Origin of the sequence: Stenotrophomonas sp. TWI587 (assembly GCF_039674145.1) — a bacterium.
Lineage (GTDB): Bacteria > Pseudomonadota > Gammaproteobacteria > Xanthomonadales > Xanthomonadaceae > Stenotrophomonas > Stenotrophomonas maltophilia_AY.
In genome coordinates this window covers 1-56964 of sequence record NZ_JBDJMW010000001.1, presented here as the reverse complement: position 1 = coordinate 56964, position 56964 = coordinate 1, and the positions used below count along the sequence as shown (strand labels likewise).

Below are 56964 nucleotides of genomic sequence, written 5' to 3'. Positions count from 1 at the left end.
TGTCGGTGGGCAGACCGACCCAAGGGGGCGGGACCATGCGTCATGCTCGGATGACCTGCAGCCACGTTACCCCTCCGCGCAGACGTCGCGCAACACGGCGCCACATCGGCCGCGCCTGCCCCTCACACGCAGGCGGCAGCCGCTGCGACAGACTGCACCCTGTCCCGCGCGCCGGTTGCTGGCATTCTCTGTCCATGATTGTTGTCCTGTCCTCTTCCCGCCGGTGCCCGGCATGACCGCTGCCGGCGAGGCGCATGCGCCCAGCTGGTACGCCGACAGCGTGCCTGCCGTTACGTTGCGCGCGCCGCTGAGCGGTGACCTGAAGGCCGATGTCTGTGTGCTCGGCGCCGGCTACACCGGCCTGTCCGCCGCGCTGACCCTGGCCGAGCGTGGCTATCGCGTCGTGCTGCTGGAGGCCCACCGGGTCGGCTGGGGCGCCTCCGGGCGCAACGGTGGCCAAGCCATCGTCGGCTATGGCTGTGAAGTGGACACGCTTGAACACCTGGTCGGCGCCGAGGACGCGCGGACGCTGTTCGAGTTTTCGCGCGACGGCATGCGCCTGCTGCGCGACCGCATCACCCGGCATGAGATCGACTGCGACTGGCGCGACGGCCACGCCAGCGTGCCGATCAAACCCCGTCAGGAGCGCGTGCTGCGCGCCGGGCTGATCGATCTGGCCCAGCGCTACGACTATCCCCTGCAATGGTGGGACCGCTCGCAGTTGCGCGGACAGCTGGACAGCCCGCGCTACCGCGGGGCCATGTTCGACCCTCACAGCGGGCACCTGCATCCCCTGGCTTACGCACAGGGCCTGGCCCGCGCGGCCGAGGGTGCCGGGGCGGTGATCCACGAGCAGTCCCCGGTCCTGCAGTTGATCCGTGGGGCGCGGCCGCAATTGCGCACCGCGCACGGCACGGTAACCGCCGACCATGTGGTGATCGCCGGCAACGCCTGGCTGGAAGGCATCGCGCCGGAGCTGGAATCGCGGATCATGCCGGTCGGCACCTATATCGGCGCCAGTGCGGTGCTCGGGCAGGCGCGGGCACAGTCCCTGATCCGCAATGACATGGCTGTGGCCGATGTCAGCTGGGCGCTGGACTATTTCCGGCTGAGCCGCGACCACCGCCTGCTCTTCGGCGGCCAGGCCAGCTACTCCGCCCTGCCCCCGCCGGGTCTGCGCGGGGTCATGACCCGGCGCATGCGCGCGGTGTTCCCGCAGCTGGCCGATGTGGAGCTGGAGTACGTCTGGGGCGGCTATGTGGACATTACCCGCAATCGGGCCCCGCACTGGGGCCGACTGACGCCGAATGTCTATTTCGCGCAGGGCTTCTCGGGGCACGGTGTCGCTGCTGCGGGCCTGGCGGGCCAGGTGCTGGCCGAAGCCATCGCCGGGCAGGCCGAACGCCTGGATGTGTTTGAACGCATTCCGCACCGGCCGTTCCCTGGGGGACGGATGCTGCGGACGCCGCTGCTGGTGGCGGCGATGTCCTGGTACAAGCTGCGGGACGCGTTGTGGTAACTCGCACTGCAACAACCATCCCGACGACCGAAAGCAGGTAGTGGGCCAAGGTCAGCCACAAAAGCGAGATGAACATCACCATTTCACAGTGATGGCTGGCGCGCAGCTCATTTGACGGTTGGCGCGGGAGCAAACCACCTCGTTACCCGTGCGATTGCATACGCCGGAGTCTGCGGATACTGTCCCTGCTGACGGGGTCCCTGGCTTGGGGATGCCGCCTAACAACCAAAAGCAGGGGGACGTGCATTTGGATTGGTGGAGAAATGGACTTCAGGTGAATCTGCGGATCCGGCCGATCGGACTTGTCATCGCGGCGGTGTATGCCATCGTCTGCTGGGCCGCGCGCCAGGTGTCGCTGGATCAGTTCTACCTGCCTGCTGGTGTCCGTGTTGCCGCATTGCTGCTGTGTCCGCCACGCCTGTGGCCGTACTTGATTCTTGGCGAGTACGCGTACTTTGCACAGATGCGCTACCCGATGGTGGAAAAGTACGGGCTGGCATGGGTCATTCTGGGTTCGGCCTGCCTGATGCCTGCCGTTGCCATGGTCGTGCGCCTGCATCGAAAAGTGATGTCCGCCACGACAGACTTGTGGCTTCTTTCCGTCGCAGCGACCTCTGCCATCGTCGCCACCGTGTTGAAGCTGGGCCTGTCTCACCTGCTTTGGCCAACGCCCCCCACGACACCGGTAGTGTCGAGCGCGGCACGATTCCTGCTTGGCGATTACATCGGCATATTGAGCATTGCGCCCCTCGCGCTGCTCTGGCTCAAGCGGAACGCCCACTACGATTGGCGTGCCTGGTGCCTGCCCCCGACGGTTGCATCGCTGGTATCTCTGCTGCTCCTGGGCATGGCCACCCTGCTAATGCCCGACGAATCCGCAACGGTTACAAACAGCCTGCAGCTGATGATGGTCCTCCCGGTCACGGTACTGACCTGCTTGCACGGCTGGCGGGGTGCGGCTGTCGGGGTGCCAATGCTCACCTTGCTCATCAGCGTAGCGATACCTGCCACGGGACTCCCCGGTTCGTTCGATGCGCGCGCATTTACTACACAGCAGCTCATTGCGCTGGCGGGGACCGCCTTGCTTGCACTGGGGTCGCGGATAACCCATTTTTACCATCAGTATGCCAGCCGGGACCGTGACCGGAAGCAGGCTGTCACCTTGTCCCGAGCTGCGCATATCGCCAGCGAGATGGATCTGCGGGAACGCGCATTGGACCTTCGCCGGATCGCCGATGGCATCGAGTATTCCATCATCGATGCCGTTGAGCTGATGAAGGCAAGCGGCCATCACGAAGCAGCGAACAGACTGTTGCATTCGTCGATGACCCATTCCCGCCAGTTCCGCGAGCAGGCCAGCATGGTATATCCCACCGCCTTGGAACAGGTCGGCCTCTACCTCGCCCTGCAATTGGGCGGTGTGCGTGACGCGTGGGATGCCACCAATCGGATGGGCCACCCACGTTTGGACGGCGACCCCTGCCAGCTGAGCGTGGGTCTCCAGCTGGCCGCCTATCGGACGCTCACCGAGGCGGCATCGCTGCTACTGAAGAACGAGCACGGACAAGTTCGTACGCGTGCACGATGCGGGCTGTTCCGCCAGCAGCGTGGCATCGTGGTGATCGTGGCATTGCTCGACCGCGACCGCCAGCTCTCCGAACAGACAATGACACTGGCAGTGGAGCGACTGACCGCGCGAACCCTGACCTATGGCGGCACAGTGCAGTGCCGGCGCAATCGCATCAGGATGCTGCTTGTAGAAATGCCCGGAAGCACCGCTGATTGCGCCCGACCGGCCCCTCTGGAACTGAGTACGACGCCCCGTTGAGCACGGATCTGCAGGTGGCCGAGGCCACCTGCAGAAAGTCCAGCACATGTCAGTGAGAGCACGGAAAACACGCAGACCTCAATGCATCTGCGCGTGGCGTAGTGAGAGACGTCACTCCGTTCTCCTCAACCTCCATTCCCAGGCAGTTCCACAGACCAGATCGCGTCGGCGCCGTCGCCGTACACCACGAGCGAGAACTCTGGTCGCCGGTAGACCTCGTGCCGCACTGCGTTGGCAGGAAGCGACAACCGTTGTGATGGCAACGAGGTTCGTACGGTTGTCTTGCCCGCTGGCAAGGTGAAGAACTGATCTTCGATTCGGCCAAGAATCACGCGCACCTGCCCGGTCAGATCATTTACCTGGTAGTAGCGGATTCCATCACGCTCGAATCCAAAAACCAGCCAGTTCGGGTCCTGACTGAGATTGGCTGCAACGGGGTTTGAATCCCCCATGCCACTTTTCGCCATGGTCACCCCGTTACCGTCACTCGGGCAGCAACCCGCAGCTGCCACCAGCGGCATCGATGACAAAGCCACAACCAACACCACACCTCGAATGCGTGAAATTCGCACAGGCACCTCCAGAATGGAAAGAATGGACTGCTTCCAAGCGATTCAACCTCCGGTGCACTTACTCGTACTGAAGGGTTCTGTCGCATCAGCACAGAAAATGCATCGACACGCAGCAACGCTCACATGCCCCCCCGGAAATGAATCGCTCCACCAGCATATTGGCCGATATTGATCAGCGCCATGTGCCGAGCGAAATCGGTGCAGGTCAAAGGTCCTTATGCAGCGTTGTCACAAGGGCGGGATTACGGCCATCCGTTCGACTGGCGATAGCCCCCTAAAGTTGCGTGTGAAACCGCCGCTATCTGTCCCGACCCCCTCGGAACCGAGCGTACGCCTCATGCCGGCACTGTTGCAGGGCGCTGTTCTCAGCGACCCCGGTGATGCCCTGCCCCAGCGGATCCTGCTGGTGGAAAATTCGCGCACGTTCACCAGCATGCTGCGCGAGGCGATCGAGCAGCGGCTGGAACTGCCGGTCTCGGTGGCGACCAGCCTGGCCGAGGCCGGGCGGTTGCTGGATGAGGAACAGGGCTGGTTCCTGGTGCTGACCGGGCTGGTGCTGGCCGATGGCGACCGCGACACCGTCGTGGACTACTTCCTCTCGCGCGGGCTGCCTACCGTGGTGGTCAGTGGCGTATACGACGAGGATCTGCGCAAGCGTGTGCTGCAGCAGCAGATTATCGATTACGTGCTCAAGAACACCCCCGGCAGCATCGATTATCTGGTGTGGCTGGTGCAGCGGCTGGAGCGCAACCGGCGCATCGCCGCGCTGGTGGTGGATGACTCGATGTCCGCGCGGATGTACGCCGCCTCCTTGCTGCGCATGTACGGCCATGATGTCTACGAGGCCGCCGATGGCGCTGCCGGGCTCAAGGCGATCGAAGCGCATCCGGCCATCCGGCTGGCGGTGGTCGACCAGGAGATGCCGGGCATGGAGGGCGTGGAGTTCACCCGCCGCCTGCGCACGATGCGTTCGCGCGACAAGCTGGCGGTGATCGGCATCTCCGGCAACACGGACCCTTCGCTGATTCCCCGCTTCCTCAAGAACGGCGCCAACGACTTCCTGCGCAAGCCTTTCTCACGCGAGGAATTCTTCTGTCGCGTGTCGCAGAACGTGGACCAGCTGGAGCTGATCGGCACGCTGCAGGACCTGGCCACCCGCGATTTCCTGACCGGCCTGCCCAACCGCCGCTGCTTCCTGGAGCAGAGCCAGCGCCAGCTGCCGCAGCTGCAGCTGGAGGGCGAGCAGGTGGCCGTGGCGATGATCGACATCGACCACTTCAAGCACATCAACGATACCCACGGCCACGAAGCCGGCGACGATGCGCTGCGTGCGGTGGCCGCTGCCGTGGCTGCGCATGCGCGCCATGAGGATCTGATCGCGCGCTTCGGCGGCGAGGAGTTCTGCCTGCTGGTGCCGGGCCTGGACGAGGGCCGCGCAGTGGCGTACTTCGAACAACTGCGCCAGGCCATCGCGGCGCTGGAGGTCGACGCGGGCCATGCCACACTGCGCATGACGGTCAGCATCGGGCTGTGTTGCCTGCGCCCGCAGCACGACTCGCTGCACCGCCTGATCTCCGAAGCCGACCGGCAGCTGTATCTGGCCAAAGCTGGCGGCCGCAACCGGGTGCACTGCGCGACGGTCGCCACGAACACACTGATCCGCGAGCCCGAACCGGTACTTTGATCGAGATCAACGCGGCCGCCGGTTCGAGTGCCTACAGTCGCCCCCAGTTGAACAGCGCGGGGAACGCACCATGGCACTTCTGGTCTGGCAGGACGATCTGAACATCGGCATCGATGTCATCGATCACCAGCACATGCGCATCGTGGAGATGCTCAACCACCTGCACGTCGCCCAGAAGAGCCTGGAGCGGCTGGCCGTGGCCGAGGTGATCGATGAGCTGGTGGACTACACCATGTCCCACTTCGCCTTCGAGGAGGAGTTGATGGAGGAAGCCGGCTATCCCTTCTGCTCGGCACACAAGCGCGTGCATGAGATTTTCGGCAAGCGCGTGAGCGAGTACCGGCTGCGCTTCCAGGCGGGCGAGGACATTACCGAAGAGCTGCGCACGATGCTGTCGCGCTGGCTGTTCAATCACATCCGGGGCGATGACAAGGCCTACGCGCCGCAGGTCAAACAACACCTCAATCAGTTCGCGCGCGAGCACCAGCAGGGCGGCTGGCTGGGCCGCACGCTCAAGCGGTTCTTCCGCTGATCAGCGCCCGCGCCGGCCCATCGCCAACAAGGCCACGATCGTGATCAGCGCGGTCACGCACAGGTAATAGCCCACCGCGACGAGGCCATAACGTTCGGCCAGCCAGGTCGCCACATAGGGCGCCGGGGCCGCACCGAGGATGCCGGCCAGATTGAACGAGAGCGAGGCGCCCGTGTACCGCACCTGGACCGGATAGATCTCGGCCAGGAAGGTGCCGCATGGCCCGTAGGTCAGGCCCATCAGGAACAGCCCCAGTGCCAGGAAGCCGAGCACCAACCACGGGCTGCCAGCCTGGAACAGCGGCGCGAACACAACGCCGAAGGCGAGGATCAGGCCGCTGGCCACGATCATCGTGCGGCGCGTGCCCCAGCGATCTCCGTACAACGCGGAGATCGGGATGCCGGCGGCGAAGAACAGGATGCCGACCATCTGCAGCAGCAGGAACTGCTCGCGCGAGTAGCCCAGCACGGTGGTGCCATGGCCCAGGGTGAACACCGTCATCAGGTAGAACAGCACGAAGGTGGCGAACGCCCCCAACGTGCCCAGCACCAGGGTCAGCGGATGCTCGCGCAGCACCGTCCACATCGGCAGTCTGACCCGCTCGTTGCGGTCCAGTGCGGCCTGGAACTGCGGGGTCTCGTGGATGTTCAAGCGCACCCACAGCCCGATACCGACCAGCAGCGAACTGGCCAGGAACGGGACGCGCCAGCCCCACTGCAGGAAATCGGCGTCGCTCATCGCACGGCCCAGCAGCAGGAAGATACCGGCCGAAAGCAGGAAGCCCAGCGGTGCGCCCAACTGCGGAAACATGCCGTACCAGGCGCGTTTGCCTGGCGGTGCGTTCTCGGTGGCCAGCAGCACGGCCCCGCCCCACTCTCCGCCCAATCCCAGGCCCTGGCCGAACCGGCACAGCGCCAGCAGCGCAGGTGCCACCAGCCCGATGCTGGCATGCGTGGGCAGCAGGCCGATCGCCACGGTGGAGATGCCCATCGTGAGCAGCGCCGCGACCAGGGTGGCCTTGCGCCCGATGCGGTCGCCGTAGTGACCGAACACCGCCGAGCCGACCGGCCGCGCGATGAAGGCTACGGCGAAGGTCGCCAGTGACTGCAGCATGGCCGCCCCGTCACTGCTCTCCGGGAAGAACAGGTGCGGAAACACCAGCACCGCCGCGGTGGCGTAGATGTAGAAATCGAAGAATTCGATGGTGGTGCCGATCAGGCTCGCCAACAGGATGCGGCGGGGAGAGTTCACGACGGGGGCGACAGCAGGTGTGGACATCGGGTACGCAGAAAAGGGCAGCTGCCGGATTCTGCCACGCCCACCCCATGCCTGCCGCGATGGTTGCAGACGAGACTGTCAGCCTGTGACCCGGTCGGCGGCCTGCGCATCGGGCAGGAACTTCCCCGGCGGCAAAGGGTCTGAACGCGGTCACCCTACCAGGACGGTCCCGGATGTCAGCCTCAAGGAAGAGTGCCACCGCCTCGCGCTGGGCGCAGCCCGCCGCCATCGCCGTGGTGATCGTTGTGCACGGGCTGATGCTGGGCGTGCTGCTGCATTCACCGGCCCCCAGCGGCGCTGCGGAAGAGGCCCGCCTGGCAGTGTACTGGCTGCCGCGGCCGCCGCCTGCGCCGGTTTCGCCACCCTTGGCGACTCCCGCGCCCCCCATGCCGCAGCCCGCCGCCTCGCCGCGTTTGCCTGCGCCACGCGTGGCCACGCCCACCATCGCATCGCATGCTGCGGCGGTGGATCCGCAGGCACCACGCGCCGCACTGGACTTGAGCGTGCCGGGCTCGCTGACGGGGAGCGGTATCGATGCCGCCGCGCTGGTCCCGCGCGTGCTGGGCGACCGCGACGTGCACCCGGCGTTCCAGCCCAGACCCAAGCGCTTCCGCATGAAGGCCGGGATGACCCCTGAGCAGATCGTGCATGGCATCTTCCAGCTGATCGGCGCCTGGCCACCGGGCTATACGGTGGACCAGTGCCGCCTGACCCGGCAGCAGATCGACTATCTGCGCAACGCCGTGGATGAGATGGACCGCGACCTGCTGCGCGAGTCACTCATCCGTCAAGACCAGGACTGCTGACCGGCGTCACCCGCCAAGATGGATCCAGGTCGCCTTGAGCTCGGTGTACTTGTCAAAGGCATGCAGGGATTTGTCACGGCCGATACCGGACTGCTTGTAGCCGCCGAACGGCGCGGTCATGTCACCGCCATCCCACTGATTGACCCAGACGCTGCCGGCCCGCAGCCCGCGTGCCACCCGGTGCGCACGGCCGAGGTCACGGGTCCATACCCCGGCGGCCAGGCCGTAGATGGAATCGTTGGCCATGTGCAGTGCGTCATCTTCGCGATCGAAGGTGAGCACCGACAGCACCGGCCCGAAGATCTCCTCACGGGCGATGGTGTGCTGCGGATCGACCTCATCGAACACCGTCGGCTCCACATAGCTGCCGCCGGGCACCACCTCCAGCCGCTTGCCGCCCAACAGCAGGCGCGCACCATCGGCCTCGCCGCGTGCCACGTAGTCCAGCACCCGGCCCGCGTGCACCTCATCGACCAGCGCGCCCATCGCGGCGTCCGGCTCGAACGGGTGCTGCGGCTGCATATGTAGGCCATGCGCCAGTACCCGGGCCACGAAGGCATCCTTGATCGAGCGCTGCACCAGCAGGCGCGAGCCGGCCGTGCACACTTCGCCCTGGTTGTAGAAGATGGCGGTCGCAGCTGCCTGCGCGGCCTTGTCCAGATCAGGCGCATCGGCGAAGACCAGGTTCGGGCTCTTGCCACCGCACTCCAGCCAGGTGCGCTTGAGGTTCGATCTGCCCGCACACTGCAGCAGCCGGCGCCCCACGGCGGTGGAACCGGTGAACGCCAGCGCATCCACATCCATGTGCAGCGCCAACGGTTCGCCGGTGCGCTCACCGTGGCCCGGCAGCACGTTGAACACACCATCAGGCACGCCCGCCTCGGCCACCAGCCCCGCCAGACGGATGGCGCTCAGTGGCGAGCGCTCGGAGGGTTTGAGCACCACCGAATTGCCCGCCGCCAAGGCCGGCGCGATCTTCCACGAGGCCATCAGCAGCGGGAAGTTCCACGGCACGATCACCGCCACCACGCCCACCGGCTCGCGGGTGATCAGGCCCAGCGTGTCGAGCGCGGTCGGGGCGACTTCGCCATACACCTTGTCCACCGCCTCGGCGGTCCAGCGCAGGCAACGCAGAACGCCGGCCAGATCACCTTGGCGTGCGTCGCGCACCGGCTTGCCCATGTCCAGGGTTTCCAGCAACGCAAGCTCATCGGCATGCTGCTCGACCAGATCGGCCAGCCGCAGCAGCACCTGCTTGCGGTGCGAGGGTGCGGCCCGCGACCAGTCGCCCGCGTCGAAGCTGCGCCGCGCCGCCGCGACCGCACGGTCGACATCCACCGTATCGGCATCGGCCACCTGGACCAGAACGCGCCCGTCGATCGGGCTGACGCAGTCGTAGCGCGCGCCGCTGGCGGTATCGACGTAACGCCCATCGATGAAGGCCTGTCCCTGGAAGGTCAGTGCATCGGCCTGGCGCTGCCAGTCGTCGCGGGTGCGTGCGGTGGTCATCGGCGTCATCCTCGCTCACTGATTCGGGTAAGGCCGTTATACCCGCCACCGTCACGGGATGACGTGAGGCGAGTGCGATAAAGTCGTGACCATCGCGCACCTGCGGAGTGCCTCATGCCTCGTCCCGAATCGTCGTTGTCGACCCTGTCCAGCAGTGTGCCGGCGGACCTGGAGGCGTACTGGATGCCGTTCACCGCCAATCGCCAGTTCAAGGCCTCCCCACGCCTGCTGGTGCGCGCCGAGGGCATGTATTACCACGATGTCGACGACCGTCCGATCCTGGACGGCGCAGCCGGCCTGTGGTGCTGCAACGCCGGCCATGCGCGTCCGCGGATCGTGCAGGCGATCCAGCAGCAGGCGGCCACGCTGGACTTCGCGCCGCCCTTCCAGATGGGCTCGCCATTGCCGTTCGTGCTGGCCCAGCGCCTCGCCGCGCTGGCACCGGCCAGCTTGAACCACGTGTTCTTCACCAACTCCGGCTCTGAAGCGGTCGACACCGCGATGAAGATCGCCCTTGCCTACCACCGCCTGCGCGGCGAGGGCCAGCGTACCCGCTTCATCGGCCGCGAAAAGGCCTATCACGGCGTCGGCTTCGGCGGCCTGTCGATAGGGGGCCTGCCCAACAACCGCAAGACATTTGGACCCCTGTTGGCCGGCAGCGATTTCCTGCGCCACACGCTGGATCTGGAGCGCAATGCCTTCAGCCCTGGCCTACCCCGCCACGGTGCCCAACTGGCCGAGGATCTGGAACGCCTGATCGCGCTGCACGATGCGTCCACCATCGCGGCGGTGTTCGTCGAGCCGATCGCCGGCTCGGCGGGGGTGATCCTGCCCGCGCCGGGCTATCTGCAGCGCCTGCGCGAGATCTGCGACCAGCACGGCATCCTGCTGGTCTTCGATGAGGTGATCACCGGTTTCGGCCGGGTCGGCAACGCCTTTGCCGCGCAGCGCTTCGGCGTCACCCCGGACCTGATGACCCTGGCCAAGGGGCTGACCAATGGCGCGGTGCCGATGGGCGCAGTGCTTGCCAGCGATGCGATCCACGGCGCCTTCATGCAAGGGCCGGCGGCTGCGATCGAGTTCTTTCATGGCTACACCTATTCCGGCCACCCGCTTGCCTGCGCAGCGGCCCTCGCTGCCCTGGATACCTACGCCGAGGAGCATCTGTTCGAGCGCGCCATCGAGTTGGGTGACTACTGGCAGGAACGGCTGCACAGCCTGCGCGGCTTGCCGCACGTGGTGGACATCCGCAACTTCGGGCTGATCGGTGCGGTCGAGCTGATGCCGCGCAAGGATGCCCCCGGCGCGCGTGGCTACGAGGTGTTCGAGCGCTGCTTCCGCGACGGCCAACTGCTGGTGCGCTGCACCGGCGACGTGATCGCCCTGTCGCCCCCGCTGATCCTGGAGCGCAGCCACATCGACCGCATCGTGGACGTGCTGGGCGACATGATCCGCGCCACCGGCTGAGCCTGAATCCGCCGGCGACGACGGCGACCGCCGCGATCCTTACAATGGTCGGTCACGTTTCGCTCGCGTACCGGATTGCATGGACATTGTCGTCAAAGAAGAACTCAAGGCCTACATCGACCCGCTGACGCAGGACGAGCATGACGCGCTGGAGCGCAGCATCCTCGCCGAGGGCTGCCGCGATGCGCTGGTGCTGTGGGGCGAGGTGCTGGTCGATGGCCACAACCGCTACGGCATCTGCCAGAAGCACGGCCTGCCGTTCCAGACGATCCAGAACACCCGCTTCCAGTCGATGGATGACGTCCACCTGTGGATGATCGAACAGCACCTGGGGCGCCGCAGCGTGTCCGATTTCCAGCGCGGCGTGCTGGCGCTGCGCAAGCGCGACATCCTGGCCGAGCGCCACCGCGCCGACCAGGCCCAGCTGCAGAAGGAAAGCGATGGCGAGATCAGCGGCCCGGCCGATGCCGGCGACGAGGACAGCCCGCCGTGGGCGGCCGCGCCGAAGGTCAGCCGCGCCGACATGGCCCGCGAAGCGCGCCTGAGCAGCAGCCAGGTGACGATGATCGAGCGCATCCACAAGCAGGCCGCGCCGGAGCTGGTGGAGGCGGTCAAGACCGGCGTGATCTCGATCAGCGCCGCGGCCGCCGTGGCCGATCTGCCCGAAGACGAGCAGCGCGCCGCGGCCGCCGCCGGCAAGGACGAGCTCAAGCAGGCCGCCAAACGCGTGCGCGAGTCCAAGCGCAAGCCGCGCAAGCCTGCGCAGGAGGTGCTGCACAGTGCCGATGGCGACGCCGAGGTCGACCCCAGCCGTGCGGCCGAGATTGCTGACGCGCTCAACGCGCTGGGCGAAGGCCCGGCCGAGCTGCGCCAGCGCATCATCGCGCTGACCCTGGAGAACGACACCCTGCGTCAGCAGCTGGCCGCGCTGCGCAAGCGGGTGCAGGACAGCGAGCTGGCCGACGCCTGATCCGGTGTAGTGCCGGCCGCCGGCCGGCACCACCTGTTGCTCATGCCAGGGTCGTTAAACTGCCCGCATGACGCCCCTTTCCGCTCCCGACCCGCGCCGCGCCCAACTGCGCCGGCTCAAACTGATCGCCCTGGCCATGCTGGTGGCGATGCTGGCCGGCTTCGCGGTCAGCCACTGGCATGGCGAACGCGGCATCTGGGCCTGGGTCTCGGCGTTCTGCGAAGCCGCCGCGGTCGGCGCGCTGGCCGACTGGTTCGCGGTGGTGGCGCTGTTCCGGCGGCCGCTGGGCCTGCCGATTCCGCATACCGCCATCATCCCGCGCAGCAAGGACCGCATTGCCGACAGCCTGGCGCTGTTCGTGCGCGACCAGTTCCTGGAACCGCAGGCCCTGCTGGCCCGGCTGCAGGTGTTCGATCCGGCCAGCCGCCTGGGCAGCTGGCTGGCCGAGCCCGCGCGGGCCCGCATGCTGGCCGACATGGCGCGCGGCTGGGCGCTGCAGGCACTGGACTTCCTCGATGAGGCCGCCGTCCGGCGCAGCATCCAGAGCTTTGTGATCCAGCAGCTGCGGCAGTGGAATGCGGCGGCCACCGCGGGCGAACTGCTCGGCCTGCTCACGGCCGACAACCGCCACCAGCGCGTGCTGGACGAAGGCCTGACCCGTATCAGCGAATGGCTGGGCAACGAAAAAGTCAAAGATCGCGCGTCCACGTTGATCGTGGGCTACATCCAGCGCGAGTGGCCCAAGCTGGCCAGCACGGTCAATTGGGTCAAACCGATCGATGAGATCGGCGACACCCTCGCCGAGCGTCTGGCGCATGCGGTGCTGGAAGAGCTGCAGCAGATCCTGGCCCAGCCCGAGCATCCGCTGCGGCGCGATTACGAAACCTGGTTGAGCGATTACATCCAGCGGCTGCGCGAAGATCCGGCCCTGGCCGAAAAGGTGGAACAGCTCAAACAGCAGGTGATCGACCACCCGGCCGTGCAGGAATACGTGCAGGGCCTGTGGGCGCGCATCCACGCCAGCCTGCGTGCCGACCTGGCCAGCGAGGACTCCGCGCTGGCCGGCCACCTGCGCCGCAGCCTGGCCTCCGTGGGCGAGGCGCTGCAGGCCGACCCCTCACTGCGCGAAGCGCTGAACCAGCACCTGATGGACGGTGCCGAGCGCCTGACCACGCGGCTGCGCAGCGGCGTGACCGAACACATCGCACAGACCGTCAAAAGCTGGGATGAACGGCATCTGGTCGAGCAGCTGGAACTGAGTGTCGGCCGCGACCTGCAGTTCATCCGCTTCAACGGCACCCTGGTGGGTGGTCTGATCGGCGTGATCCTGCATGCGCTGACGGTGTGGTTCCACTGGTAACGCGATAACCGCGGCGGCGGCCGACGACGCTGGCGGAAACACCGCCAGCGTCGTTGGGTGCGTCACCCCGCGACCGCGCGCACCGCCGCCACCAGTGCCTCCATCTGCGCCGGCGTGCTGAAGATGCCCGGCGTCACCCGCAGGAACGCGCCGGAAGCCAACCCTTCGCGCGGCACCACGAACACGCCGGACTGCTTGACCATCCGCTGCGAGGTAGCCGTGTTGTCGCGCATCGTGGTCTGCCCGCGCAGCCGGAACGAGGTGATCGCACTGGACAGGCGCGGGTCGTCCGAGCCGAGCAGCTGGAGGCGTTCGTCGCCGCGCAACGCGTCCATCCACTGATTGCGCAGGCGCAGCAGGCGCGCACGCTTGTTGGCCACGCCGATGCGCTCGTGCAGATCCAGCGCGACCGGCAACGCCATGTAGGCCGCGAAGTTGACCGTGCCGGTGTGCACCCGGGTACGGATGTCGTCGTGGTCCTGCTCGCCCATGTACGGATCCAGATCGCGCACCCGCCCGCGGCGGACATACACCGCGCCGACGCCGACCGGCGCGCCGATCCACTTGTGCAGGTTGATCCCGATGAAATCCACGCCCAGCGCGCGCAGCGGCGTATCCACCTGGCCGATGCCATGCGCCGCATCGAGCACCACCTCCACGCCCGCCGCTCTGGCCATCGCGGCGATCTCGGCCACCGGCAGCAGCATGCCGTTGCGGTGGTTGACGTGGGTCAGCAGCAGCAGGCGCACGCGTGGGTTGGCCGCCAGCGCGCGGCGGTAGGTCTCCACAATGCTGTCGTGGTCGAACGGCTCGGGCAGCGTGATCGCCACCGGCTGCACACCGCGCCGCGCCTGCAGCCACTGCATCGCGCTGATCATGCTGTCGTAGTCGGTGTCGGCGTACATCACCGCATCGCCCGGCGACAGCCCTCGGTAGCTGCCGATCAGCACCTGCATCGCCTCGGTGGCACCGCGGGTGAGCACGATCTCGTCGGTCTCCACACCCAGCACCTGCGCAAGACGCACGCGGGCCTGCTCAAACAGCGGCGGGAATCCGAGCCGCCCGAACCAGGCATTGCCGGCATTCACAGTAGCGGTGGCCTGCTGGTAGGCCTGCAGCACCGGGCGCGCCATCGCGCCCCAGTAGCCGTTGTCCAGCATCACGACCTCGTCGGTGAGGTCGTACAGCGCGCGGATCTGTGCCCACCAGCCTTCGTCGCCGGCCAGCTCGGCCGGCGTGCGCGTGCCCACTGCCGGCAGGGCCATCGGCTCAGCGCCCATGGCGGTCGTACCGGACAGTGCCGCGGCGACTGGCAGGGCCAGTGCGCCACGCAGCAGGTGTCGTCGTTGCCGGTCCATCAGTAACGGATCCGGTATTCGGCGTAGAGGTTGCGGCCGTCGGTGTCATACGGCGCGTTCCGCGAGTAGATCAGGCCACGGCTGGCCTGGAAGCTGGCCTCGTCGGGATAGCGGTTGAACAGGTTGTCCGCGCCGATCCGCAGCGTCTGCTGCTCGGTGACGTTCCAGCTCACCGCCAGATCGACGAAGCTCATCGCCCCGAAGCGCTGGAAGATATCGCCCGTGGCATTGCCCGAAGAGTCTGTCCATGCCCCGTAGTATCGCAGCTTGCCGAGTACGCTGAAGCGACCCCACGCATACGTGCTGCTCAGCGTGGCCTTCTGCCGCGGCAGGCGCTCTTCGAAGATGCGGCGCTGGCTGTCATTGGTGGCCACGCCGGTCGCGCCACTGTCGACCTCGGTCTGGTTGTAGTTGTAGCCCAAGGTGGTGCTCAGCCGTCCCGCGCCGAGTGCGGTGGTATGACTGGCCACCACATCCACACCGCGCGTGGTGGTATCGAAATCGTTGGTGTAGAAACTCACCGAGGTATACGCCAGCGGGTTGGGTACGCCGGCCGGCACCGCGAACGAGGCCGACTGGCTGAAGCGGTCGGTGACCTTGATGTCGTACAGGTCCACCGAGCCGGAGAAGCCCAGGTCGTTCTTCCAGGTCAGGCCGAACGAGGCGGTGCGCGATTGCTCCGGCTTGAGCGGTTGGGCACCGAGCTGCATCGCCAGCGGATCGCTGGGCGAGAGGCGGCCGGTGGTGAACACCTGCAGGGTCACGGTATCCAGGCCCTGCTGGGTACTCTGCGTATAGAGCTGGCCGGGGGTTGGCGCGCGGAAGCCGGTGGAGACCGAACCGCGCACGGCCAGGTCCGGCGTGAACTCGAAGCGGCTGGAGAGCTTGCCGTCCACGCTCTCGCCGAAGGCCGAGAAGTGCTCGTAACGGGTCGCCGCGCCCACGGTCCACCGTGCGGTCAACGACGCTTCGACATCGATGTACGCTGCGCGGCTGCGCTGGCTCCAGCGCCCGGCGTTGGCCGCGCTGAAGCCCGGGGCACCGTTGGCGCCGCCGGCCAGGCCGGTCACCGCTCCGGGGCCGATCGCATAGGAGGCCGGATCGCCGGCATCCACGCCGTAGGTTTCCTCACGCGTTTCCGCACCGAAGGCGATGTTGATCGGTGCGGCCAGCGCGCTGACCGGCAGCGAGTAGACGATATCCGCGTTGAGGTTCTTCTCCTCCTGCGAAAGGCGGCCGAGGTAGAACGAGGTAGGGCTGTCCGGACCGAGCGAGGCGTTGATCGAATTGCCCAGCGTGTAGTCGATGCGGTTGCGCCCGTAGGAGCCACTCACATCCCAGCGCCAGCGCTCGCCCCAGTAACCGCGCAGACCGAGCACCCCCTGCAGATCGTCCTGCTCGTTGCCGTATTTCGGGCTGAAACCGGTCGGGTACAGGCTGCGTGCGTCCCAGCCGGGGAACACGCGGCTGCGGTTGTAGACCGAGGCGGTGCCATCGGGATTGCGCCAATTGAAATCGCTGACGCCTTCGCTGTGGCCGTAAAGACCCAAGCCGTAGAGGTCAACGCTGTCATTCAAGGCCAGATTGAGATTGAAGCCGAAGTGACGGTTCTCCAGGTCGGGCTGGCCCCAGCGCTGCACGGGATCGGCCACGACCAGATCCGGATGGGCGTTCTGGAAGGCGATCGCATCGGCGCGCTGGCGACTGCGCGAGGTCGCATCGGATGTGTCCCAGTCCGCGAACAGCGACAGGCTGCCCTTGTCACCCAGCGCGAAGCCGTGCCGGCCGCCGATCTTGCGACCGGTCCCGTCGCCTTCGCTGTATTCGGACAGGCCCACCGACAGCTCCCCGCCCACGCGGTCATCCAGGATGATGTTGATCACCCCGGCGATGGCGTCCGAGCCGTACTGCGCCGACGCGCCATCACGCAGCACTTCGATGCGCTGGATCGCGTGCACCGGAATCTGCGCCAGGTCCGGGCCCTGCGCACCGCGCGCGCCCAGCAGCGCCGAACGGTGGAAACGCCGGCCATTGACCAGCACCAGGGTCTGGTCCGGCGAGAGACCGCGCAGCGTGGCCGGCCGCACGAACACGAGGCCGTCATTCATCGGCATGCGCTGGACCACGAACGACGGCACCAGCTGGGCCAGCACGTCGTTGAGGTCGGAGGATTCGATCGCCTGGATATCTTCCTGCGAGAACACGTCCACCGGGGCCAGCGTGTCGAACTGCGTGCGGTTGCTGCCGCGCGTGCCGGTGACGATCATCGTGTCCAGGGTGGCGGGGGCCGCGGCATTCCCTGCCGGGGCGGCCTCGGCACGCGCATCGGCGACCGTGGCGAAGGTAAGAAGGGACGACACCGCTACAGCAAGCACACAACGATTCACTGACGACTCCGCAAACGAACAGATGGGGGATGCCGCGACGGGGTGTCACGGCATCCTCACAGTCTGTTGACGCGATATTGCCCGGCAGTGACACGCAGGCGACCGTCTTGCAGACCTTCATGCATACGCCAGCGCACGGCGTTTTCCCACGTTTGACACCACCACGACGCTTGTCTAACGAAATGATAATGACTATCATTCACTGATCGGCTGTACGCCTAGCCAACCGGCGCCCGGATGCACCACGCCTTCCCCGCGCAACGCCCCGTGTACACCCCCTGATCCGCTGCCCCGCCTGCCCTGCTGCCTCTGGCAGCGTCGCTGCGCGTGCGTGCTGCCGTCTTCTCACACTGGAAGTGTTGCCATGTCCCGTTCGTCCGCGTCACCGTTGTCCCGGCCATCGTTGTTGGCCATCGCGCTGGTTGCTGCCCTCGCCGGGCCGGCACTGCCCGCCTTCGCCGAGGCCGCGCCGAACGATGCGACTACGCTGGACACGATCAAGGTGACCGCCGACGGCGAAATCCCCAACTCCTACACGGTCAAGCAGGCCAGTACTGCTACCAAATTGAACCTGTCGCTGCGCCACACCCCGCAGTCGGTCACCGTGCTGACCCGCCAGCGCCTGGATGACATGGGCCTGTACGCGCTGTCCGACGTGATGGGCCAGGTCACCGGCGTGCATGTATCGGTCACCGATTCGGAGCGCATCAACTACATCTCGCGTGGCTACAGCATCACCAATTTCCAGATCGACGGGATGCTCAACACGTTTGGTGGCTCGCTCAAGACCAACACCGACAGCGCGATCTACGAGCGCATCGAAGTGGTCCGCGGCGCCACCGGCCTGACCACCGGTGCCGGTGATCCATCGGGCACCATCAACATGGTCCGCAAGCGCCCGACCCAGGAGATGGCGATGAGCGCCGGCCTGACGTTGGGCCGCTGGGGCAACCAGCGCCTGGAAGCGGACATCGGCGGCCCGGTCGCACTCGACGGCCGTGTGCGTGCGCGTTTCGTCGCCGCCAAGCAGCAGAGCGATTCCTTCCGCGATGTGTACCGTCTGGACAAGGACGTGTTCTACGGCATCGTGCAGGCCGACCTGACCGACAGCACCCTGTTCGAAGTCGGCTATGACTACCAGTCGCCGGAAACCAAGGGTGTGACCTGGGGCGTGGTGCCGTACTGGGGCCCGGACGGCAAACCGGCCAACCTGCCGCGCTCGACCAACCTGTCAGCGAGCTGGAGCAGCTGGCCGATCGTGGAAAAGACCACCTTCATGCGCCTGGAGCAGCAGCTCGGCAACGGCTGGTCGTTGAAGGCCAGCGCGACCCAGGCCAAGCGCAACACCGATGGCGACGTCTGGTACGGCGCCCAGGGCTATCCGGCGCCGGATGGTACCGGTGTGCTCGCCTACCTCTCGCATTTTGCGGAGCGCAGCGAAATGAACGTGTTCGACCTCAACGCCGGCGGCCCGTTCCAGCTGTTCGGCCGTGAGCATGAGCTGGTGGTCGGCATCGGCCAATCCGTTCGCAAGGGCGAAGTGCCGGCCGCGGAATTCACGCAGCCGCCGGGCTATGACGTCGTACCGGACTGGCGCAGCTGGACCGGTGATGTCGCGCCGTTGCAGGTCACCCGTCACAACTGGCTGTCCTCGGAGAACGAGCTCCGGCAGAAGGCCGCCTATGTGGCCGCCCGCCTGCAGCTGGCCGACCCGTTGCTGGCCGTGCTCGGCGCGCGCTATGGCAGCTGGGAAACCCGCAGCTGGACCTACCGCAATGATGCCGCCGGCAACCGCACCGGCACCACCCGCGGCGGCTACAGGCCGGACGATTCGCTGACGCCCTATTTCGGCCTGGTCTACGACTTCAGCAGGCAGTTCAGCGCCTACGCCAGCTACACCGATATCTTCCAGCCGCAGAACTTCCGCGACAAGAACAACGATTACCTGGAGCCAGTGGTCGGTGACATGTGGGAGGCCGGCGTCAAGGGTGAGTTCTTCGGCGGACGCCTGAATACCTCCGCCGCCGTGTTCAAGGGCGAAAAGGACAATGTCGCCGAGCTCGACGACTCGGTCCCGGCCGCCTCGCTGCCCGATGGCACCAGTGCCTACCGTTCCACCGGCAAGGGCAACAAGGTCAAGGGTTGGGAACTGGAAGCCCAAGGCAGCCTGACCGAGAACTGGAACCTGTCGGCCGGGTTCGCGCACACCAACATCCGCAACCAGGCCGGCGTTGCGCAGAACACGGCCAACCCGGTGGACACCTTCCGCCTCAACACCAGCTGGCGCCCAAGCGGTGAGTGGAACCGTCTCTCGCTGGGCGGCGGGGTGACCTGGCAGAGCCGGATCTACCGCACCAGCACCAAGCCGCGCGCCGATTACGCGACCAGTGGCCGTACCGAATCGGCGGTGATGAGCCAGGACGCGTTCTACCTGGTCAATGTGTTCGCCGGTTACCGCTTCAATGACAGTTTCTCCGCGCAGCTCAACGTCAACAATCTGCTCGACAAGAAGTACTTCAGCAACGTCGGTTTCTACAACGGCGTGTACTGGGGCGAACCGCGCAACGTGATGTTGAACCTGCGCTGGAAGCTCTGACACCGGCTCCAAGGGACCACTGCGACGCGCAGTGAACACGGCCACGGATGGCCACTTTTCTTCATCACCGGCTGCGGCCGGTGATGCCCGTTCCCCGATCGATCAGCAGGTTTCCGTGGACAGCACGCCGCACGCCAGCGCCAAGTTCAACCGTCTTGGCTCCTTCTTCACCCGCCCATGGCTGGGTGTGTTGTCACGCTCGCTTGCCGCGATCTTCGGCGGCTACGCGCTGGCCGCGACCTGCGCGATGTTCTTCGCGGTCGCGCTGCCGATCGCGCGCGGGCAAGCCGTGCTGACCGGCATGCTGGTGGCGATCGTGCTGTGCGCCTGCGCGGCGCTGTGGGCGTTCGCTACCCGTACCGCGCTGCGCGCGTGGGTCGGCATTCTGATCCCGACCGCACTGTTCTGGCTCGGCACCCGCCTGCTGCAGGGGGCCGCATGAAGAACGGATTCCGCCAGTCGATGGCCTGGCTGCATACCTGGACCGGCCTGCTGGTGGGCTGGCTGTTGCTGCTGATCTTCATGGCCGGCACGGCCAGCTATTACCGCGAGGAAATCAGCCGCTGGATGCGTCCGGAGCTGCCGCGCAGCAGCGTCACCGCCGACGTGGCCGCCGAACGTGCGTTGACCTTCCTGCAGCACAAGGCCCCGCAGGCCGAGAGCTGGAACGTCACCCTGCCCGATCCGCGAAACCCGGCGATGCGCATGTTCTGGCGCAACCCCGAATCGATGGTCAAGCCGCCGGTGGAAGGCGAGCGTCGCCGCCGCGGCGGTGGCCGCTTCGGCGATGCCACCGTCGATCCGAACACCGGCGAGGAGATCGCTGCACGCGAAACCCGCGGCGGTGACTTCTTCTATCGCCTGCATTTCGACCTGCACTACATCCCGGTGTACTGGGCGCGTTACCTGGTCGGTTTCTGCGCGATGTTCATGCTGGTGGCGATCATCACCGGCGTGATCACGCACAAGAAGATCTTCAAGGACTTCTTCACCTTCCGCCCGGAAAAGGGCCTGCGGTCGTGGCTGGATTTCCACAACGTCAGCGCGGTGATGGCGCTGCCGTACCACGCGATGATCACCTACACCGGCATCGTCACGTTGATGTTCATGTACCTGCCGTGGGGCGTGAGCGTGGCCTATCCCAAGGATGAGGAGGCGTTCTTCAGCGAGGCCTTTGCGCGTCTGGCCGAGATCGACACGCCGGCGGAAGGACGCGCCACGCCGCTGCCGATCCAGCAGCTGCTCGACAGCGCCCGCGCCGAATGGAAAGGTGCGGACGTGGCCGGCTTCACCCTGTATCACCCGGGTGCGGCGAACGCGATCGTGGACATCACCCAGCGCGATGGAAAGCGCCTGTCGGTGGATACCCCGTCGCTGCGCTTCAATGCGGTGACGGGCGAGTTGATCGACGCCAGCCCGGCCTCGGGCGGCGCGACCCAGACCCGCGGCGTGATGTACGGCCTGCACCTGGCGCGCTTCGCCGATTGGGGCCTGCGTGCGCTGTTCTTCCTGTCCGGGCTGATCGGCTGCCTGATGGTCGCCAGCGGCGTGGTCCTGTGGGCGGTGAAGGAACGGCCCAAGCACGCCAAGTCCGGCAGGACCGGCTTCGGTCTGCGCCTGGTCGATGCGCTCAACATCGGCGCGGTAGCCGGCCTGCCAATCGCCTTCGCCACCTACTTCCTGGCCAACCGCTTGCTGCCCGTCCAGATGGCCGAGCGCTCCACCGCCGAGGTCAATGCGTTCTTCTATGCCTGGGCCGCCGCGTTGCTGGCCGGTTTCCTCTGGCCCAAGCGGATGATGTGGACGTGGCAGCTGTATCTGGGCGGCGCGCTGTTCGCGTTGATTCCCGTGGTCAACGCAGTCACCACGCATGCGCACCTGGGCGTCACCCTGCGCACCGGTGACTGGGTGCTGGCCGGGTTCGATCTGACCATGCTCGCCTTCGGCGCGATGCTGGCCTACTGCGGCCATCGCATGCAGCGCTGGCAGCCACCGCTGAGTGCGGCCGAGAAGAAGCGCCGCCAGCAGGCGGCCGCCGCGGGAGCCACGGCATGATGCTGCTGGCGATCACGCTGACCTTTTCGGCGTTCACGGCGCTGTCGTTGGCAATGGACAAGCACCAGCTGGAACTGCACGGCAAAGCCGGCGCCAGCCCCGCGCGGATGCGGGTATGGCGCTGGGTGGGCTGGACGCTGCTGACCGTCGCATTCGCGTTGTGCGTGCTGGACCACGGCTGGGCGATCGGCCCGGTGCTGTGGCTGGGTGCGCTGACGATCAGCGGGGTGCTGATCGCGTTCGGGCTGTACCCGTACCGTCCGCGCTGGATCGCGCCGCTGGCGTGGGCATTGCCGGTGGTGGGGCTGGCGGTGGCACTGGTCGCGCGCTGAGGGAGCAGCTGCGCAGCCGCATCGCGATCGCCGATCAGGGCACCAGTGAAAACATATGCGCGGCAACAGGACGGCCGTCGATGACCAGTCGGTTGCGTGCCACGCCTTCGCGCAGGGCGCCGGCCTTTACCGCCACCCGTTCGCTGGCGAGATTGCCCACGGCCACGACGATTTCCACCCGATGCAGGCCCAGCGGCCCGAATGCCTGGGCGGCCAGCGCCTGTACGACGCGGGGCGCGACGCCCTGGCCGCGACACGACTGCCGCACCCAATACCCCAGGTTGCAGAACCGGGGATCGTGCTGGATCTTGTTCAATCCCGCGCCGCCGACGAAGGCGGCGGTGTCACGGTTGAATACCCCGTACTCGCAGGCCGTGCCTGCCGCCCAGCCGTCCCGGCAGGCCTGGAACCACTGCAGCGCCTGCGCCACGGTGTAGTCGATCGAACTCCACGGCATCCAGCGCCGCATGCCCTCGGCCGACTCACGCACCGCCGCTGCGAACGCGGCGGCGTCGGTATCCTCGAACGGCCGCAGCAGCAGCCCGTCGGCGTGGAGCTGGCTGTTGTCCATGTCAGCCCCTTGCCGTCCCGTCAGGCGCCGTAGCGGCGCAGTTCCCACGCGCGGTGGATGCGCGGGTTGCGCTCGAAGTCCGCCCCGATGGTCTCGGGCGAAATCTCCTTGCACTCCGCGAACTCCTTGATCGCCCCGTCGTCCAGCTTGAAGCGGCGGAAGTTGTTGGAGAAGTACAGCACGCCTTCCGGGCTCAAGCGCGCCACGGCCGCACGCAGCAGGCGCACGTGTTCGCGCTGGATGTCGAAGTCATCGGCGCGGGCGGAGTTGGAGAAGGTCGGCGGATCGCAGAAGATCACATCGAAGCGGTGACGTTCGGCTTCCAGCCACGCCAGCGCATCGGCCTGGATCAACTGGTGCTGGCTGCCGCCCTTGCCGTTCAAGGCCAGGTTGTCGGCGCACCACTGCAGGTATGTGCCGGACAGATCCACGCTGGTGGTGGTCGCCGCACCGGCCACGGCGGCCTGCACCGAGGCGACACCGGTGTAGCAGAACAGATTGAGGAAGCGCTTGCCCTGGGCTTCCTGCGCCATGTGCCAGCGCAGCGGGCGATGGTCCAGGAACAGGCCGGTGTCCAGATAGTCGAACAGGTTCACGCGCAGCAGGGCATCGTTCTCGCGCACCAGCACGAACTCGCCGCGCTGTTCGAAACGACCGTATTTGCTGCCGCCCTTGCCCCGCTCGCGCGACTTCAGCGCGACCTGCTCGGCCGGCACCTGGAAGACCTCGCGCGCGGCCGAGAGCAGCTCGTTGCGGCGGCGACGCACATCGACATCGGGAATGGTCGCCGGGGCCGCGTATTCCTGCACATGCAGGAACGTGCGGCGGGCACCGCCGTCTTCTTCATAGACGTCGATGGCGGCCGCGTACTCGGGCAGATCGGCATCGTAAACCCGGTAGCAGGTGATGCTCTCGCGCGTCCGCCACGTCTTGAACTTCTTGATGTTCTTGCGCAGGCGGTTGGCCACCATCTGCGCACCTTCGCTGAGCTCGCGCGGCTGGCCGGTGTTCTCGCGCTGCGGCACTGCGATCGGGTCGCAGACGATCAGCGCGCACTCGATGGCACCGTTGAACAGCTGGTACTTCTTGTTGGCGCGCAGGCCGGTGGCAAAAGCCAGGTCGGCGCTGCCGCACAGCAGGCTGGCACGCCACTGCGGCACCGCGCGCTTGAGCGCGTCGCCGAGGCGGCGGTACAGCAGGGCATCGGCGGCCAGGCGCTCGTCGTACGGCGGGTTGCAGACCACGCAGCCGGCTTCCTGCAGGGGCACCTGCACATCGGCCACGTCGCGCACGCCGAACCAGATCGCGTGCGAGACGCCGGCGGTCTCGGCATTTTCCTTGGCCGCGCGGATCGCATGCGGGTCGATGTCGCTGCCGTGGATGACCTGCTTGAGCGCACCGCGGCCGGCTTCTTCGCGCATGCGCGCTTCGGCCATCAGGGTGTTCCAGCTCTCGCGGTCAAAGCCCAGCCAGCGGCTCGGCGGGATGCTGCCATGGCGCTGCAGGCCCGGCGCAACGTCGGCGGCCATCAGCGCGCCTTCGATCAGCAGCGTGCCGCTGCCGCACATCGGGTCGAGCAGGCCACCGCCTTCACTGTGGATCTTCGGCCAGTTGGCGCGCAGCAGCACCGCAGCGGCCAGGTTTTCCTTCAGCGGCGCCTCGTTCTGCGCCATGCGCCAGCCGCGGCGGTGCATCGGGCCGCCGCCCAGATCGATCGAGATCGTGGCCCGGCCCTTGCGCAGCGACAGGTTGATGCGCACGTCCGGGAACTCCACGTTCACCGACGGCCGTTCCAGGCCCTGCGCGCGCAGACTGTCCACCACGCCGTCCTTGACCCGCTGCGCGGCGAAGCGCGCGTGCGTGATCTCGGTGCCGGACACATGCGCATCCACCGACAGGGTCAGCTCGGGGCTGATGTGCTGCTCCCATGCCATCGCCGACACGCCCTGGTAGAGCGAGCCTTCGTCCGGGCACTCGAACTCGGCCAGCGGCCACAGCACCCGGCTGGCCAGGCGCGACCACAGCACCACGCGCTGCGCCTGCGCCAGCTCGCCCTCGGCGTTGACGCCGGAAATGGTGGCGGTGGCCTTGTCCAGGCCGAGCGCCAACAGTTCGTCGGCGAGCAGATACTCCAGGCCCTTGGCGCAGGAAACAAAGAATTTCACGGAATCGGTATCGCAGGTCAGCGGAGAGGGGGTGCCCACGGGCACGGCAAGCAGCCGGGCACGGGGTCCCGGGGGGCCATTGTACGTGAGGTGGGCTGGAACGCCCGGTTACAGCGAGGCCAGCAGTTCCTCAAAGGCCCGGCTCGAGGCCTCGACGTGGTCGGTCAGGCGGTGCCCGTCGTCCACCATCAGCAGGCGCGCCGAGCGGGCCTGCGCCCAGGCGATCACCTCGGCCGGCGGGATCAGCTCGTCGTGCCAGGCATGGACAACGCTGGTCGGCACGCGGGCGGCATCCAGCGCCGGCATCGGCCCCATGCGGGTGGGCGGCACCATCAGGAACAGGCCCTGGACTGGCACCTGGAGCGAGGCGATGGCCGAGATGTACGAGCCCAGGCTGGAGCCGGCCAGGACCACCGGGCCCTGCGCGGCGCGGGCGGTGGCCAGGGTGACCAGGCGCTGCAGGCGGGCGCGTACATCGCCCAGACTGCTGACCTCGCGCTGGGCATCCAGATCGGTGTAGTCCGGGCGCTCGTGGGTCCAGCCCAGGCGTTCGGCCACCTCGGCCAGGGCGGTCACCTTGATGGCGTCCGGGCCGCTTTCAAAGCCATGGGAGAGGATGCAGTGGCCGCGGCTCATGCGCATACCGCGCGGGAATCGATAGGAGCGTTCATGCCCGAATGCTAGCATCGCCACATGCCCGACCGCGCCCCGCCCGCCATCGATGCACAGCCCCTGCCCTACCAGGACAGGCTGCTGCCCCGCACGCACGACGACATCGATCTGGTGGTCATCCACTGCACCGAACTGCCGGACCTGGCGATGGCGCGCGAGTACGGCGAACGCGTGCTGTACGACAGCGGCACCGGCAACAGCGGGCACTACTACATCGACCGCGACGGGCGCATCGTCCAGTACGTGTCATTGGACCGCGTCGCCCATCAGGTCAGTGGCTTCAATCCGCGCTCGATCGGCATCGAACTGGTCAACACCGGGCGCTACCCGCACTGGTGGGATTCTCGGCACCAGGCGATGGACGAACCCTACCCCGATGCGCAGATCGCGGCATTGATCGATCTGCTGCAGCACCTGTGCGGCACGCTGCCGGCACTGGCGCATATCGCCGGCCATGAGTGGCTGGATACGCGCGAAGAAGTGGCCAGCGACGATCCGGAGCGGCGGGTGCCGCGCAAGCGCGATCCGGGTCCGTTGTTCCCGTGGCCGCGGGTGCTGGCGGCGGTGCCGTTGCAGGAACTGCGTGGGTGATGATCAGCCGGTGGCGACGGGGCGCGACGGGTCGCTGACCCAGCCGCTCCACGAATCGGCATAGACGCGTGCCCCTTCCAGCCCGGCGGCTTCCATCGCCAGCAGCAGGTGGCAGGCGGTCACGCCGGAGCCGCACATCAGCACGACCTCGTCCGGCGCATGCGTGCCGAGCAGCGGCTGCAGTGCGGCGCGCAGATCGTCCGCAGGGCGCAACCGGCCCTCATGCACGTTCAACGCGAAGGGACGGTTCACCGCGCCAGGTACATGGCCGGCGACCGGATCCAAGGGTTCCACTTCGCCACGGAAGCGTTCACCGGCCCGCGCATCGATCAACCAGCCCGGGGCGTGCTTGAGACGCGCCTGGACTTCTTCAACGGAGGCGATCTGGCTGCGGTCGAAGTGACCCGGATACGGCGGCAACGCGGTCACCTGCGGCAGCTCCGCCGTTACCGGCAGGCAAGCCGCCTGCCAGGCGGCGTAGCCACCATCAAGCACCCGCACCTGTGCATGCCCGATCAGCCGCAGCAGCCACCACAGGCGCGCGGCGGCCATGCTGCCGTCGCCAGCGTCGTAGACCACGACCTCGGTCTCCGGCCCGATGCCCCACTCGCCCAAGCGGGCGGCGAAGGCATCATTGTCCGGCAGCGGGTGCCGGCCATGGCCGGTGCGACCGAGATCGGACAGATCCCGGTTGAGATCGGCGTACAGCGCGCCGGGCATATGGCCCTGCGCGTACAGCTGCGTACCGGCGTGCAGATCGGCCAGCGAGAACCGTGCGTCCATCACCCGCAACGCGGGCGGGGCACTGGGCGTCGCACGTGCATCCATGAGGCGCGTCGCGCCCTGATCCAGGGCGTGTGCGAGGGTGGCGACATCGATCAGCGGCGTGGTCATTCGGTCTGCTCCAGGCGGCGACGCAGGTTGTAGAGAATGGCGGCGGTCGCGCCCCAGATCCGCTGCCCGGGCCAGCCGTATTCGAGTACGTGACGGATGCGCCCGCGGTGGTCGATCTCGACGTGGTGCAGGTTGGCCGGATCCATCAGGTAGGACAGCGGCACCTCAAACACTTCGGCAACCTCACCCGGCTCGGGCACGGCCACGAAGGCGGGATCGATCACGGCCACCACCGGCATGACCCGATAGCCGGTAATCGTCACGAACGGATCCAGATACCCGAGCACCTGCACCTGGTCCTGTTTGAGTGCGATTTCCTCATCACTTTCGCGGATCGCAGCAGCGACCGCATCGCGGTCCTCCGGCTCCATGCGACCGCCGGGAAAGCCAACCTGGCCGCCATGATGGCGCAGCGTATCGGTACGCCGGGTCAGCAGTACCTGGGCGCCGCCCTCGCGCGGAATGATGCCGGCCAGCACGGCCGCTTCAACCGGGGGGCCGGGCGGTAACAGATCGATCAGTTCGCTGCGGTTCCAGCCATCGCCGGGGGGCGGCTGATCCAGCGGATGCAGCGCGCGCAGCAGGCGCTCATGCTCGGCCAGCGAACCGCGCAGGGATTGCCGCAGTTGTTCGCGCAGCGGCAGTGTGTGCTGCATCACGTGATGCTGTTCGGGTCGACTCATGGTTCGCCAGCGGGTGATTTCATCCACGGTGCGCAGGCAGCCCGTGCAGACACCGGCGCGGTCCAGTGCGCAGATTCCGATGCAGGGAGTGGGCACGGCATGCGGGGAATGTTCCATCGATTGGACCGGTCAACAGTAGCGCGATTGCACGGAAACGAAAAACGCGCCGGTGTTTCCACCGGCGCGTTCTTGATGTTGCAGCAATTACTTGACGCTGACGAGCTTGATTTCGAACTGCACCGCGACGTTCGGCGGGAACGGCGTGCGCGGATCGGCACCATAGGCCTGATCCGGCGGCAGCGTCACTTCCCACTTGGAGCCGGCCGGCATCTGCAGCAGGGCTTCACGCATGGCCTTCATTTCGACTTCGCTGACCTTGATGCCCGGAATCTGCTGCGCCGGACGTGCTTCGGCCGGACGGGTGCCGAACGGGTATGGACCGGCCACTTCCAGCTGCACGGTGCTGGCCTGGGTCGGCTTGGCGCCCTTGCCGGCTTCGATCACGCGGTACTGCACGCCGCTCGGAAGCGACTGCACGCCGGCCTTGGCCTTGTTGGCGGCCAGGAACTGGGTGCTCTTGGTCTTGTTTTCGGCGGCAGCCTTGTCGTACTCGGCCTTGGCGGCCTGCGCACGACCCTGCTCACGCTTCTGGAAGGCTTCGACGGCGGGCTTCAACTGCTCGGCCGTGATCGACGGCTGCTTCTTGGCGTAGGCATCCTGCAGGCCCTTCACCACCGAGTTGATGTCCAGCTGCTCGCCGCGTGCGGTGAGTTCAGCCAGGTTGTTGCCGTAGTCGTAACCGAAGTAATAGCTCAGCTTGCCCTTTTCGGACGAGGTGTCCTGGGCGAAGGCATTGCCCGTCAGGGCCAGGGCCGCGACGGCGACCGCGATAGAACGCAACTTCATCAAACTTTTCTCCAGGGGTGGTAACTCAGGACGCGTTGGGCCGCCCTGAGGCGACGGGTTAGGATAGCCGCCGCAACGTTGAACCGCCACTAACGACGCAGGCTCTGACCTGACTTCGTTTCAAGAGTTCAACAATCACTTTTTTTTAACGTTTTCAGGAGTCCTGCCGTGGCCGACGCCCTTATCTCGATTATGGACGATGCCGCCGTGCGCACTGTGACGGTCAACCGCCCGGACAAACTCAATGCGCTCAACCGGGCCACGTTGGAAGCCCTTGATAGCGCGTTCGCCGAAGCGGCGACCGACCCGGCCGTGCGCGTGGTTGTGCTGACCGGTGCCGGTCCCAAGGCCTTCGTGGCCGGGGCGGACATCGCCGAAATGAACGGTCTGAGCGCGGTTCAGGGTCGTGATTTCTCGTTGCTGGGCCAGCGCTTGATGCGCCGCATCGAGCGCATGCCCAAGCCGGTGATCGGCAAGATCAACGGATTTGCGCTGGGCGGCGGGCTGGAGCTGGCCATGGCCTGCCACCTGCGGGTGGCCTCCGAGACCGCCAAGGTGGGGCAACCGGAGATCCATCTGGGCCTGATGCCCGGCTTCGGTGGCAGCCAGCGGCTGCTGCGCCTGTGCGGCCGCGCCGCTGCGCTGGAGCTGTGCCTGCTGGGCACCCCGATCACCGCCGCGCGTGCCGCGCAGCTGGGCATCGTCAATGAGGTGGTCCCGGCTGCGGAGCTGGATGCCCGCGTCCAGGCACTGGCGTCGCAATTGGCCTCGGCCGCGCCTCTCGCGCTGCGCGGCATCCTTGATGCGATCCATATCGGCGGCGAGTGTTCGCTCGGCGAGGGGCTGGAGTACGAGAGCGTGCAGTTCGGCCTGATGTTCGCCACCGAGGACATGCGCGAAGGCACCAGCGCGTTCCTGGCGCGCCGGCCGCCGGTGTTCCAGAACCACTGAGCCATGTCGCCTTCCGATACCGTTTCGCCGGCGCAGCTGCTGGCACTCATCCTCGACGATCAATGGGATGCCGCGCTGGCCGCCGGGTTGATGGACTACGTCCCGCAGCCGGGCGACGAAGCGCTGCGCCCCGATCATCCCGATCTTCCCCAGCGGCTGCAGCACGCACAGCAGCAATTGCAACGCGCCTGGGCCGCACGCGAGCGCTACCGCCAGCGCCAGCAGCGGCTCGCGCGCCGCGCCGCCGAGCGCGATGCACGCCGCGCACCGCCCCCCACACCCGAGATCCAGAAACCCGCCCTGCCCTCGGCCGCTGCCGCCATCCTCGCGCGCGCCAAGGCCAAGGCCGCGGGCCGCACGTCCTGATGGCTACGATGAAGAAACCGGCCGCACGCACCGCGCGCATGCCCAAGGCCGACGTGATCGAAATGTTCACGCGCCTGCGCGAACTCAACCCGCACCCCAGGACCGAACTGGAGTACAGCTCGCCGTTCGAGCTGCTGGTGGCGGTCACGCTGTCCGCGCAGGCCACGGATGTCGGCGTCAACAAGGCCACGCGCAAACTGTTCCCGGTCGCCAATACCCCGCAGGCGATCCTTGCGCTGGGTGAGGACGGCTTGAAGAAGTACATCGCCACCATCGGTCTTTACAACGCGAAAGCGAAGAACGTGATTGCGGCCTGCGCGATGTTGGTGGAACAGCACGGCGGCGAAGTGCCGCGCGATCGCGCCGCGCTGGAGGCGCTGCCCGGTGTCGGTCGCAAGACTGCCAATGTCGTGCTCAACACCGCGTTCGGTGAACCGGTGATGGCGGTGGATACCCACATCTTCCGCGTCTCCAACCGCACGGGCCTGGCGCCCGGCAAGGACGTGCGTGCGGTGGAGGATCTGCTGATCAAGGTGATCCCGGCCGAGTTCCTGCTCGACGCGCATCACTGGCTGATCCTGCATGGCCGTTACGTGTGCAAGGCACGCAAGCCGGACTGCCCGCAATGCGTCATCCGCGACCTGTGCCGTTTCAAGGAAAAGACCGCCGCCTGAACGGGGGGCGCGACTGCCATATGGACGCAACCGGGCGGTCATCTGCGCCGGGCATCAATAGCAGCCCCTGACGCCGCTTGGGATACGGGCGATGACGGTTTGTCCGAAACTGTCACATTTACGCAATCTTCACTAATTAGCCTGCGCAGCATCTTCCCACCTGCCTGCAAGGCTCCTTCCATGAAACTGCATCGCCAACTCCTTACTGCGGCCGTGGCGGCTGCGCTGTTCGTTCCGGCCGCTCACGCTGAAGTGGCCATCGATGTGATCGGCGGTTCGGAAATCACGTTCGAAGGCCTGGTCCAGGCTGACGGCAACTGGTTCGACAACGATGTGGCCGACCTCAACGGCGGCGATGCGGCAAATGGCAAGAACAGCGAATTCGAGCTGCGCCGTGCCGAGCTGGTGCTCAAGGGCAAGGGCCCGGGCAACGTGGAATGGGTGGTGGGCTATGACGCCAAGGCCGACAAGTTCCTGGACACCAACCTGAAGTACAAGCTGTCCGGCAATGCCAACCACTTCGTGCAGTTCGGCCAGTTCAAGCAGCCCAACAGCCTGGAAGAACTGTCCAGCACCAAGAACAACGACTTCATCTCCAAGGCCGCGGTCACCAACACCTACGCCGTGGCCCGCCGCCTCGGTGGTGCGTACAGCATCGGTGACAACAACTGGTCCGTGACCGCCAGCGCCTTCGGCCGCGAGCTGACCCGCAACCTCGCCCACGGCAGCGGCTACGGCGCACGTGGCACCTGGGCCCCGATCAATGAAAAGGGCCAGGTCCTGCACTTCGGCCTGAGCTACGTCGACTACGACACCGACGCCGATACCCTGCGCGTTCGCGCCCGCCCCAACGCCGATCTGGCGACGGTGCGCCTGGTCGACAGCGGCAACATGGTCGATACCGACCGCGTCAGCACGATCGGTGCCGAAGCGATGTACATCGGCGGCCCGTTCAAGGCCCAGGCCGAGTACTACACCAGCAAGGCCAAGCGCTACACCCGCGACAACTACACCAGCGACGGTTACTACGTCAGCGGCCTGTGGAACATCAGCGGCGAAACCTGGGGCTACAAGGGCGGCACCCCGACCACCGGCCTGCCGGACGAGCCGGGCCGCGGCATGTGGCAGCTGGGTGCGCGTTACGACCACATGGACCTCAACGACGGCAACCTGCGCGCCAACCCGGTGGCCGGTCGCCCGCCGATCGTCGATGGCGTGCTGGGCGGCAAGATGGACATCTGGACCGTGGGCGTGAACTACTACTGGCGCTCCAACACCAAGTTCGCGCTGAACTACGTGATGGTGGACAGCAAGAAGTACAGCTCCACCGCCCGTACCTTCGTCAACGACGACCCGAACATCCTCGAAGCGCGCCTGCAGTTCTTCTGGTAAGCCCTGCACCACGCGTGTGACACAAAGGCGCAGCTTCGGCTGCGCCTTTTTTCGTGCCCCGCACCGGTAGAGCCACCCCATGCAGGAACGCGCGGGTATGCTGGGCGCCCTTTGCCCATGGATGGAGCCGATGCGTATCGCCCTCTTGCTGTTGCTGGCCGCCGCGTGCAGTGCCGGCGCCCTGCCCGCCCAGGCGCAGGACTGCCATGATGCCCAGGCGGCCGCGCAGGAGGCCTACATGGTGCGGGCGGACAATGCGCTGCCCGATCGACCCGGTTACACCCGTGACACTGCCGCCAGCGTCTGCCGGCGTTGGCCGGCACGCCCCGAGTTGACCCTGGTGGCCACGCCGGTCTGGCGAGACGGTGGCGACAACGACTCGCGCGATGGCGACGTGGAGGTGCTGGTGATCGATAGCGACACCCTCGCCACGCGCGCGTGGACGGTGCTGTCCGGCGCACTCGACAGCGACGCGGTCTTCTTCGACGGGATGCGCCTGGATACCGCGCGCTACCAGCTTGCACCGGACACCCTCGCGTTCGGGCTGCGCGTGCAGCGGCGCAATGGCTCCGGGCCCAATCCTTTCAGCGAAGAACAGTTGCATCTGCTCGCGGTACAAGCAGACACGCTGCGCACGCTTGGCCCACCGATGGTGCTGCGTCGTTTCCAGGCCGAGTGGGACACCCGCTGCGCGGGTGAATCCATCGACGTATCGCGCACCGTCGCCGTTGGATCCAAGGGCAGACATGGCTTGGCCGACCTCATCCTGCGCGAACGCCGGGTCACCACGCACAGCTGGATGGACGGCGAGCAGTGCCGCGACCAGGACACGCCGGTGGACGGCGAGCGCCACGTGCTGCGTTATGACGGCCGCCGCTACGCGGTCCCGGAGGCGCTGCAGCCGTTGTGACGTGCATCCCAGGATGCATGTCACAAGGCAGTCATATGACAGTCGCTGGGCTGTCATCGAATGGTTATGGAATGAGCACCGGGCGGGACACCCCGCACCTTCATCCATCCCAGGAGCCACCCCGTGATCCACGCCTTCAAGTCGCGCGCCGCCGTTGCCGTCCTCGCCGCGTCGTCCGTGTTCGCCGCCAATGCCGCCGATGTGACCGGCGCGGGCGCCTCGTTCATCTACCCGGTCATGTCCAAGTGGTCGGCCGACTACAGCACCGCGACCGGCAAGAAGGTCAACTACCAGTCGATCGGTTCCGGTGGTGGCATCGCCCAGATCAAGGCCGCGACCGTTGATTTCGGCTCCTCCGATGCCCCGCTGAAGCCGGAAGAACTGGCTACGGCCGGTCTGGCCCAGTTCCCGTCGGTCATCGGCGGCGTGGTCCCGGTGATCAACGTGGCCGGCATCGCCCCGGGCGCGCTGAAGCTGGATGGCCCGACCCTGGGCAACATCTTCCTCGGCAAGATCAAGACCTGGAACGACCCGGCGATCGCCGCGCTGAACCCGGGCGTAAAGCTGCCCGACGGCAAGATCACCGTCGTGCACCGTTCGGACGGTTCGGGCACCACCTTCAACTTCGTCAACTACCTCTCCAAGGTCAACCCGGAGTGGAAGACCAAGGTCGGTGAAGGCACCTCGGTCCAGTGGCCGGTCGGCATCGGCGGCAAGGGCAACGAAGGCGTTGCCGCCTACGTGAAGCAGATCAAGGGCGGCATCGGCTACGTCGAACTGTCCTACGCGCTGCAGAACAAGATGTCCTACGCTGCGATGAAGAATGCCTCGGGCAAGATCGTGCTGCCGAGCGACACCTCCTTCGCCGCCGCTGCCGCCAGCGCCGACTGGGCCAGCTCGAAGGACTTCTACCTGGTCATGACCAACGCCCCGGGCGCCGATGCATGGCCGATCACCGCCACCAACTTCATCCTGGTCCGCAAGCAGCCCAAGAACGTCGCCAACGCCAAGGCCACCCAGGAATTCTTCCGCTGGATCTACAAGAGCGGCGATGCCCAGGCCAAGCAGCTTGATTACGTCCCGCTGCCGGACACCCTGGTCAAGCAGATCGAGACCTACTGGTCGCAGAACCTGAAGTACTGATCCACCGCACAACGAGGCAATGGCGCCGGAGGGACCTCTCTCCCCCTTCCGGCGCCATCGGGCGCGGACCGCAAGGTTCCGCGCCTTTTTGTTGCCCGCCCCCGCACGCCCGCCCCTTGTGTCGCAAGGCTTTGCGTGCGCCCGGTCACGGCGTCATCAAGCTGTAACATAAACATCATTTCATAGTCGCGTCGCCGGGAAGACCGGCCCTTATCCCGCTATGGAGTGACGCATGAAACTGCACACGGCCAGCATTGCCGCCCTTTCCCTGGCCATCGCGCTGGGCCTTTCCGCCTGCAAGCCGGGCGCCGAAGGCCAGGCCGCCGCGCCGGCCACCGACGCGCCTGCCGCTGCCCAGGCGGCTGGCGACCGCCTCACCGCCGAGATTTCCGGCGCCGGTGCATCCTTCATCTTCCCGCTGGTGTCCAAGTGGTCGGCCGACTACAACGCCGCCACCGGCGCCAAGATCAACTACCAGTCGATCGGCTCGGGTGGCGGCATCGCCCAGATCAAGGCCGGCACCGTTGACTTCGGTTCCTCCGACAAGCCGCTGAGCAGCGAAGAACTGGCCCAGGCCGGTCTCGGCCAGTTCCCGTCGGCCATCGGCGGCGTGGTCCCGGTGGTCAACATCGACGGCCTGGAAGCCGGCAAGCTGCGCCTGAGCGGCGCCCTGCTGGCCGACATCTTCCTGGGCAAGGTCAAGACCTGGAACGACCCGGCCATCGTCGCTGCCAACCCGGGCGTCAAACTGCCCGACGGCAAGATCACCCTGGTGCACCGTTCGGATGGCTCAGGCACCACCTTCAACTTCTCCAACTACCTGTCCAAGGTCAGCCCGGACTGGAAGAGCAAGGTCGGCGAAGGCACCTCGGTGCAGTGGCCGGACGGCGTGGGTGGCAAGGGCAATGAAGGCGTGGCCTCGTACGTGAAGCAGATCAAGGGCTCCATCGGCTACGTCGAGCTGGCCTACGCGCTGCAGAACGGCATGCCGTACGCCTCGATGCAGAACGCCGCCGGCAACTGGGTGCAGCCGAGCGCGGAAACCTTCGCCGCGGCAGCCGCCAGCGCCGACTGGGCCAGCGCCAAGGACTTCAACCTGGTCATCACCAATGCCCCGGGCGACCAGGCATGGCCGATCACCGCCACCAACTTCATGCTGATGCGCAAGCAGCCCAAGGATGCCCAGCGCAGCAAGGACACCCTGGCGTTCTTCAAGTGGGCCTTCGAGAAGGGCCAGGCCCAGGCCAACGAACTGCACTACGTGCCGCTGCCGGCCGAGCTGGTCACCCAGATCGAGGCGTACTGGACCAGCGAGTTCAAGTGAACCAGGCAGGCCCGCGCCTGGCGCGGGCCTGACCGATCGCAGCGCCGGGCCCTGCCCGGCGGCACCACGCTCCGAACGTGATGCCGGGCATCGCCCGGCACTACCTCTTCTCTTCTCGGGCCCCCGCCTCAGCCATGAATGCCATCGCCCAGCCTGTTCCCGCACCGTCTCTTCGCGACCTGCGTGATGCCCGCAACGACAAACTGTTCCGTTGGGTACTGATCGCCACCGTCATCCTGGTGCTGGTCGCCCTGGCCTGCGCCGCGCTCTCGATGCTGTGGGGCGGCCGCCATGCCCTGCAGGAGCAGGGCCTGGGCTTCTTCTACTCCTCCGAATGGAATCCGGTCGAGAACAAATTCGGTGCGCTCGCACCGATCTACGGCACCCTGGTCACCGCCCTGATCGCGATGGTCATCGCTGTCCCGGTGAGCTTCGGTATCGCCTTCTTCCTGACCGAGGTCGCCCCGCGCTGGCTGCGTGGCCCGGTCGGTACCGCCATCGAACTGCTGGCCGGTATCCCCTCGATCATCTACGGCATGTGGGGCCTGTTCGTGCTGGTCCCGGTGATGACCGAGTACGTCACCCCGTTCCTCAATGATCACCTGGGCACGATGCCGATCATCGGCCCGCTGTTCCAGGGTCCGCCGCTGGGCATCGGTGTGCTTACCGCCGGCTTCGTGCTGGCGATCATGGTCATCCCCTTCATCTCCTCGGTGATGCGCGAAGTGTTCCTCACCGTGCCGACCCGCCTGAAGGAATCGGCGTACGCGCTGGGTTCCACCAAGTGGGAAGTGAGCTGGGACATCGTGCTGCCCTACACCCGCTCGGCGGTGATCGGCGGCATCTTCCTCGGCCTCGGCCGCGCCCTGGGTGAAACCATGGCGGTGGCCTTCGTGATCGGCAACAGCGTGCGTCTGTCGCCGTCGCTGCTCGAACCGGGCACCACCATTGCCGCCCTGATCGCCAACGACTTCGGCGAAGCCACCGAAACCTACCGCTCGGCCCTGCTGCTGCTCGGCTTCGTGCTGTTCCTGGTGACCTTCGTGGTGCTGGCGATCGCCCGCCTGATGCTGATGCGCCTGGCCCGCAAGGAGGGCAACTGATGTCCACCGCCAACGCCCAACCGCTGTACCTGCGCCGCCGCATCGTCAACGTGGTCGCGCTGCTGATGTCCTGCTTGACCGCACTGTTCGGCCTGTTCTTCCTCGGCTGGATCCTGTGGACGCTGGCCTCCAAGGGCCTGGCCGGCATCAATCTGGACCTGTTCACCAAGATGACCCCACCGCCGATGCAGGAAGGCGGCCTGGCCAATGCCTTCTTCGGCAGCGCGGTGATGTGTGGCCTGGCAATCGCGATCGGCACCCCGCTCGGCGTGTTGGCCGGTACCTGGCTGGCCGAGTACGGCAACTTCCGCAAGACCGGCACGGTGGTCCGCTTCGTCAACGACATCCTCCTCTCGGCGCCATCGATCGTGCTGGGCCTGTTCGTCTACACCCTGTATGTGATGCAGACCGGAGGCCAGTTCTCGGCCTTCGCCGGTGCGCTCTCGCTGGCCTTCATCGTGCTGCCGGTGGTGGTGCGTACCACCGATGAAATGCTGCGCCTGGTGCCTTCGCAGATGCGTGAAGCGGCCCTGTCGCTGGGCATCCCGCAGTGGAAGGTGACGGTGCAGGTGCTGTACCGCAGCGCCGCCGCCGGCATCGTGACCGGCATCCTGCTGGCCCTGGCCCGCATCTCCGGTGAAACCGCCCCGCTGCTGTTCACTGCCTTCGGCAACCAGTACTGGAACAGCAACGTGTTCCAGCCGATGGCGTCGGTGCCGGTGGTGATGAACCAGTTTGCCGGCAGCCCGTACGAATCCTGGCAGGTGCTGGCCTGGGCCGGCGCGCTGGTGCTGACCGTGTTCGTGCTGCTGGTCAGCCTTTCCGCGCGCGGCATCCTGCTGCGCAACCGTATCTCCCATGACTGACCTTTCCACGGACATCGCCATGAACGATCTCTCCAACGCCGTGCCGATGCAGCGCATCGTGGTCCCGGCCTCGCATGAAAGCCTGCAGACCCCGGCGCCGATCAAGCTGGCCGCACGTGGGCTGGATTTCTACTACGACAAGTTCCACGCGCTGAAGGGCATCGACCTGGAGATTCCGGAAAAGCGTGTCACCGCGCTGATCGGTCCCTCCGGCTGCGGCAAGTCCACGCTGCTGCGCATCTTCAATCGCATCTACGCGCTGTACCCCAAGCTGGAAGCGCGCGGTGAAGTGATGCTGGACGGGGAGAACATCCTCTCGCCGAAGTACCCGATGAACCGCCTGCGCAGCAAGGTCGGCATGGTGTTCCAGAAGCCGGTGCCGTTCCCGATGACCATCTTCGAGAACGTGGCCTACGGCATCCGTCACCACGAAAAGCTCTCCAAGTCGGAGATGACTGATCGCGTCGAGCAGGCCCTGCGCCAGGGCGCGCTGTGGGACGAGGTGAAGGACAAGCTCAACCAGAGCGCGCTGGGCCTGTCCGGTGGCCAGCAGCAGCGCCTGTGCATCGCCCGCGCCGTGGCCCTGCGCCCGGACGTGCTGCTGCTGGACGAACCGACCTCCGCGCTGGATCCGATCTCCACCAGCCGCATCGAGCAGCTGGTCGAAGAGCTCAAGCACGATTACACCATCGTGATCGTCACCCACAACATGCAGCAGGCCGCGCGCGTGTCCGATTACACCGCCTTCATGTACTTGGGCGACCTGATCGAACACGACCGCACCGAAGTGATCTTCTCGCAGCCCAACAAGCAGCAGACCGAAGACTACATCACCGGCCGCTTCGGCTGATTCCGGCCCACGAACCCTGGATAGAACCGCATGAGCATTCCCAACGACCACATCGTCAAGAGCTACGACGAAGAACAGCAGCGCCTGGTGGCCGAGATCGTGCGCATGGGCGAGATGGCCGTCGCCCAGCTGGAGGCGTCCATGGACGTCATCGAGAAGCGCGACGAGAACGCCGCCCAGCGCATCATCGCCAACGATGAAGCCATCGACCAGCTTGAGCAGCACATCAGCCACGACGTGATGCGTCTGGCGCTGCGCGGGCCGATGGCACGCGACCTGCGCGAGATCCTGGCCGGCCTGCGCATCCCGGCCGACATCGAACGCATCGGCGATTACGCGGCGAACGTGGCCAAGCGTTCGATCGCCCTGAGCAAGGTGCCGCCGCTGCCGCAGATCCAGGGCCTGCGCGCGCTGGGCCGGCTGGCCGCGCAGCAGGTGCGCCGTGCGATCGAGGCCTACCGCGACAACGATGCCGCCGCGGCGCTGGAACTGCGCGACGATGATGCTCGTCTGGATGCGCAGTACACCGCGCTGTTCCGCGAGCTGCTCACGTACATGATGGAAGACCCGCGCAACATCACCCCGTGCACCCACCTGCTGTTCATGGCCAAGAACCTGGAGCGCGTGGGTGACCATGCCACCAACATCGCCGAGAACGTGTGGTTCCTGGTGCATGGCGAGCAGGCGCTGCCGCCGCGCGAGAAGCGCGACGAGACGAGCAGCACCGATCACGTCTGAGCATGGGCTTCAAAAACGGAAAGCAAAAGCCGCTGCCTTCGGGTGGCGGTTTTTTTTTGCTCGCTGGGAGGCGCCAGTGATCTCGACCCAGCGCCCGACCCACTTGCCGCTGAGGAATGCGGCGCTGCACTTCACGAAACGTTGAATCCTGTGTGAGGATTCGATGAGCCGGGCCAGGCCACCATGGCCGCACCTGCTGCCCCCACGCAGCCATCCCGGGCCCCGGCCCATTTCAAGGAGATCCACCCGATGAGCACACCCACCCGATCACTGTCTTTGTTGGCGGCCACTGCGCTGGCCGCGGGCCTGGGCGTTACTGCCTCCGCATCTGCGTTGAGCATGACCGAGCTGGCCCAAGGCTATCTGGTGGCCGGCCAGGCAGCGACCAAGGCTGCCGAGGGCAAGTGTGGCGAAGGCAAGTGCGGTGCGCATGGCGACAAGGCTGCGACCACCGGTGCCAAGGCCGCCGAAGGCAAGTGTGGGGAAGGCAAGTGCGGCGCCGACAAGGGAAAGACGACCGGCGCCAAGGCCAAGACGGCTGGCGACAAGAAGACGGCGGAAGGCAAGTGCGGCGAAGGCAAGTGCGGTGCCAAGCACTGACGCTCTCGCTACTGGCCTGGCCCGGTCGCCGCTGCCTGCGGCGGCCACCGGACTGGGTTTGCGCCGGGCCCTGCTGCAGGACCTGCGCGATGCGCCAAACGGCGATATCGACTTTCTCGAATGCGCGCCGGAAAACTGGATCGGTATCGGTGGGCCGGCCGGCGACGCACTCGCCGAACTGACCACGCGCCACCCGCTCACCTGCCATGGGCTGTCGCTCTCGCTGGGCAGCACCGCGCCGCTGGATACCGTGCTGCTTGAACAGGTAGGACGGTTCCTCGACCGGCACAACGTGCCGCTGTACAGCGAACACCTGAGCTACTGCAGCGATGACGGCCATCTCTACGACCTCCTGCCGATTCCTTTCACCGACGAAGCCGTGCGCCACACCGCCTCACGCATCGCCCGCGTGCAGGACCTGCTGGGCCGGCGCATCGCGGTGGAGAACGTGTCCTACTACCTCGCCCCGGACCCGGCCATGGACGAACTGGCCTTCACCAACGCCGTGCTGGCCGAGGCCGATTGCGATCTGTTGCTGGACGTCAACAATGTCTACGTCAACGCGTGCAACCACGGCTACGACGCCGATGCGTTCATCGCCGGGCTGCCGGCCGCGCGCATCGTCTGCCTGCATGTGGCCGGCCATCTGGACGAAGCCCCCGACCTGAAGATCGACAGCCATGGCAGCGCAGTAATCGATCCGGTCTGGGACCTGCTCGCCCGCACCTATGCACGCATCGGCGCGCGCCCCACGCTGCTGGAACGCGATTTCAATTTCCCGTCTTATGCCGAACTGCGCGGAGAACTGCAGCATATCCGCCGACTGATGGCCGCCCATGCCGGGAGCGGACATGACTGACGCCCCGGCACGGCTTCACGCACAGCAGAGAGCGTTCACCGCCCATCTGCGCGACCCGGACCATATCGCGGCCCCCGAAGGCATGGACGCGCGCCGGCTGGGCGTCTACCAGCGGTTGGTGTTCAACAACGTCCTGGGCCTGCTCGGCAACGGTTTTCCGGTCTGCGTGCAGCTGCTGGGGGACGCGGCGTGGGCCGCCCTGGTCCGGCGCTTCCTTGCCGGTCACCCGGCGCAGACACCGTTGTTCACCGAACTGGCTGCCGAGTTCGTGCAGTGGCTGCAGCACCAGGCCGCGCTGCCACACCCGGCACTGGCCGAACTGGCACATTACGAGTGGGTGGAAACGGCTTTGCATCAGCTGGAGGCAACGGCGCTGCCGCCGTCTCCCGGCCTGGACCCGATGCACGCGGCGCTGCAACGCTCGCCGTTGGCCTGGCCCCTGCTCTATCACTGGCCGGTACACCGGCTCGGCACCGACGATGCCCCCTCGTCGCCTGGCCCCGAGCCAACCGGGCTGCTGGTCCGACGCCAGCGCGATGGCCAGGTCCGCTTCGCTGCGATCAGCCCGATGGCCGCACAGCTGCTGGAGCAGATCGGCCAGCATCCCGGCCGTACCGGCGTCACCTACCTGGAGCAGCTTGCGCACACGCACGGCATGGCGGCCGATGCCTTGTTCCTGCCCGGTGCCGCCCTGCTGCGCCAGTTCCACGACAGCGGCGTGATCGGGCCTGCCGCGCCCGCGACCTGACCCTTCCACAAAGGAATTGCATCGATGAAGTCACCGCCCCTGGTCGCCCTGCGCGACCGGCTGGATCGTCTCGCCCCGTGGCTGGCTCCGCTCGGCCTGCGCCTGCTGATGGGCTGGGAGTATTTCGAGTCCGGCCGCGAAAAAATGCGCGGCCAGAACTGGTTCGATGATCTCCAGCAGGCCTTCCCGTTTCCGTTCGACCAGTTGCCGGCCGCACTCAACTGGCAGTTGGCCACGTGGTTCGAATTGGTCGGCGCGGCATGCCTGCTGCTCGGGCTGGGCACGCGCCTGGCCGCCAGCAGCCTGCTGGTGCTGACCGTGATCGCCACCGCTGCCGTGCACTGGCCGATGCATTGGAATGGGCTTGGCGAGCTCGCGATGGGCTATGTGATCACCGACCAGGGCTTCGGCAACTTCAAACTGCCGCTGCTGTTCATGGCCATGCTGCTGCCCTTGGCCCTGCAGGGTGCCGGCCCGCTGAGCCTGGACCACCTGCTGCGCCGCGGCCGCGGACACCTGCCGGCAAGGGCCTGAGCGCGGGGGCGTACAGGTCCCTCTGCTAAACTGACGCGATGACTGACGACCTCCCCCGCTCCGACGCGCCGGCAGCTGCCGACGTACTGCCCGCTGCCGCCCAGCGCTTGATGGCAACCCGCTTCCGCGGCTTCCTGCCGGTGGTGGTGGATGTGGAGACAGGCGGCTTCGACTCAGATCGCCACGCCCTGCTGGAGATCGCCGCCGTTCCGATCGAAATGGATGAGAACGGCGTGCTCTATCCGGGCCAGACCGCCAGCGCCCACGTGGTGCCGGCCGAAGGCCTGGAAATCGATCCCAAGTCGCTGGAGATCACCGGGATCATCCTGGATCACCCCTTCCGCCTGGCCAAAGTCGAGCGCGATGCGCTGGACCACATCTTCGCGCCGATCCGGGCGGCGATGAAAAAGTACGGCTGCCAGCGCGCCATCCTGGTCGGGCACAACGCGCATTTCGATCTGGGCTTTGTCAATGCCGCGGTCAACCGCACCGGGCACAAGCGCAACCCGTTCCATCCCTTCAGCGTGTTCGACACGGTCACCCTGGGCGGTATCGCCTATGGCCAGACCGTGCTGGCACGCGCCGCCACGGCGGCCGGGCTGGGCTGGGATGCCGACGAGGCGCACAGTGCGGTGTACGACACCGAGCAGACCGCCAAGCTGTTCTGCAAAGTCGCCAACAGCTGGCCGCGCCCCTGAGGCTGCGCACCCGCGGCGCACGGTCGCCGGCTGGCGCGCAGATCGTCAACCGATAGCGGTCCTGTCGCGCCCTTCGCTTTTCGCCCGATACAAGGCGCGGTCGGCGCGCTGGTACAACAGCATCGGCGTGCGGTCGGCAGCATCCAGTTCGACAAGTCCCGCACTGAAGGTGACCTTCAGGCCCGCAATCCCTGCCCAGTCCGGATGATCGTGGAACAGCCCGCGCAGCCGCGCGCAGACCTGGGCCGCTTCATCCAGACGGGTGTCATTGAGCAGCAGCGCGAATTCTTCGCCACCGGTGCGTGCGGGCATGTCCGAGTCCCGACAGGCCGAGGCCAGCAGCCGTGCCACTTCCACCAGCACCACATCGCCCACTGAATGGCTGTGCTGGTCGTTCACTTCCTTGAAGTGGTCGATGTCCAGCACCACCAGGCACAACGGGTGATGGCTGCGCTGTGAGCGCGCGAAATCGCGCGCCAATGCCTCATCGAACGCACGCCGGTTCGGCAGTCCGGTCAAGGCGTCTTCGCGCGCCTGGCGCTCGAACGCCTCGGCCTGGACCGCCAGGCGATCAGCCAGTTCGGTCTTCTCCTGGTTCAGTGCCTGCAGGTTGACCGTCTGTGCCTGCAGATCCAGCGTGGCGTCCTGCACCAACCGCGCGAGCCGCACGTTGCTGGCCTTGTAGCGATTGATCAGGTAGCGGTACAGCGCGACCAGCCCCGCCAGCAACAGCAGCGCGGCGATCAGCTGCACGCTGTGGCGTTGCCACAGGAACGGTTCGACCGTGAATTCCCAGACCGCTTCACTGTCGCTCCAGGCGCCACCGGGATGCGCGGCCGACACATGCAGGGTGTAATCGCCCGGCGGCAGCCCGATGAACTCCACACTGCGTTGCTGCCCGCGCTCGACCCAGCCCTTGTCCAAGCCGTCCAGACGCGTGCGGTAGCGGATACGCTCGGAGAGCAGATAGCTCAGCCCCACATAACTCACGCTGAGGCGTCGGCCACCCGGGATGGTGTTGTGATTGCTGCCCTGCCAGTGCAGCGGCGCGCCATCGACCAGGACGCTTTCGATCACCGCCGGGGGTGCCAGGCGCTCTCGGAAACGCTGCAGGCGCAGTGGGTCGACCGTGCTCAGACCGCCGGCCGTGACCACCCAGAAGGTGCCGTCCTGGCGCAGGATCGCCGAGGGGCCCGAGCTGCCATTGGCCTGTGAGTTGGCCATGCCGTCGATCTCGTTGTAGTGCTCCACCTCGACCCGTGCGGCGCGACCGTCGGCGACCGCGTTGAGCATGGCCATGTCGGTCCGCAGGACGCCGCGGTTGCTGCTGATCCAGACATTGCCCACGCGATCGGGAATCAGCTGGAAGACCGTATCCACCGGCATGCCCTGCTCCAGGCCGACCCGTGCCAGCGTGCCTTCCTGGTAGCGGTACAGGCCGCGATCGGTGCTGATCCACATCGCATCGCCGATCTGCTGGAACCCGAACACACTGCGGCCTCCGCCCAGTGCCTCCAGATCGATCGCCTGCACGCGATTGCCGCGCAGCACGCGGATCCCCTCGATGGTACCGATCCACAGTGCGCCCTCGGCATCGTGGGTGAGCGCGGTGGTCAGCCCGGTGGGCATGCCGGGAATGGTCACCGGCTCGGCCTTGTCGGCAACGATGCGCACCACGCCCTTCTGGGTGCCGGCCCAGATCACCCCCTCGCGGTCGATACTGATCGCGCGGATGTTGCCGCCGAGCAGCCCGTCGGCGCTGCCATACGTCCGCTGCTGCTGTCCGTTCTCGCCGACCCGGAAGATGCCATCGCCGAAGGTGCCCACCCACAGGTCACCGTTGCGGTCCTGGGCCAGGCTCAGCACCGAAGGGCTCTTGCCGACGTTGTTGCGCAGCGGCACGGGAATGAACGTCCCTTGGGCGTCGCGACGGTCAAGGCCGCGCGCGCTGCCGATCCAGAGCTGCCGTTGGCGATCCTCGAAAACGGTGCGCACGTAATCGCCACTGAGCCCGTCGCGCTCGGTAAAGCTGCTGAACAGGGTTTCGCGCAAGCGGTACAACCCGCCATTGGCCCCCACCCAGATACTGCCTTCGGCATCTTCACGCAGGCTGACCACCCGCCCGCCGGGTAGCGACAGCCCGGCCGGCAGCCGCTCCAGCCCATGCCGCGACAAACGCAGCAGGCCCTGGTTCTCGGTACCCAGCCACAGGTCACCATGGCGGTCCTGCAGCATCGCCGTGATATGGGTCACGCCGGGCAGACGGTGCTGCAACTGCGGCACGCCATCCTGCATGCGATAGATGCGCTCGCCGGCGACCACCCACATCACCCCATCCGGGGCGCGATAGGGCCAGACCAGACCACGGCCCAGCCCGAAGCTCTCCGGCGCCCGGCGCAGGACACCATCGGTATCACGCACGACCAGTCCGTCCAGCGTACCGACCCAGACCCGGTCCTGGGCATCCACGACCAGTTTGGTGAAGCTCATCGCCAGCGGCACGTCGGCCGGCGGCGGTTGGTAATCGATGTGGCCGTCCGGGCCGAGGCTGGCGATGCCCTTGCCTTCGTACAGCAGCCACAGACGCCCATGGCTGTCCATCTGCATCGCCTGGATCAACACCTGCGGCGTATCGGCGCGATGCTCCCAGACCTGCCAGCGCCCGTCCGCGCCGCGCCGGGTCACGTTGCCACGCGAATCGCTGATCCACAGCCCACCGCTACGGTCGACCAGCAGCCCGCCTACCCCGTTGTCGCGCAGGCCCGGTGTGGTACTGCGGTCGAAGACCGTGAAATCCAGGCCGTTGTAGCGGACCAGCCCTTCCCAGGTGGCGAACCACAGGTGGCCCTCCGGGGTCTGCGCGATATCGCGCAGGGAGTTGTGCGGCAGGCCGTTGCGGGAGGTCCACACATCGATGGCGTAATCGCGCAACGGCGGCGGGCCATCCTGCGCCGACAGCGACCACGGCAGCGCGCACAGCAGCAACAGCCACAGCGCGGCCGCCTGCAGGGTTGGCATGCCTGGAACATTCAGTTGTACCGGCCGCCACCGGATCCTGCCCCCCCGCTCGCTCATCCGTGTGGATCAGCCTTGGGCAGGCGCCGTGTGCATGGGGGGAACGGCCGTGCACCAGCGCGATGGCTGGCAGAGTCGTACGCTCTCATGGGGGAGACGCTGGAAAGAGACGCCCATAGTAGGCAAAACCGGGCGCCTTGGGGGAGCTGGCTCAGCCCCCGCGCGTGCCCGCCGCTGCGCGGGCCGGCGAGGACCAGCGCACGATCGCCTCCAGACCCCCTTGGGGATGGTTGCGCAGGTGCAGCGTCGCCCCGTCCTTTTCGGCCAGCGCGCGGGCGATGGTCAGCCCGAGCCCCGCGCCGCCGGTCTGGCGCGAGCGCGAGGTTTCCAGCCGCACGAACGGATCGAAGACCGCTTCCAACTCGTCCTCGGCCAGGCCAGGGCCGCTGTCGCGGATGCGCACCACCACGTCCTGCCCGGCCTGCTCCACCCGCACCCGCGCGGTCTGGCCGTACATCACCGCGTTGTCCACCAGGTTGGAGAACAGGCGATGCATGGCCAGTGGCCGCAGCATCAGCACTGCGCCGCTGGGCTGTTCAAAGTGCACGTCCGCACCGGCCTCGACGGCATCCTCGACGATGCTCTCCAGCAGCGAATCCAGGTCCAGCGCGGCACGCTGCTCGGCGCTCTCGGCGCTGCGGGCCAACTCCAGGCCCTCGCGGATCAGCGCCTGCATCGCCCCCAGATCGCCGATCAGGCGCTCGCGCAGCGCTTCGTCGGTGACGTTCTCCAGACGCAGCCGCAACCGGGTGACCGGGGTCTGCAGGTCATGGGTGATCGCGGCCAGCATCTGGGTGCGCTCGCCGAGGTGGCGCTGCAGGCGTTTCTGCATGGCGTTGAACGCTTCGGCGGCGCGGCGCACTTCCAGCGGACCGGTCACCGGCATCGGCGCGCCCTGCAGGTCATCGCCCAGCGCCGCGGCGGCATCGGCCAACCGCTGCAGCGGTGCACTGGCCATGCGCGCCACGATATACGCCAGGATCGCAATGGCGACCACCAGCAGGGTCAGGAACAGCGGGTCGACCGCGAGCACACCGTTGTGCGCGACAGCCGGGGAATCCAGCGCCAGCCGCAGCGGCGTGCCGTCGGTCAGCTGCAGGGTCACCACGCGGCACTTGGGCGGGATGAAGGCCGGGTCGCGCTCACGCGGCGGATGCCGCATCTTTTCCTTGTCGCGCGGCGGCGGCAGCAGTTCCGGCAGGCGCGGCAGACACGAACGGAACGAGGTAAAGGCGACCTGGCTGCTGGCGACAGGGCCGGGCCGGTCATCGAGGATTTCCATCAGCGCGGCATCAGGCCTGCCGATGCGTGCGCCCTCCGGCAATTGGCGCACGCTCGGGCCGCCACTGCCGAGCAGCCGCTCGCGCAGCTCCGGATTACCGTCGAGCAGGTTCACGAAGCCCTGCAGGCGGTCGGCAATGCGGTTGAGGTTCTGCCGTTCAAATTCCTGCTGGCGCTTGGTGCTGGCCAGCATGGTGGCACCGACCGCGGCTACGCTCATGCCCAGCAGCAGGATGACGAACAGCCGCCCGACCATCGAGGCGAAAAAGCGCCGCAGGCGTTTCATTCCAGGGTCACTGCCGCCGCAAGTACGTAGCCTTCGTTGCGCACGGTCTTGATGAGCCCGTCGCTGCCGCCGTCATCGGCGAGCTTGTTGCGCAGCCGGCTGACCTGCAGATCGATGGCACGGTCCTGGGATTCGTAGTTGCGGCCACTGCTGAGCGACACCAGCTGCTCACGCGACAGTACCTTGTTGGCATGGCCGACGAAGACCCTCAGCAGGCGGAATTCAGCCCCGGACAACACCACCACGCGCCCATCGGGATCGACCAGATGGCGGTGCTCGAGATCGAAGATCCAGCTGGAGAAGCGCGCCCGGCGGATCGCCAGCGGCTCCAGGTTGGCCGGCAGCGCCTCAGTGCGCCGCAGAACGTTGCGGATACGGGCGAGCAGCTCGCGCGGCTCAAACGGCTTGGCGAGATAGTCGTCGGCGCCCATTTCCAGGCCCAGCACGCGATCAATCGGCTCGCTGCGCGCGGTCAGCATGATCACCGGCGTGCTCGAGCGCGCACGCAGGTCGCGGCACAGGGTCAGGCCGTCTTCGCGCGGCAGATTGAGGTCGAGCACGATCAGGTCGACGTGCTCGCGCTCCAGCAACTGGCGCATGCCATTGCCGTCGCCGGCAGTGCTGACCAGGTAACCGGCGCGGCCAAGCTGCTCGGCGAGCAGCTGGCGGATATCGTTGTCGTCATCGACGATCAGCAGTCTGTGCATGCTGTTGGCAGTCTCCATGCGGTGATCATCCCCTGTCGGGAGCTGAACCGCATCTCCTGGTTTGCGTACGTCTGTTTCAAAGGGTGATGCAGATACACAACGAAACGTGTTGAGCACCGCAGGGATACATCTTGGTACACGGCAAGCATTGAGCCGGCAGTGAACGATCTTCACAATGCTGACAACGCCGATGCACCGGCCTGCCGAGTTGACGATCATCGTGAAGCCCCGTTTGCCCAGAACCCGCCGTGCTCGCCTCCTGCTGTTGCTTGTGGTCCTCGTCCTGATCGCCGCGATTGTGGCATGGATGCTGCGCAAGCCGGCTGCACCCACCCTGGCCACCTCGCCGGTCAGCCGCGGCGATATCGAACAGACCGTGGAAGCCACCGGCGTGATCGATGCCTACAAACTGGTCAGCGTCGGTGCGCAGGCTTCCGGCCAGATCAAATCGCTGAAGGTGCAGCTGGGCGATACCGTCAAGGAAGGCGACCTGATCGCCGAGATCGACGCCACCACCCAGCAGAACCAGGTGCTCAACGCCCAGGCCTCGCTGGATCAGGTCAAGGCGCAGCGCGCGGTGCAGCAGGCCAGCCTGCGGGAAGCCGAGCTCGAGTTCGCCCGCCAGCAGCAGATGCTGGCCGCCGAGGCCACCTCGCGCGCCGAGTTCGATGCGGCCGACGCCAAGCTCAAGACGGCGCGCGCCCAGATCCAGTCCTTCGATGCTCAGATCACCGGTCGCGAAACCGAGCTGGGCACCGCCCGCGCCAATCTGGCCTACACCCGCATCACCGCGCCGATGGACGGCACCGTGGTCGCGGTGGTCGCCGAAGAGGGCCGCACCGTCAACGCCAACCAGACCGCGCCGACCATCGTGATGCTGGCCCGCCTGGACCTGGTCACGGTGAATGCCGAGGTCTCCGAAGCGGACGTGGTCAAGATCAAGGCCGGCATGCCGGTGTACTTCACCACGCTGGGTGAGCCGGACCGCAAGTTCCACGCCACGCTGCGCCAGATCAACCCGGCGCCCTCCTCGATCGCGAACGACAGTTCCAGCAGTTCCAGTTCGTCCAGCTCCAGCTCCAGCACCGCGGTCTACTACAACGCGCTGTTCGATGTAGAAAATCCCGACGGCACGCTGCGCATCGACATGACCGCGCAGGTCTCGGTGATGCTCAAGCAGGCCAGGAACGTGCTGATCATCCCGGCCGTTGCGCTCGGGCCTAAGACCCGCGACGGGCAGTACATGGTGCGTGTGGCCGATGCCGATGGCATGCCCACGCCGCGCAAGGTCAAGATCGGCATCAACAACGGCGCCAATGCCGAAGTGCTGTCCGGGCTGGAAGAAGGCGACAAGGTCATCGTGGGCGAAGGCGGCGGCGCGCAGGGAGCCGGTAGCGGCAACCGCGGCGGTGGCAGCGTGCGGATCAGCGGCCCCGGCATGGGCGGGCCGCGCCGATGAGCAGGGCCGCCACGGGCACGCCGCTGCTGCGGCTGCGCGACCTGCGCCGCGAGTTCCCGGCGGGCGATGAAACCATCGCGGTGCTGCGCGACGTCAACCTGGACATCGCGGCCGGCGAGATGGTCGCCATCGTCGGCCAGTCCGGCTCGGGCAAGTCCACGCTGATGAACATCCTCGGCTGCCTGGACCGGCCGACACGCGGCAGTTACCAGGTGGCCGGCCGCGAGACCGGCCGGATGGAGCCGGACGAACTGGCCGAACTGCGCCGCGAACATTTCGGCTTCATTTTCCAGCGCTACCACCTGCTCGGCGATCTGGATGCGCGCGGCAACGTCGCCGTGCCGGCCGTGTACGCCGGCAGCCCGGGGCCCGTGCGCACCGCTCGGGCCGAACAGCTGCTGCAGCGGCTCGGCCTGGGCGACCGCATGAACCACAAACCCGGCCAGCTCTCCGGTGGTCAGCAGCAGCGCGTGTCGATCGCGCGGGCGCTGATGAACGGTGGCGAGGTGATCCTCGCCGACGAACCCACCGGCGCACTGGACACGAAATCCGGCGAAGAGGTGATGGGCATCCTCGGCGAGCTGCATGCCGAGGGCCACACCATCATCATCGTCACCCACGACATGAGCGTGGCCGAACACGCCCAGCGCATCATCGAGATCCGCGACGGCGAGATCATCGCCGACCGTATCAATCCGAATGCGCCGAGCTACCGCGCGCAGCGCCAGCCGACCGTGGCTGCCGGCAAGGGGCACAGCTGGCGGGCCGCGCGGGATCGTTTCACCGAAGCGTTCCGGATGGCCCTGCTGGCCATGAACGCCCACCGCCTGCGCACCTTCCTGACCATGCTCGGCATCATCATCGGCATCGCCTCGGTGGTCTCGGTGGTGGCGATGGGCAATGGCTCCCAGCAGCAGATCCTGCAGAACATCAGCGCGCTGGGCACCAACACCATCGACGTGTATCCCGGCCGTGGCTTCGGGGACATGCGTTCGGCCCGCGTGCAGACCCTCAAGGCCAGCGACGCCGATGCGCTGGGCCGCCAGAGCTACATCGACAGCGCCACGCCCAGCGTGTCGTCCTCGGTGACCGCCCGTTACCGCAACCAATCGGCCACCGCCCAGGTCAACGGCGTGGGCGAGCAGTTCTTCCGGGTCAAGGGTGTGACGTTGATCGCCGGCAGCTTCTTCGACACCGATGCGGTGCGCAGCCTGGCCCAGGTGGCGATCATCGATGAGAACACCCGCACCCAGTTCTTCCCCAATGGCGAGGATCCCATCGGCCAGGTGATCCTGCTCGGCAACGTGCCGGTGCGCGTGGTCGGTGTGGCGCAGCGGCAGAGCTTCGGGTTCGGCGGCAGCACCAGCCTGAGCGTGTGGGTGCCGTACACCACGGTGATGTCGCGCATGCTCGGCCAGAGCCATGTCTCCAGCATCACCGTGCGCGTGGATGACGCCACCCCGATGGATGCCGCACAGGCTGCGATATCCAAGCTGCTGATCATGCGCCACGGTACCGAGGACTTCTTCCTCAGCAACAGCGCCGAGATCCGCCAGACCATCGAGCAGACCACCCGCACGATGACCCTGCTGATCAGCGCCATCGCGGCGATCGCGCTGCTGGTCGGCGGCATCGGCGTGATGAACATCATGCTGGTCTCGGTGACCGAGCGGACCCGCGAGATCGGCGTGCGCATGGCGGTCGGCGCGCGGCAGAGCGATATCCGCCAGCAGTTCCTGATCGAGGCGGTGCTGGTGTGCCTGCTCGGCGGCCTGCTGGGCGTTGGCCTGTCGCTGGTGGTCGGCTGGCTGTTCGGCAGATTCGCGCCGGACTTCCAGATGCTGTTCTCGACCGCATCCATCGTGGCCGCCTTTGCCTGCTCCAGCCTGATCGGCGTGGCGTTTGGTTTCCTGCCGGCCCGCAATGCCGCCCAACTTGATCCCGTGGAGGCGCTGGCGCGCGAATGAAGATCTCTCCTGCTCTGCTGCACCCCGCTTCGCTGCGTCCGCTGGCCCTGGCCTGCGTGACCGCGCTGGCCTTGTCCGCCTGTGTCAGCACCGGCCGCTACCAGGCCGACGCGCCGGCGGTGCCGGCCACTTATGGCCGCGGCGATGCCACCCTGAACACCCCCACCGAGACCGTGAGCGAACAACCGCAGGCGGCACCGGCGGATGTCCGCAATGATGCCTGGTGGACCCAGTTCGGCGACCCCGGCCTGGACCGCGTGATCGATCGCGCCCTGACCGCCAACACCGACCTCGTCTCGGCGGGGCTGGCCGTGCAGCGCGCGCGCCTGCAGGCCGGGCTGGCCGACAACGCGCTGTGGCCGCAGCCCTCCGGCAGCGTCAGCAGCAGCGGCAATCGCCCCATCGACCAGAGCGCCGACTGGAACCGCGGCAGCTCGGCCGGCGTGTCACTGCAGTGGGAGATCGACCTCTGGGGCCGCCTGCGCACCCAGCGTGACATCGCGCAGTGGGAAGCCCAGGCCAGCCAGGAAGACCTGCAGAACACCGCGCTGATGGTGATCAGCGACGTGGCCACGCAGTACTGGACGCTGGCCTTCCTCAACCAATCCATCGCCGCCGGCCAGGCCAACCTGACGCGGCTGGAGCGCACTCGCGAGCTGGTCCAGGCGCGCTTCGATGCGGGTGCGGTGTCGCGCCTGGAAGTGCGCCAGGCCGCGCAGAGCCTGGAGGCGCAGCGTGCCGCGCAGAGCGCGTTGGAGCAGCAACGTGTCGCCGCACGCAATGCGTTGACCGTGCTGCTGGATGGACAGCCGCTGGCCCTGGCCGACGAGCCGCAACAGCTGCAGCGCGTGGGCAGCCCGGTGGTCGCCGAAGGCCTGCCCGCCGATCTGCTCGGCCGGCGCCCTGACCTGCGCGCCGCCGAACTGCGCCTGCGCAACAGCCTGAAGACCATCAAGGTCACCGCCACCCAGTATTACCCGGCGCTGAGCCTGACCGGCAGTGTCGGTACCGGTGCCACCTCGCTGTCGGACGTGCTGAAGAATCCGGTCGCCACCCTGGGCGCGGGGCTGTCGCTGCCCTTCCTCAACGTCCGCCAGGCCCAGTTGAACACCCGCCTGGCCGGCACGGATTATCAGATCGCAGCCAACGGGTTCCGCCGCACGCTGTACACCGCGCTGTCGGAAGTGGACAACGCCCTCTCGGCGCGCACCCAGTTCGCCACACAGGTGGCGGCCTCGCAGGCGTCCTACGACGAAGCGGTGGAGATCGAGCGGATGTACGAAGTGCGCTACCGGGTCGGTGCCACCGACCTGCGCACCTGGCTGGAAGCCCAGCAGACCCGGCGCGATGCCGAGCTGTCCCTGGCGTCGGTACGCCAGCGACAGCTGATCAACGATGTCACGTTGTTCAAGGCACTGGGCGGAAGCGCGGGCTAATACCCCGCGTAGAGCCGACCGTTGGTCGGCTATCGACGCACCATGTAGAGCCGACCGCTGGTCGGCTGCCGTCCGCCGTGTAGAGCAGCCGACCAACGGTCGGCTCTACCCCCAAGCGCGCGGCTTACAGCCCGCGCTGACGCACCGCTTCGAACAGGCTCACGCCGGTGGCGACGGAGACGTTCAGGCTCTCGATATCACCCGGCATCGGGATCTTGACCAGGCCATCGCAGTTTTCGCGGGTCAGGCGGCGCAGGCCGTCGGCTTCGCCGCCCAGCACCAGCGCCACGTTGCCCTTCAGGTCGATCGCGTACAGCGACTCGGTGGCTTCACCGGCCAGGCCGTAGATCCACACCCCCAGCTTCTGCAGGTCCTTCAGGCAGCGCGACAGGTTGGTCACCTGCACCACCGGGATGCGGTCGGCCGCGCCGGCCGAGGTCTTGCGCACGGTCGCATTGACCGAGGCCGACTTGTCCTTGGGAATGATCACCGCCGTGGCACCGGCCGCCGCCGCGCTGCGCAGGCAGGCGCCGAGGTTATGCGGGTCCTGGACCTCGTCGAGGATCAGCAGCAGGGCCTTGCCCTCGGCCGCTTCGACCAGCCCTTCCAGCTCGTTCTCGCCCCAGGTCCGCGCGGCCTGGTAGCGTGCCGCCACGCCCTGGTGACGCACCGAACCGCCCACACCGTCCAGCGCCTGGGTGTTCACCTTGCGCACGTCGATGCCCTTGCGACGTGCGTTTTCCTCGATCTCGGTCAGACGCGGGTTCTTCGCACCGGCCTCGATGAGGACCTCGCGGACGTTCTCGGCATCATTCTCGATCGAAGAGGCGACGGCGTTGACGCCGACGATCCACTGGCTTTGCTTGCTCATTGCGGGGGGCGGGACCGGTAAAGGGGTTGGTAATGGTAGAGCATCAAGGCCCACCCTGCCCTGCCGGGCGTTCACGGGGGGCGTTCACCGCCGGCCTTCAGCCCGGCGGCCACTCCGCGGTGTCGTGGTCCGGATGCTGATGGGAGACGATGTGCAGCAGGAACTCCCCGGCTTCGGCGTCCTCCTCGCTGCGCAGCGCGCTGAGCGATCCCAGCGCATCCACGAACGGGAGCTTGGCCTCGATCCCGTACTGGATCGTCGGCGGCAGGCGGGCCGGCTCGTCGAAGGCGCCGGCTGCGACGGCCACACCATCCGGGGCTTCATAGGTCAACGGAGTGCCGCAGTCGGCGCAGAAGCCACGCCTGACCATGTTGGACGACTGGAAACGCCGCGGCTCACCACGGGTCCAGCGAAACTCGCTGCCGCGCACCGATACCAAGGGGGCGTAGTACGCGCCGAAGGCCTTCTGGCACATCCGGCAATGGCAGATCGAGCTGTGGGTCAGCGCGCCGACCACATGGAAGCGGATCGCCCCGCACTGGCAGCCGCCGCTGTATTCGGGGAGGGACGGCATGGGATTGCTCCGATGAGATCCAAGGGGACAGCCCGCCGATCAAGCGTGGGCGGGTATCCAGCGTGCCGACCGAGGGTCGGCACCTGCCGCGTACCGGCCGTGGGCCGGTACGCGTCGATCAATACTTCTGTTTCTGGCGCTTGGCCGGCTGGCCGCGCGGCGGCAGTTCCGGCACCGAATCATCCTTCTCTTCGACGAGGCGGAAGTCGATCTTGCGCTCTTCCATGCTGGCCTTGAGCACCAGGATCCGTACCCGGTCACCGAGTCGGTAGATCTTGCCGCGGCGCTCACCGTTGAGCGTTTTGCGCACCGCGTCGAACTGGTAGTAGTCGTGTGGCAGCTGGGTCACGTGGACCAGGCCGTTGACCTTGGATTCGTCCAATTCCACGAACAGGCCGAAGCTGGTCACACCACTGATCACGCCATCGAACTGGCCACCCACGTGCTTTTCCATCCACGCGGCGCGGTAACGCTCGTCCACTTCGCGCTCGGCTTCATCGGCGCGGCGTGCACGTTCGGAGCACTGCAGGGCCAATGCGGCCATCTCGCGCGGCGAGTAGGTGAACTTCTCCGGCGCGGCCCCGCTGAGCGCGTGCTTGATCGCACGGTGCACCAGCAGATCGGGGTAGCGGCGGATCGGCGAGGTGAAGTGCGCATACGCATCCAGCGCCAGGCCGAAGTGACCCAGATTGTCCGGCGAATACACCGCCAGGCTCTGGCTGCGCAGCAGCACCGATTCCAGCAGCGCCGCGTCCGGACGATCGCGCACCTTCTTGAGCAGCTTGGTGAAATCGGCCGGCTGCACCTTCGACCACGGCGGCAGGCTCAGCTTGAATTCCTTCAGGAACTCCAGCAGATCGGCGTACTTGGATTCCGGCGGACGTTCATGGTCACGGAACGGCGCGGGCACCTGCTTGGCCAGCAGGTAGCGCGCGGCCTGCACGTTGGCCGCGATCATGCATTCTTCGATCAGCTTGTGCGCATCGTTGCGCACCATCATCCCGGCCTGGGTCACTTCGCCGGTGTTGTCCAGCACGAAGCGCACTTCGGAGGTTTCAAACTCGATCGCACCGCGGCGGGTACGCGCCTTGGCCAGCACGTGATACAGCTGGTACAGGCGGTCGACCTGCGGCATCAGCGGACCGATCGCCTTGCGCGCGGCCGGGTCGTTCTCGCCCACCGCTTCCCAGACCTGGTTGTAGGTCAGGCGCGCATGCGAGTTCATTACCGCTTCGTAGAAGCGCGAATGGATGACCTCGCCTTCACGGTTCACCTGCATGTCGCAGACGAAGCACATGCGGTCGACCTTCGGCATCAGCGAGCAGATGCCGTTGGAGAGCGTCTCCGGCAGCATCGGCACCACGAACCCGGGGAAGTAGACCGAGGTCGCGCGCTTCTGCGCTTCATCATCCAGCGGCGTACCGGAACGCACGTAATTGGAGACGTCGGCGATCGCCACGACCAGGCGGAAGCCTTCGGCATTGGGTTCGCAGTAGACCGCGTCGTCGAAGTCCTTGGCATCCTCGCCATCGATGGTGACCAGCGGCGTGTTGCGCAGGTCTTCGCGGTGGCCGATCTGCTCCGGGGTGACCACCATCGGCACCGCGGTGGCTTCGGCCAGCACTTCAGCCGGGAATTCGAACGGCAGTTCATGGCCGTGGATGGCGGTTTCCACTACCAGCGAAGCGGTCAGCTTGTCGCCGAGCACGGCGATGATGCGGCCAATCGGCGGGCGGCGGGTATCCGGCGCCTGGGTCAGCTCGCAGACCACCAGCTGGCCGTCGCGGGCATCCCCGGTCTGGTCGGGCGGAATCTGCACATTGCGCTGGACGCGCTTGTCATCCGGCACCACGTAGTTGATGCCGAACTCGACGCTGAAGCGACCGATCAGGCGGCTCATGCCACGCTCAAGCACACGCGAGATGCTCGCCTCGCGGCGACCACGACGATCGATGCCGGTCACGTTGACCAGCACGCGGTCGCCATGCAGCACCTTGCGCATTTCGAACGGCGGCAGGAACAGATCGTCGCCACCTTCGACCGGGCGCAGGAAGCCGAACCCTTCCGGGTTAGCGATCACCACGCCGGTGATCAGGTTGACCGCCTGCAGCGGCGCGAAACCGCCACGGCGGTTCTGCACCAGCTGGCCGTCACGGCACATTGCCCCCAGGCGCTTGCCCAGGGCATCGGCGCGGTCCGGCTCGGTGAGGCCGAGATGGATGGCAATCTCTTCGGCGGTCTGCGGGCCATCGCAGCGATCGAGCAGCTGCAGGATCGCCTCACGGCTGGCGATCGGCTGCGCATAGCGCTCGGCCTCGCGGGCGGCGAACGGGTCGACCTGGACCTCACCGTCGAGCGGGGTCGGATGCGGGCGGCGACGGGTCGGGATCGGCCCGGCATGCGCGGGCTTCGGGCCCCGCTTGTTGCCGCGCGGCGGCTCAGGAGTGTTCAGGGATTCGGGCATCCAGGGTGGCAGCTTGCCGGCCTTCTTGGCGGCAGCGCGGGGCTTGCCCGACGGACCGGCTGCCTTCTTGGGCGCCGGGGACTTGGGGGCTTTCGCGCCCTGGGTCGGTTTCTTTGGTTTCATTGACCTCAATAGTAACCGCTGCAGGTGTGCAGAAGCGGTCAGCGACACGCCTGTGCAGGATTGTGAAGAATTTTCACAAAACCGTTGACAACCTTCCCGGACATGCCCAGAATTCGCCCCCTGAGTCGCCCAGGTGGCGGAATTGGTAGACGCACTAGCTTCAGGTGCTAGCGGGGGCAACTTCGTGGAGGTTCGAGTCCTCTCCTGGGCACCATGACTCAGAAAATGAT

The 56964-nt window shown here is 66.8% G+C and carries 50 protein-coding genes and 1 tRNA gene (1 of these 51 only partly in view); 33 read left to right on the top strand and 18 right to left on the bottom strand.

From position 1 onward, the window contains the following. Positions 1-37: the beginning of a gamma-glutamyl-gamma-aminobutyrate hydrolase family protein gene (locus ABE464_RS00255; RefSeq protein ID WP_346470258.1), read on the bottom strand. It extends 722 nt beyond the left edge of the window; the window shows 37 of its 759 coding nt (coding positions 1-37); it begins with the start codon at positions 35-37; its stop codon lies off the left edge, out of view. 195 nt (positions 38-232) lie between these two features. Between ABE464_RS00255 and ABE464_RS00250 the strand changes: the two genes are divergently transcribed. Together ABE464_RS00250 and ABE464_RS00245 are read left to right on the top strand one after the other, a co-directional pair. Further along, positions 233-1519, top strand: coding sequence for an FAD-binding oxidoreductase (locus tag ABE464_RS00250; RefSeq protein WP_346470257.1), 1287 nt, complete (start codon positions 233-235; stop codon positions 1517-1519). A 274-nt stretch (positions 1520-1793) separates the two neighbouring features. Beyond that, the gene (locus tag ABE464_RS00245; RefSeq protein ID WP_346470256.1) at positions 1794-3347 is read left to right on the top strand and encodes an MASE1 domain-containing protein; all 1554 of its coding nucleotides are present in this window, start codon (positions 1794-1796) and stop codon (positions 3345-3347) included. 125 nt (positions 3348-3472) lie between these two features. On the opposite strand, the gene ABE464_RS00240 is transcribed toward ABE464_RS00245, so the two are convergent. Further along, positions 3473-3919 (bottom strand): hypothetical protein, encoded by a 447-nt coding sequence (locus tag ABE464_RS00240; RefSeq protein ID WP_346470255.1) that lies wholly within the window; start codon positions 3917-3919, stop codon positions 3473-3475. A 337-nt stretch (positions 3920-4256) separates the two neighbouring features. On the opposite strand from ABE464_RS00240, the gene ABE464_RS00235 reads away from it, so the two are divergent. Next, entirely contained in the window at positions 4257-5603 is a 1347-nt protein-coding gene (locus tag ABE464_RS00235; protein WP_346470254.1) for a diguanylate cyclase, read from the top strand. Positions 5604-5673: 70 nt separating this feature from the next. Further along, positions 5674-6135: a bacteriohemerythrin gene (locus tag ABE464_RS00230; protein WP_265310131.1), complete on the top strand. Its 462-nt coding sequence runs from the start codon at positions 5674-5676 to the stop codon at positions 6133-6135. Here the strand turns inward: ABE464_RS00230 and ABE464_RS00225 are convergent, their stop codons facing one another. Further along, positions 6136-7413 (bottom strand): MFS transporter, encoded by a 1278-nt coding sequence (locus tag ABE464_RS00225; protein WP_346470253.1) that lies wholly within the window; start codon positions 7411-7413, stop codon positions 6136-6138. A 173-nt stretch (positions 7414-7586) separates the two neighbouring features. Here ABE464_RS00225 and ABE464_RS00220 point away from each other — a divergent pair, with 173 nt between their 5' ends. Further along, positions 7587-8219, top strand: a complete 633-nt coding sequence (locus ABE464_RS00220; RefSeq protein ID WP_346470252.1) for a hypothetical protein — start codon at positions 7587-7589, stop codon at positions 8217-8219. A 6-nt stretch (positions 8220-8225) separates the two neighbouring features. On the opposite strand, the gene ABE464_RS00215 is transcribed toward ABE464_RS00220, so the two are convergent. Continuing rightward, positions 8226-9728, bottom strand: coding sequence for an aldehyde dehydrogenase (locus tag ABE464_RS00215; protein ID WP_346470251.1), 1503 nt, complete (start codon positions 9726-9728; stop codon positions 8226-8228). A 114-nt stretch (positions 9729-9842) separates the two neighbouring features. Here ABE464_RS00215 and ABE464_RS00210 point away from each other — a divergent pair, with 114 nt between their 5' ends. From ABE464_RS00210 to ABE464_RS00200, 3 genes are all read left to right on the top strand, one after another. Beyond that, entirely contained in the window at positions 9843-11195 is a 1353-nt protein-coding gene (locus tag ABE464_RS00210) for an aspartate aminotransferase family protein (protein WP_346470250.1), read from the top strand. Between the two features lie 79 nt (positions 11196-11274). Then, on the top strand, positions 11275-12165 hold the full coding sequence (locus ABE464_RS00205; RefSeq protein WP_346470249.1) for a plasmid replication/partition related protein: 891 nt from the start codon (positions 11275-11277) through the stop codon (positions 12163-12165). A 67-nt stretch (positions 12166-12232) separates the two neighbouring features. Then, entirely contained in the window at positions 12233-13525 is a 1293-nt protein-coding gene (locus tag ABE464_RS00200; RefSeq protein WP_346470248.1) for a DUF445 family protein, read from the top strand. 62 nt (positions 13526-13587) lie between these two features. On the opposite strand, the gene ABE464_RS00195 is transcribed toward ABE464_RS00200, so the two are convergent. Further along, positions 13588-14883 (bottom strand): aminotransferase class V-fold PLP-dependent enzyme, encoded by a 1296-nt coding sequence (locus tag ABE464_RS00195; protein ID WP_346470247.1) that lies wholly within the window; start codon positions 14881-14883, stop codon positions 13588-13590. Beyond that, complete coding sequence (locus tag ABE464_RS00190; protein ID WP_346470246.1) at positions 14883-17243, bottom strand: TonB-dependent receptor; 2361 nt, start codon at positions 17241-17243, stop codon at positions 14883-14885. The genes ABE464_RS00195 and ABE464_RS00190 overlap by 1 nt, the downstream gene beginning before the upstream one ends. 391 nt (positions 17244-17634) lie before the next feature. Here ABE464_RS00190 and ABE464_RS00185 point away from each other — a divergent pair, with 391 nt between their 5' ends. From ABE464_RS00185 to ABE464_RS00170, 4 genes are all read left to right on the top strand, one after another. Continuing rightward, entirely contained in the window at positions 17635-19866 is a 2232-nt protein-coding gene (locus tag ABE464_RS00185) for a TonB-dependent siderophore receptor (RefSeq protein WP_346470245.1), read from the top strand. A 115-nt stretch (positions 19867-19981) separates the two neighbouring features. Beyond that, on the top strand, positions 19982-20308 hold the full coding sequence (locus ABE464_RS00180; RefSeq protein WP_346470677.1) for a DUF3649 domain-containing protein: 327 nt from the start codon (positions 19982-19984) through the stop codon (positions 20306-20308). Beyond that, positions 20305-21921: a PepSY-associated TM helix domain-containing protein gene (locus ABE464_RS00175; RefSeq protein WP_070471800.1), complete on the top strand. Its 1617-nt coding sequence runs from the start codon at positions 20305-20307 to the stop codon at positions 21919-21921. The genes ABE464_RS00180 and ABE464_RS00175 overlap by 4 nt, the downstream gene beginning before the upstream one ends. After that, a complete protein-coding gene (locus ABE464_RS00170; RefSeq protein ID WP_346470244.1) occupies positions 21918-22253 on the top strand; it encodes a DUF3325 domain-containing protein in 336 nt (111 codons plus the stop codon). The genes ABE464_RS00175 and ABE464_RS00170 overlap by 4 nt, the downstream gene beginning before the upstream one ends. A gap of 34 nt (positions 22254-22287) precedes the next feature. Here ABE464_RS00170 and ABE464_RS00165 read toward each other — a convergent pair whose 3' ends face one another. From ABE464_RS00165 to ABE464_RS00155, 3 genes are all read right to left on the bottom strand, one after another. Next, complete coding sequence (locus ABE464_RS00165) at positions 22288-22824, bottom strand: GNAT family N-acetyltransferase (RefSeq protein ID WP_346470243.1); 537 nt, start codon at positions 22822-22824, stop codon at positions 22288-22290. Between the two features lie 20 nt (positions 22825-22844). Beyond that, on the bottom strand, positions 22845-24989 hold the full coding sequence (rlmKL, locus tag ABE464_RS00160) for a bifunctional 23S rRNA (guanine(2069)-N(7))-methyltransferase RlmK/23S rRNA (guanine(2445)-N(2))-methyltransferase RlmL (protein WP_346470242.1): 2145 nt from the start codon (positions 24987-24989) through the stop codon (positions 22845-22847). A gap of 108 nt (positions 24990-25097) precedes the next feature. Continuing rightward, the gene (locus tag ABE464_RS00155; RefSeq protein ID WP_070471803.1) at positions 25098-25625 is read right to left on the bottom strand and encodes a hypothetical protein; all 528 of its coding nucleotides are present in this window, start codon (positions 25623-25625) and stop codon (positions 25098-25100) included. Positions 25626-25682: 57 nt separating this feature from the next. Between ABE464_RS00155 and ABE464_RS00150 the strand changes: the two genes are divergently transcribed. After that, the gene (locus tag ABE464_RS00150; protein WP_070471804.1) at positions 25683-26252 is read left to right on the top strand and encodes an N-acetylmuramoyl-L-alanine amidase; all 570 of its coding nucleotides are present in this window, start codon (positions 25683-25685) and stop codon (positions 26250-26252) included. 3 nt (positions 26253-26255) lie between these two features. On the opposite strand, the gene ABE464_RS00145 is transcribed toward ABE464_RS00150, so the two are convergent. From ABE464_RS00145 to ABE464_RS00135, 3 genes are all read right to left on the bottom strand, one after another. Continuing rightward, positions 26256-27146 (bottom strand): sulfurtransferase, encoded by an 891-nt coding sequence (locus ABE464_RS00145; RefSeq protein WP_346470241.1) that lies wholly within the window; start codon positions 27144-27146, stop codon positions 26256-26258. After that, the gene (locus ABE464_RS00140; protein WP_346470240.1) at positions 27143-27946 is read right to left on the bottom strand and encodes a CoA pyrophosphatase; all 804 of its coding nucleotides are present in this window, start codon (positions 27944-27946) and stop codon (positions 27143-27145) included. Before ABE464_RS00140 ends, ABE464_RS00145 begins: the two co-directional genes overlap by 4 nt. A gap of 87 nt (positions 27947-28033) precedes the next feature. Next, positions 28034-28735 (bottom strand): FKBP-type peptidyl-prolyl cis-trans isomerase, encoded by a 702-nt coding sequence (locus tag ABE464_RS00135; RefSeq protein ID WP_019185884.1) that lies wholly within the window; start codon positions 28733-28735, stop codon positions 28034-28036. A 168-nt stretch (positions 28736-28903) separates the two neighbouring features. Here ABE464_RS00135 and ABE464_RS00130 point away from each other — a divergent pair, with 168 nt between their 5' ends. From ABE464_RS00130 to rnt, 16 genes are all read left to right on the top strand, one after another. Then, a complete protein-coding gene (locus tag ABE464_RS00130) occupies positions 28904-29686 on the top strand; it encodes an enoyl-CoA hydratase-related protein (protein WP_346470239.1) in 783 nt (260 codons plus the stop codon). A 3-nt stretch (positions 29687-29689) separates the two neighbouring features. Then, positions 29690-30052, top strand: coding sequence for a hypothetical protein (locus ABE464_RS00125; RefSeq protein ID WP_123728803.1), 363 nt, complete (start codon positions 29690-29692; stop codon positions 30050-30052). Further along, positions 30052-30726 carry an endonuclease III gene (gene nth / locus ABE464_RS00120; RefSeq protein ID WP_346470238.1) on the top strand — a complete coding sequence of 225 codons (675 nt, stop codon included), beginning with the start codon at positions 30052-30054 and terminating at the stop codon, positions 30724-30726. The genes ABE464_RS00125 and nth overlap by 1 nt, the downstream gene beginning before the upstream one ends. 180 nt (positions 30727-30906) lie before the next feature. Then, on the top strand, positions 30907-32118 hold the full coding sequence (locus tag ABE464_RS00115; protein ID WP_346470237.1) for an OprO/OprP family phosphate-selective porin: 1212 nt from the start codon (positions 30907-30909) through the stop codon (positions 32116-32118). Between the two features lie 130 nt (positions 32119-32248). Beyond that, positions 32249-33028 (top strand): hypothetical protein, encoded by a 780-nt coding sequence (locus ABE464_RS00110; RefSeq protein WP_346470236.1) that lies wholly within the window; start codon positions 32249-32251, stop codon positions 33026-33028. A 123-nt stretch (positions 33029-33151) separates the two neighbouring features. Further along, positions 33152-34171 (top strand): phosphate ABC transporter substrate-binding protein PstS, encoded by a 1020-nt coding sequence (gene pstS / locus ABE464_RS00105; protein WP_346470235.1) that lies wholly within the window; start codon positions 33152-33154, stop codon positions 34169-34171. Between the two features lie 232 nt (positions 34172-34403). Beyond that, positions 34404-35495 (top strand): phosphate ABC transporter substrate-binding protein PstS, encoded by a 1092-nt coding sequence (pstS, locus tag ABE464_RS00100; protein WP_346470234.1) that lies wholly within the window; start codon positions 34404-34406, stop codon positions 35493-35495. A 134-nt stretch (positions 35496-35629) separates the two neighbouring features. Then, positions 35630-36598 carry a phosphate ABC transporter permease subunit PstC gene (gene pstC, locus ABE464_RS00095; protein WP_346470233.1) on the top strand — a complete coding sequence of 323 codons (969 nt, stop codon included), beginning with the start codon at positions 35630-35632 and terminating at the stop codon, positions 36596-36598. Next, on the top strand, positions 36598-37464 hold the full coding sequence (gene pstA, locus ABE464_RS00090) for a phosphate ABC transporter permease PstA (protein ID WP_313211691.1): 867 nt from the start codon (positions 36598-36600) through the stop codon (positions 37462-37464). The genes pstC and pstA overlap by 1 nt, the downstream gene beginning before the upstream one ends. Before the next feature lie 19 nt (positions 37465-37483). After that, positions 37484-38314, top strand: a complete 831-nt coding sequence (gene pstB, locus ABE464_RS00085) for a phosphate ABC transporter ATP-binding protein PstB (protein ID WP_070471812.1) — start codon at positions 37484-37486, stop codon at positions 38312-38314. A gap of 30 nt (positions 38315-38344) precedes the next feature. Then, positions 38345-39052, top strand: a complete 708-nt coding sequence (phoU, locus tag ABE464_RS00080) for a phosphate signaling complex protein PhoU (protein ID WP_070471813.1) — start codon at positions 38345-38347, stop codon at positions 39050-39052. A 249-nt stretch (positions 39053-39301) separates the two neighbouring features. Continuing rightward, positions 39302-39652 carry a hypothetical protein gene (locus ABE464_RS00075; protein ID WP_070471814.1) on the top strand — a complete coding sequence of 117 codons (351 nt, stop codon included), beginning with the start codon at positions 39302-39304 and terminating at the stop codon, positions 39650-39652. Next, positions 39639-40511, top strand: a complete 873-nt coding sequence (locus tag ABE464_RS00070; protein ID WP_346470232.1) for a DUF692 domain-containing protein — start codon at positions 39639-39641, stop codon at positions 40509-40511. Before ABE464_RS00075 ends, ABE464_RS00070 begins: the two co-directional genes overlap by 14 nt. Next, positions 40504-41259, top strand: coding sequence for a putative DNA-binding domain-containing protein (locus ABE464_RS00065; RefSeq protein ID WP_346470231.1), 756 nt, complete (start codon positions 40504-40506; stop codon positions 41257-41259). Before ABE464_RS00070 ends, ABE464_RS00065 begins: the two co-directional genes overlap by 8 nt. Positions 41260-41283: 24 nt before the next feature. Then, a complete protein-coding gene (locus ABE464_RS00060; protein ID WP_346470230.1) occupies positions 41284-41793 on the top strand; it encodes a DoxX family protein in 510 nt (169 codons plus the stop codon). Between the two features lie 110 nt (positions 41794-41903). Continuing rightward, on the top strand, positions 41904-42491 hold the full coding sequence (gene rnt, locus ABE464_RS00055; RefSeq protein ID WP_346470676.1) for a ribonuclease T: 588 nt from the start codon (positions 41904-41906) through the stop codon (positions 42489-42491). 45 nt (positions 42492-42536) lie between these two features. Here the strand turns inward: rnt and ABE464_RS00050 are convergent, their stop codons facing one another. From ABE464_RS00050 to ABE464_RS00040, 3 genes are all read right to left on the bottom strand, one after another. After that, on the bottom strand, positions 42537-45509 hold the full coding sequence (locus ABE464_RS00050) for a two-component regulator propeller domain-containing protein (RefSeq protein ID WP_346470229.1): 2973 nt from the start codon (positions 45507-45509) through the stop codon (positions 42537-42539). A gap of 208 nt (positions 45510-45717) precedes the next feature. Continuing rightward, the gene (locus tag ABE464_RS00045; RefSeq protein WP_346470228.1) at positions 45718-47133 is read right to left on the bottom strand and encodes an ATP-binding protein; all 1416 of its coding nucleotides are present in this window, start codon (positions 47131-47133) and stop codon (positions 45718-45720) included. Continuing rightward, positions 47130-47858, bottom strand: coding sequence for a response regulator transcription factor (locus tag ABE464_RS00040; protein ID WP_123728792.1), 729 nt, complete (start codon positions 47856-47858; stop codon positions 47130-47132). The genes ABE464_RS00045 and ABE464_RS00040 overlap by 4 nt, the downstream gene beginning before the upstream one ends. A gap of 172 nt (positions 47859-48030) precedes the next feature. On the opposite strand from ABE464_RS00040, the gene ABE464_RS00035 reads away from it, so the two are divergent. Genes ABE464_RS00035 through ABE464_RS00025 form a run of 3 tightly spaced genes read left to right on the top strand, consistent with a single transcriptional unit; the run spans position 48031 to position 52702 of the window. Then, positions 48031-49299 carry an efflux RND transporter periplasmic adaptor subunit gene (locus ABE464_RS00035; protein ID WP_346470227.1) on the top strand — a complete coding sequence of 423 codons (1269 nt, stop codon included), beginning with the start codon at positions 48031-48033 and terminating at the stop codon, positions 49297-49299. Next, positions 49296-51266 carry a MacB family efflux pump subunit gene (locus tag ABE464_RS00030; RefSeq protein ID WP_346470226.1) on the top strand — a complete coding sequence of 657 codons (1971 nt, stop codon included), beginning with the start codon at positions 49296-49298 and terminating at the stop codon, positions 51264-51266. Before ABE464_RS00035 ends, ABE464_RS00030 begins: the two co-directional genes overlap by 4 nt. Beyond that, positions 51263-52702 carry a TolC family protein gene (locus ABE464_RS00025; protein ID WP_346470225.1) on the top strand — a complete coding sequence of 480 codons (1440 nt, stop codon included), beginning with the start codon at positions 51263-51265 and terminating at the stop codon, positions 52700-52702. Before ABE464_RS00030 ends, ABE464_RS00025 begins: the two co-directional genes overlap by 4 nt. Positions 52703-52826: 124 nt before the next feature. Here the strand turns inward: ABE464_RS00025 and rlmB are convergent, their stop codons facing one another. From rlmB to rnr, 3 genes are all read right to left on the bottom strand, one after another. After that, the gene (gene rlmB, locus ABE464_RS00020) at positions 52827-53573 is read right to left on the bottom strand and encodes a 23S rRNA (guanosine(2251)-2'-O)-methyltransferase RlmB (RefSeq protein WP_019184367.1); all 747 of its coding nucleotides are present in this window, start codon (positions 53571-53573) and stop codon (positions 52827-52829) included. Positions 53574-53670: 97 nt separating this feature from the next. After that, positions 53671-54147: a GFA family protein gene (locus ABE464_RS00015; RefSeq protein WP_346470224.1), complete on the bottom strand. Its 477-nt coding sequence runs from the start codon at positions 54145-54147 to the stop codon at positions 53671-53673. Between the two features lie 118 nt (positions 54148-54265). Beyond that, the gene (gene rnr, locus ABE464_RS00010) at positions 54266-56734 is read right to left on the bottom strand and encodes a ribonuclease R (protein ID WP_346470223.1); all 2469 of its coding nucleotides are present in this window, start codon (positions 56732-56734) and stop codon (positions 54266-54268) included. A gap of 127 nt (positions 56735-56861) precedes the next feature. Between rnr and ABE464_RS00005 the strand changes: the two genes are divergently transcribed. Continuing rightward, a tRNA-Leu gene (locus ABE464_RS00005) sits at positions 56862-56948 on the top strand. Positions 56949-56964 lie beyond the last annotated feature (16 nt).

Excerpts from the sequence above, each read along its gene's own strand:
- ABE464_RS00250 (WP_346470257.1), top strand. The coding sequence starts at position 233 with ATGACCGCTGCCGGCGAGGCGCATGCGCCCAGCTGGTACGCCGACAGC.
- ABE464_RS00235 (WP_346470254.1), top strand. The coding sequence starts at position 4,257 with ATGCCGGCACTGTTGCAGGGCGCTGTTCTCAGCGACCCCGGTGATGCC.
- ABE464_RS00230 (WP_265310131.1), top strand. The coding sequence starts at position 5,674 with ATGGCACTTCTGGTCTGGCAGGACGATCTGAACATCGGCATCGATGTC.
- ABE464_RS00225 (WP_346470253.1), bottom strand. The coding sequence starts at position 7,413 with ATGTCCACACCTGCTGTCGCCCCCGTCGTGAACTCTCCCCGCCGCATC.
- ABE464_RS00220 (WP_346470252.1), top strand. The coding sequence starts at position 7,587 with ATGTCAGCCTCAAGGAAGAGTGCCACCGCCTCGCGCTGGGCGCAGCCC.
- ABE464_RS00215 (WP_346470251.1), bottom strand. The coding sequence starts at position 9,728 with ATGACCACCGCACGCACCCGCGACGACTGGCAGCGCCAGGCCGATGCA.
- ABE464_RS00210 (WP_346470250.1), top strand. The coding sequence starts at position 9,843 with ATGCCTCGTCCCGAATCGTCGTTGTCGACCCTGTCCAGCAGTGTGCCG.
- ABE464_RS00205 (WP_346470249.1), top strand. The coding sequence starts at position 11,275 with ATGGACATTGTCGTCAAAGAAGAACTCAAGGCCTACATCGACCCGCTG.
- ABE464_RS00200 (WP_346470248.1), top strand. The coding sequence starts at position 12,233 with ATGACGCCCCTTTCCGCTCCCGACCCGCGCCGCGCCCAACTGCGCCGG.
- ABE464_RS00195 (WP_346470247.1), bottom strand. The coding sequence starts at position 14,883 with ATGGACCGGCAACGACGACACCTGCTGCGTGGCGCACTGGCCCTGCCA.
- ABE464_RS00185 (WP_346470245.1), top strand. The coding sequence starts at position 17,635 with ATGTCCCGTTCGTCCGCGTCACCGTTGTCCCGGCCATCGTTGTTGGCC.
- ABE464_RS00175 (WP_070471800.1), top strand. The coding sequence starts at position 20,305 with ATGAAGAACGGATTCCGCCAGTCGATGGCCTGGCTGCATACCTGGACC.
- ABE464_RS00170 (WP_346470244.1), top strand. The coding sequence starts at position 21,918 with ATGATGCTGCTGGCGATCACGCTGACCTTTTCGGCGTTCACGGCGCTG.
- ABE464_RS00165 (WP_346470243.1), bottom strand. The coding sequence starts at position 22,824 with ATGGACAACAGCCAGCTCCACGCCGACGGGCTGCTGCTGCGGCCGTTC.
- ABE464_RS00155 (WP_070471803.1), bottom strand. The coding sequence starts at position 25,625 with ATGAGCCGCGGCCACTGCATCCTCTCCCATGGCTTTGAAAGCGGCCCG.
- ABE464_RS00150 (WP_070471804.1), top strand. The coding sequence starts at position 25,683 with ATGCCCGACCGCGCCCCGCCCGCCATCGATGCACAGCCCCTGCCCTAC.
- ABE464_RS00145 (WP_346470241.1), bottom strand. The coding sequence starts at position 27,146 with ATGACCACGCCGCTGATCGATGTCGCCACCCTCGCACACGCCCTGGAT.
- ABE464_RS00140 (WP_346470240.1), bottom strand. The coding sequence starts at position 27,946 with ATGGAACATTCCCCGCATGCCGTGCCCACTCCCTGCATCGGAATCTGC.
- ABE464_RS00135 (WP_019185884.1), bottom strand. The coding sequence starts at position 28,735 with ATGAAGTTGCGTTCTATCGCGGTCGCCGTCGCGGCCCTGGCCCTGACG.
- ABE464_RS00125 (WP_123728803.1), top strand. The coding sequence starts at position 29,690 with ATGTCGCCTTCCGATACCGTTTCGCCGGCGCAGCTGCTGGCACTCATC.
- nth (WP_346470238.1), top strand. The coding sequence starts at position 30,052 with ATGGCTACGATGAAGAAACCGGCCGCACGCACCGCGCGCATGCCCAAG.
- ABE464_RS00115 (WP_346470237.1), top strand. The coding sequence starts at position 30,907 with ATGAAACTGCATCGCCAACTCCTTACTGCGGCCGTGGCGGCTGCGCTG.
- ABE464_RS00110 (WP_346470236.1), top strand. The coding sequence starts at position 32,249 with ATGCGTATCGCCCTCTTGCTGTTGCTGGCCGCCGCGTGCAGTGCCGGC.
- pstS (WP_346470234.1), top strand. The coding sequence starts at position 34,404 with ATGAAACTGCACACGGCCAGCATTGCCGCCCTTTCCCTGGCCATCGCG.
- pstC (WP_346470233.1), top strand. The coding sequence starts at position 35,630 with ATGAATGCCATCGCCCAGCCTGTTCCCGCACCGTCTCTTCGCGACCTG.
- pstA (WP_313211691.1), top strand. The coding sequence starts at position 36,598 with ATGTCCACCGCCAACGCCCAACCGCTGTACCTGCGCCGCCGCATCGTC.
- pstB (WP_070471812.1), top strand. The coding sequence starts at position 37,484 with ATGAACGATCTCTCCAACGCCGTGCCGATGCAGCGCATCGTGGTCCCG.
- phoU (WP_070471813.1), top strand. The coding sequence starts at position 38,345 with ATGAGCATTCCCAACGACCACATCGTCAAGAGCTACGACGAAGAACAG.
- ABE464_RS00075 (WP_070471814.1), top strand. The coding sequence starts at position 39,302 with ATGAGCACACCCACCCGATCACTGTCTTTGTTGGCGGCCACTGCGCTG.
- ABE464_RS00065 (WP_346470231.1), top strand. The coding sequence starts at position 40,504 with ATGACTGACGCCCCGGCACGGCTTCACGCACAGCAGAGAGCGTTCACC.
- ABE464_RS00060 (WP_346470230.1), top strand. The coding sequence starts at position 41,284 with ATGAAGTCACCGCCCCTGGTCGCCCTGCGCGACCGGCTGGATCGTCTC.
- rnt (WP_346470676.1), top strand. The coding sequence starts at position 41,904 with ATGGCAACCCGCTTCCGCGGCTTCCTGCCGGTGGTGGTGGATGTGGAG.
- ABE464_RS00050 (WP_346470229.1), bottom strand. The coding sequence starts at position 45,509 with ATGCCAACCCTGCAGGCGGCCGCGCTGTGGCTGTTGCTGCTGTGCGCG.
- ABE464_RS00045 (WP_346470228.1), bottom strand. The coding sequence starts at position 47,133 with ATGAAACGCCTGCGGCGCTTTTTCGCCTCGATGGTCGGGCGGCTGTTC.
- ABE464_RS00040 (WP_123728792.1), bottom strand. The coding sequence starts at position 47,858 with ATGGAGACTGCCAACAGCATGCACAGACTGCTGATCGTCGATGACGAC.
- ABE464_RS00035 (WP_346470227.1), top strand. The coding sequence starts at position 48,031 with ATGCACCGGCCTGCCGAGTTGACGATCATCGTGAAGCCCCGTTTGCCC.
- ABE464_RS00030 (WP_346470226.1), top strand. The coding sequence starts at position 49,296 with ATGAGCAGGGCCGCCACGGGCACGCCGCTGCTGCGGCTGCGCGACCTG.
- ABE464_RS00025 (WP_346470225.1), top strand. The coding sequence starts at position 51,263 with ATGAAGATCTCTCCTGCTCTGCTGCACCCCGCTTCGCTGCGTCCGCTG.
- rlmB (WP_019184367.1), bottom strand. The coding sequence starts at position 53,573 with ATGAGCAAGCAAAGCCAGTGGATCGTCGGCGTCAACGCCGTCGCCTCT.
- ABE464_RS00015 (WP_346470224.1), bottom strand. The coding sequence starts at position 54,147 with ATGCCGTCCCTCCCCGAATACAGCGGCGGCTGCCAGTGCGGGGCGATC.
- rnr (WP_346470223.1), bottom strand. The coding sequence starts at position 56,734 with ATGAAACCAAAGAAACCGACCCAGGGCGCGAAAGCCCCCAAGTCCCCG.